The sequence below is a fragment of the Gemella taiwanensis genome, assembly GCF_054054385.1.
This window is the reverse complement of record NZ_JBSMTL010000008.1, coordinates 1-57,671: the sequence shown is the minus strand read 5'-3', so window position 1 is coordinate 57,671 and position 57,671 is coordinate 1. Positions and strand designations below refer to the sequence as shown.

The window sequence follows — 57,671 nt, the reverse complement described above, 5'->3', positions numbered from 1 at the left end:
AACAACTATACAATGCGCCCCTGCTTCAAACGCTTGTTTTGCTTGTTGTGGAGTATGAATTTTACCTTCTGCAATAACAGGCACTTTTACATTTTCTACGATTTCTCTTACTAAACCAGGATTAAATTGTTTTGAATCTTCCGTGTATGGTGTATAGCCATTCATAGTTGTCCCAACAAAATCAACTCCAGCTTTTTCAGCTTCAATTGCTTCTTCTAAAGTTGAAATATCTGCCATCAACAAGACATTTGGATATTTTTCTTTAATTTCTTTTACAAATTCACTTGGAGTTCTTCCATCTCCTCGCTCTCTATTTGTACAATCAAGAGCAATTATATCAGAATTAGCTTCTACCAATTTATCTACTTCATCCATTGTAGCTGTTATATAAGAAGCATAACCCTCATATGATTTTTTAATTATACCAATTACAGGTAAGTTAGTTTGTTCTTTTATTTGTTTAATATCTAAAACACCTTGAGCTCTAATAGCTTTTACCCCAGCATTTTTTACAGCCTGTGCCATTAAGCACATTACTCCACCTTCTTCTCTATATAAAGCTTCTCCTGGTAGAGCTTGACAAGAAACTATCATTTCTCCTTTTAGATATTCTAATAATTGTTGTTTCTCCATAAGATTATCCTTTCACGGCTCCTAAAGTAACACCTTGAGTAAAGTAATTTTGGAAACAGATAAACACGATTATCATAGGTAATGATGCTAATGATGCCCCTGCCATTAATAGCCCATAGTCATTAGAGAACTCTTGCCCTTGTGCTAACGCTGCTAGTCCTAATGGTAATGTAGACATATCAGGTGTGTTAGAAAAGATTAATTGTGAGAAGTAATCATTCCAACTAGCTATAAATGTAAAGATTGCTAACGCACCAATACCTGGTTTAATAATCGGTAATGCAATGTTCATAAATGTTCTTACTTCACCACAACCATCAATTCTTGCTGATTCAAGTAATTCTGTTGGAATTGCTTGTGAGAATTGTCTCATTAAGAATACTCCAAATGGCCATCCTACCGCTGGTAAAATTAATGCATAGTAAGTATTCATTAAGTTAAATTCAGTAATTAAGTTTAATAAAGGTATTAAAATTACTTGTTTTGGTAAGGCCATCGCTGCAACAAAGACCATGAAAATAACTTTAACTCCTGGGAAATTTTTCTTAGCTAATGCATATCCTGCTAATGCTGATGTCGCACATACTAAGAATGTTGTCATTACTGAAATAAATACTGAGTTGAAAAACCATCTTAGAGTATTTGATGTGAATAACTTATTATAGTTTTCCAAAGTTGGAGATGTCGGCCACCATTCAGGTGGAATTGTTATAGCTACATCTTGTAACTTAAACGATCCCGATGCAATCCAGTAGAATGGAAATATAAAGAATATAGTTAATCCAATCAATATTATCATAGATACTATTTTAAAAATACTAATACTTTTCATCCTAAATCCTCCTAATCATTGTCTGTAGATAGAAACTTGAATTGTAAGATAGAAATTATTCCAATAATTACCGCAAGGATAATACCCATCGCACTAGCTACACCATGATTTCCATTTTTAATTGCTGCTTCATATACTAAATACATAATTGTACTTGTTCCGTAGTTCGGTCCCCCTGCTGTTAATAACTGAATTAAGGCGAAAATTTGGAACGAGTTAATTGTTGTTACAACAACAATATATAATGTTGTTGGTTTAATAAGCGGCCAAGTAATTTTTGTAAATACTTGCCATTTTGTTGCTCCATCAATTTCAGATGCTTCTAATAATTCTTTCGGTACGTTACCTAAAGCAGCAACATAAAGAATTATCGGTTGACCTAGCGAAGTAGTAATAAGAATCGTAATAATAGCATATAATGCTGTTTTCGGATTCCCTAACCAATCGACATTTTCATTAATTATGTGCATAGACTTAAACACATAGTTTAAAATTCCATATTCTGGGTGATAAATCCAAGCCCAAACTACTGTAACAGATACTACTGAAGAAATAGCTGGGATATAGAATACTCCACGGAAGAATGATCTTACAACTGCACTCTTATTATAAATTGTTACCGCAACAAATATTGAAACCAATACAACTATCGGTACCGCAACTACAGTTACAACAACTGTATTAATAAGAGATTTCATAAATGGTTCATGGATTGTTGCTCCATTTCCACTGAATAATAAATCTGAATAGTGTTTCAATCCAACAAATACTGGATTTTTCTTAGCAAAACTATATAATGATAACTGAAGTCCACGTAACATCGGGACCAAAACAAATGTTATAAAAAATATACTAACCGGCAAAATAAATAAATATGCACTAAAGTCTATTTTTTTTCTTTTCTTAGTAGTCTTCATAGCTCCTCCTAAAAAGTTATTATTTTATCTTAAAAAGGGATAGAAGCAACTCTATCCCCTTTATACGTCAAATTACAATGCTTCTTTTATTGTTTTATTTGCATCTTCAACAAATTTATCTAATCCTTCTTTAGGTGAAGTTTTTCCGTTTAATACACCTTGAACCATATTGAACCAAAGTGGTCTCATTTTAGCAAATCCAGGAATTGTGTTATAGTATGTTCCATATTGACTTGTTAGACCTTCAGCGAATTTAAGTTCTTCTGAATCGTATAATCCTGTTTCACCTTTTTTAGCTGAGAAGTTACCAGATGCTAATAGAGTACGTTTACCCCAATCTTTATCATTTACCATGAAGTCAACGAATTTTTTAGCTGCTGCTGCTTTATCTACATCACCATTATCAAAGATAGCTGGTCCAGCTACTAAGTAGTCATATTTAGCTTTTCCACCATTGTTAGGGAATGGTAAGAATTTGTAGTTAAATCCTGATGCATGTGATGCTGCGATACCTGGTGAGAATAAGATTGTAGTTGCTGCACGTCCTGATTTGAATGCTTCTAGAGCATCTTTAGCTTCTAAGGCAACACCTTGACCTAATAAACCTTCATCATATGCTTTTTTAACCCATTCTAAACCTTTAACACCATTTACATCATTGATTGTATATTTACTGTTTGCATCATCTGTAATCCAAGAGTTGTATAAGTTTGCAACGAATGCTCTTGGCCCTTGGTCTCCTGCTTGTGATTTAGTATAGAATAAAGCTGGAGTGATGTTTGAATCTTTTTGTTTAACTGCTTTTAAGAATTTTTCATATTCTTCAACTGTCCAACTTCTATCTTGTTTGTTAAGAGGTAGAAGATCTGTTACTCCTAATTTATCAGTTAGGTCTTTGTTTACACCCATTAAGAATGGTGCTACCCCTTGTGGATACATGTAAAGTTTATCTTTGTAACTAGAAGCTTTAACTGCTGCTTCATTTAATTTAGATTTATCTACATCATCTAAAGGAACTAATAAATCTTTCGCTGCCCAAGCAATTACACGACCTGGTGCATCGTAAATTACGTCTGGAGCAGTTTTTGATTGAATAGCTGTTTCTATTTTAGCTGGTCCATCTGTAAATTCTATTTTTTGATAATTTACTTTAATATTTGGGTTTTTCGCTTCGAAAGCTTTAATTAAAGCTGCATCGAAATCCTCAGTTTTCTTAAATTCTTTATCTTTAGTGAATTGTGGGAAGTCCCAATAAGTAATTTCTACTTTTTTGTTCGGGTCAGCTTGTTTTTCTTCTTTTTTACCACCCACACACCCTGTTAAAACAAGTGCAGTTGTTGCTGCTACAGCAAGCAGCTTATTTATTTTTCTCATAATATGAGCCTCCTTATTATTTTATGTTTTTAAAAATTTGACGTCTTATTTAAACTAATCTAAAATACTAAGCTCAGTATCTACATCAAAGAAATGAGCTCTATTCATATCTAGAGCAAAAGTTAATTCATCACCCATTTTAATATTTTGTCTTGAGTGTACAATTGCTTTGATATTTTCTCCATTTAAATCAGTATGAACGATATATTCAGAACCTAATAACTCAGCCACAATTACTTTTGAAGTAATTTTAGCATGTGAATAAGTTTCTAATACTAACGGATCATTTGAAATATTTTCAGGTCGAATCCCTAAAACAACTTCTTTCCCTTCGTATCCTAATTCTTTTAATTTTTCATAATATCCAACAGGAATCTCAATATTCCCACCACCTTTTGTAACAAAGTTACCTTCTACAACTTTTCCTCTCATGAAGTTCATAGTTGGTGCTCCGATAAATCCAGCTACAAAAAGATTTTCAGGATGATCATAAATATCTTTCGGACTTCCTACTTGTTGAACTATACCTTTCTTCATTACAACAATTCTGTCAGCCATTGTCATAGCTTCAGTCTGATCGTGTGTTACATAGATTGTAGTTGCACCTAAAGTATTGTGGATTTTAATGATTTCCGCTCTCATATTACTTCTTAGTTTAGCATCTAAGTTAGATAGAGGTTCATCCATAAGGAAAACTTTAGGACTTCTAACTATTGCACGTCCAAGCGCAACCCTTTGTCTTTGACCTCCAGAAAGTGCTTTAGGTTTTCTATCTAAAAGTTCTTCTAGTCCTAAAATTTTTGCTGCTTCTTCTACTTTAGCCTTAATTTCCTCTTTTGGAACTTTTCTTAATTTTAAAGCGAATGCCATATTATCAAAAACTGTCATATGTGGATACAGCGCATAACTTTGGAATACCATTGCGATATCTCTATCCTTAGGTTCAACATCATTAACTAATCTATCCCCTATATAAAATTCTCCTTCAGTTATGTCTTCTAGACCAGCAATCATTCTAAGTGTTGTAGATTTTCCACATCCAGATGGTCCAACAAAAACGACGAATTCCTTATCGGCTACTTCTAAATTAAAATCCGTTACCGCGCAGAAACCATTATCATATTTTTTATAAATATTTTTTAATGATAAACTTGCCATATTAGCCTCCTGTTAATTAAATATTTATCTTTTCTCTAAAATAGTATCATATATGAAACCGCTTGTAAAGATTTTTATTCGTTAATTTAATGTTGTAACTTTAAAAATAATCCATTATTTTTTTATTTCATTTAAACAATAATCAAACTTGTATAACAACAAAATATGACTAACAAGGATAAAGTGAACATTTTCAAAGATAATACAAACATTTCTATAGTTGTTTTTTTATTATATTTATTTAATCATTTATATACTAAATTTAATACATTAACACTAGTATAAATTTTAGTACCTTTTTAAAATATCTAATTTTACCTATTTTCATTTTTAAATTACCTTTTAGTTTATAATTCAATATTGCAATCGTTTTACATTCTTATATTTTACATTTGACTAGGCAAATACTGAATTTATTCCATTTAATATATTGTAAATATACCTTAATATTTTTTTATATTTTAATGAGTAAAAATATAATTATTTAAACAAAAAAAGCAAGAGCCTTTAGCTCTTGCTTCTTTTAAAATATTCTAATTAGCGTTTGATGTTGTAGAATGCTTGAACACCTGGGTATACAGCTGTAGCATCTAATTCATCTTCAATACGTAATAATTGGTTGTATTTAGCAATACGGTCTGTACGGCTAAGAGAACCTGTTTTGATTTGTCCTGCGTTAGTTGCAACTGCGATATCTGAGATTGTAGAGTCTTCAGTTTCTCCAGAACGGTGAGAAATTACAGCTGTGTAACGAGCACGTTTAGCCATTTCAATAGCGTTTAGAGTTTCAGTTAAAGTACCGATTTGGTTAACTTTGATTAGGATTGAGTTACCAACACCTTGTTCGATACCTTGTGATAATTTTTTAGTGTTAGTTACGAATAAATCGTCCCCTACTAATTGCACACGGTTACCGATACGGTCTGTAAGTAATTTCCATCCTTCCCAGTCGTTTTCATCCATACCATCTTCGATAGTGATGATTGGGTATTTGTTTACTAATTCTTCTAAGTAATCAACTTGTTGTGCTGAAGTACGAACTGCTCCACCTTCACCTTCGAATTTAGCGTAGTTGTATACTCCGTTTTCGTAGAATTCAGAAGACGCACAGTCAAATCCTAAGAATACATCTTTACCTGGTTCTAATCCAGCAGCTTTAATTGCAGCTAAAATAGTTTCAACAGCATCTTCAGTTCCTTCGAATGTTGGAGCGAATCCACCTTCGTCACCTACTGCAGTTGATAAACCACGGTTGTGTAATAATTTAGCTAAGTTGTGGAATACTTCAGCTCCCCAACGTAAAGCTTCTTTGAATGTAGGAGCACCTACAGGTAAAATCATGAACTCTTGGAATGCGATTGGAGCATCTGAGTGAGATCCACCGTTTACGATGTTCATCATTGGAGTTGGTAATTCTTTAGAGTTAGTTCCTCCTAAGTATCTGTATAGAGGTACTCCTAAAGAATCAGCTGCAGCGTGAGCTACTGCTAAAGATACACCTAAGATAGCGTTAGCTCCTAGACGTCCTTTGTTTTCAGTTCCATCTAATTCGATCATAGCGTAGTCAATTCCTACTTGATCAAATACGTCGAATTTACCTTCTAATAAAGGTGCGATTTCTTCATTAACGTTAGTTACAGCTTTAGTTACACCTTTACCTAGGTAACGTCCTTTGTCTCCATCACGTAATTCAACTGCTTCGTATTGTCCAGTTGAAGCTCCTGATGGTACTAATGCACGTCCAAATGCTCCTGATTCAGTTGTTACTTCAACTTCTACAGTTGGGTTACCACGTGAATCTAAAACTTCTCTTGCATATACTTCTGCGATAATATCAAATGTTTTTGCTAACATTAACTTTCTCCTTGTTGTTTAAATTTATAATTCTATTATACTATAATTTATTTAATTTTGCTAAAATTAAGCTAATTTTCCACCTTCTAGAAGTGCTAAGAATGATTCAGCTTCTAGAGATGCTCCACCTACTAATGCACCATCAACATCTGGGCATGATAGGTATTCTTTAACGTTTTCAGGTTTAACTGATCCACCGTATTGAATACGAACTTTTTCAGAAACTTCTTTACCGTATAATCCTTCAACTACATCACGAACTGCTTTACACATTTTTTGTGCATCTTCTTTTGTAGCTGATTTACCAGTTCCGATAGCCCAGATTGGTTCATAAGCAATTACTGATGAAGCTACTTGTTCAGCTGTTAAATCAGCTAAAGCACCTTTTACTTGAGCTCCTACAAACTCAGCTGCTTTTCCTGCTTCGTATGTTTCAAGACTTTCTCCACAACAGATGATTGGTAATAATCCATTAGCAAAGATAGCTTTTGCTTTTTTGTTAATATCTTCATCTGTTTCGTGGAAGTAATCACGACGTTCAGAGTGACCGATTACTACATAGTTTACTCCCATTTCAGATAATACTTTAGGTGAAGTTTCACCTGTGTAAGCTCCTGAATTTTCAAAGTAACAGTTTTGAGCTGCAACTTTTAATCCAGTTCCTTCTGCCGCACTAAGTACTGCACTTAAATCTACAGATGGAGCTGCAATTCCTGCTTCTACTTTATCTGATGATGGTAATTTTCCAGCAAGAGCTTCAACAAACGCTTTAGCTTCTTGTGGGTTTTTGTTCATTTTCCAGTTTCCTGCGATAAATGGTAATCTTGACATGATGTTACTCTCCTTGAGTTTTAAAATTATTTATTAGATAATGAATCAATTCCTGGTAATACTTTTCCTTCTAGATATTCTAGAGATGCTCCACCACCTGTTGAGATGTGTGAGAATTTCTCAGCATATCCTAAAGAAATTGCTGCTGTAGCACTATCTCCACCACCGATAATAGTAGTAGCACCTTCTAAGTTTGCGATAGCTTCACAAACTCCAATTGTACCTTTTGCAAAGTTAGGCATTTCAAATACACCCATAGGTCCATTCCAAATTACTGTTTTTGCTCCTTCAAGAGTGCTCTTGAATAATTCAACAGATTTCGGTCCGATATCTAATCCTTCTTCATCAGGTTGGATATCACCTTGTGCTACACGACTTGGTGCATCGTTAGAGAATTCTTTAGCTACTACTGTATCGATTGGTAATACTAATTTTTCTCCAGCTTTGGCCATTAGTTCACGAGCATATTCAACTTTATCATTTTCACAAAGTGAAATTCCGATTTCTTTACCTTGTGCTTTCATGAAAGTATAAGCCATACCTCCACCAATAATTACTTTATCAGCTTTTTCTAATAAGTTTTCAATAACTGCAATTTTATCAGAAACTTTTGCTCCACCTAAGATTGCAACAAGAGGTCTTTCTGGATTATCAACTGCTCCTCCGATAAATTTGATTTCTTTATCAACTAAGAATCCTGAAGCAGAGTTTCCTTCACCAATGTTAGATGCAATACCTACGTTTGAAGCGTGAGCACGGTGAGCTGTACCGAATGCATCATTTACGAATACATCTCCTAGAGAAGCCCAGTATTTAGCAAGTTCTGGATCATTTTTAGATTCTTTTTTGCCTTCAACATCTTCGAAACGAGTGTTTTCAAACATTAAGATTTCTCCATCTTTTAATCCTTTAACTGCTTCTTCTAATTCAGCTCCACGAGTTTCAGCTACGAATTTTACTTCTTTACCTAATAATTCTGATAATCTAACAGCTACTGGAGCTAAGCTTTTAGATGCTTTATCAGCTTCTTCTTTAACACGGCCTAAGTGTGAGAAAGCAACTACTTTAGCACCTTGATTTAAAGCATACTCAATAGTTGGTAATGCTGCAGTAATACGATTATCGTTTGTAATTTCACCATCTTTTAAAGGCACGTTGAAATCAACACGCATTAAGACAGTTTTCCCTTGTAAGTTACCTAAGTCTTTGATAGATTTCTTCATGGAAAGCTCCTTTTATTTATATTTTAGAATATATGAGACAAGATATAAGTCAAAATTGACTTATATCTTATCTATTCTTCTATTATCTATTATAGATTATTTAATTAATCCTGCAAAGTATTTTAATGTTCTTACTAATTGAGAAGTGTAAGACATTTCGTTGTCATACCAAGAAACAACTTTAACTAATTGTTTGTCTCCAACTGTTAATACTTTTGTTTGAGTTGCATCAAATAATGATCCGTAAGAGATACCTACGATATCAGAAGACACGATTGGATCAACGTTATATCCGAATGATTCGTTAGCAGCAGCTTCCATAGCAGCGTTAACTTCTTCAGCTGTTACAGTTTTTTCTACTACAGCTACTAATTCAGTTAATGAACCTGTTGGTACTGGTACACGTTGAGCAGCTCCATCTAATTTTCCGTTTAATTCTGGGATTACTAATCCGATTGCTTTAGCAGCACCAGTTGTGTTAGGCACGATGTTTTCAGCAGCTGCACGAGCACGACGTAAGTCTCCACCACGGTGAGGAGCGTCAAGTGTGTTTTGGTCTCCAGTGTATCCGTGGATTGTAGTCATTAATCCTTCAACTACTGTGAAGTTATCGTGTAAAGCTTTAGCCATTGGAGCTAAACAGTTAGTTGTACAAGAAGCACCTGAGATAACTGTTTCTGTTCCGTCTAGAGTTTCGTGGTTTACGTTGTAAACGATAGTTTTAACGTCGTTTCCACCTGGAGCTGAGATAACAACTTTTTTAGCTCCTGCTTGAACGTGAGCTTCTGCTTTTTCTTTAGAAGTAAAGAATCCAGTACATTCTAATACTACATCGATTCCTAATTCTCCCCATGGTAATTCAGTTGGGTTAGGGTTAGCGAATGCTTTGATTTCTTTTCCGTTTACTACTAAGCTTCCTTCAGCTGCTGATACTTCTCCATCAAAACGACCTTGAGTTGTGTCATATTTTAATAAGTGTACTAGTTGATTAACTGGTGTTAAGTCGTTAATCGCTACTACTTCAATTCCTTCTACGTTTTGGATTCTTCTTAATGCAAGACGTCCGATACGTCCAAATCCGTTAATTGCTACTTTTACTGTCATTTTTTAGTTCCTCCTAAAAATTTTTATTAACTTTTTTTATTATTTTTTTGCAAATAGCCTCATCAATAATTAGTGTCGCATTTGCTGGTCTAGTATTTAAGTAACTAAATACTGCATCAGCTTTTTCTTCTCCACCAACTATCGTAAAGACATTATCAATGCCATCAACATCTTTAAAACTCATACCTATAGTAGAGGTTTTAAATATTTCACTGCCGTTCTCATCGAAATAACTTCCAAATGATTCACAAACAGCATTTTTTTTCTTCCAATACTTTCAAAATATCTTTAGAAGATTTTCTTCTATTCGCCATTTCAAAAGCTTTCCCTATACTATGGATAATTATCGATGTTTTACTTATAACATCTAGAGCATTTTTTACGACTGGTTCTTTTACAAGTTCTTCTAATGCTTTTTGTCCTATATTATCTGGTGCATGTAATAATTGATAATTATGTCCAGAATTTTTTGCCATCTTAGAGGCTATATCATTGGCTTGATATTCTGTATTTACTACAGATAATCCCCCTCTGATAGGCGTTATAGTAACATCTTTTCCATAACCAAATGTTTCATTAACTCTGCCGGCTATGTAATACATCGTACTACCACCGCTGACTCCAATTACGCATTCTTTAGTTATCTTAGCATTAACCTTATCCAAGAGTAAGTTAGTCATTTCTTCTCTAGTGGCTTCATTATTAATAAAGTCACCCGCTACAATGTGAACTTGTTTTATTGAAAAATAATTTTTTATAAAACTTCTCTCTTTGGCAAAAGCATCATTAATAACTGATTCTTTTATCTCCAATAAAAGCTCTTCTCCTTTTTCTGTAAGATTCATTCCCGTAGCTTTTTTTGTTATTAACCCTAACTTGGATAAAACTTCACATTCCGTACGTAATTGTCTTTCCGTCATATTTATAAAGTTTAATAATGTTTTTCGACCTACTGGTTGATTAACTTTTATTGCAATAAGCAATTCATACCTATTACTAAACTTCATAAACATATCAGGTACAAGTCTACTTTGCATATGTAACAAATGTAAAATATCCATCTTATGTTTCCCCTGTTTATTTGAAAGTTTATTTGTGGACACCCCTTGTCCAGTTAGGTCGTTTTTTGACCAACTTATTTCAAAAAAATAAACTTTCTGATTAAAATTATAACAAAGACCTACATAAAAATCAAGTCTTTTAAATAAATTTTAATCAAAAAATTCATCTTATTTTAATATCGTTAATAATTCTATTAGAATAATGAAATAAAATACAAAAATCATTTCATATTCTTTATAATCAACTGGCAAATTAGAAATGTATTGGCTAGGGTAGTTGACCTCTATATCTTTTTTCAGATTTTCTACATTTAAGTTATCAAAGTTGTATCTAACTAGTAACTCATTCAGTTCTTTATCGCTGTAGTAGAATATTTTTTTCACTTTTGAAGAAAATAGACTATCAGCTAGAGTAACATTTTCTATAACTGATAAAACAGATAATAAATCGCGTTGTCCTTTTTTTGAATTCCCTGCTATAACTCCATACAATTTTTGTAATAACAGTCTAGGAATTTTGTATTTTAATTCCAATACTTCAAAATCGATTTTTTCAGTTTTTTTCTTAGTTTTTGATTCTTTTACAGGCTTTGTATCATTTGTTTTTCCACCATCTTTTACAACAAAAACTACGAATTCATCAGCTATTTCAATTATTTCATTTTTATTAAACTCAACTTTTCCATTTAAGTTCTCTAATGTTTTTTCTTGATCTATTTTTTGGTATGGTCGCTTAAATTTATTATCCTCTATTAGATAAAATCCTCTATACGACTTATGATATTTAAATTTCAACTCTACACCTCTTTCCTAATTTTAATCATTTAATATACTACCATAATTATAAAAAATATTCAACCTTCTTCATATTTCAATAACTTCACAAATTATTTCTAAAAATAATTTTTTAAATTATCAAAATCAACTCCTGCTTCTAATAAAACTAATAACTTAATTCTAGCTTTCTGTCCACTAAGTCCTGTTGTAAAAATAACTCCACCTTGTTGGAATCTCTTACCGCCACCTTCGTAATCATATACATCTTGAGTAACACCATTAAATGCACGGGAAACAAATACTACAGGTATTTTCTTCTTAATACATTCTCTTATCGCCGGAACAGTTCTTGGAGGTAAATTACCAGCACCTAGAGCTTCGATCACCAATCCATCTGCTCCAAGATTTGCGACTGCATTAATAAGCTCATCTCCCATACCAGCATACGCCTTTAATAAGTAAACTTTCTTACCAAAAAAATTTACATCGTAATGTTCTTCATTTATTAATTTTTGGAAATAAATTACACTATTTTTAGATACTAATCCTATAGGTCCAAAAGTTGGTGTTTGGAAAGTCGCTACATTTGTAGTATGTGTTTTAGTAACATAGGTAGCTGTATGCACCTCATCATTCATAACTACTAATACACCTTTATCACAACTTTCATCACTAACAGCAACTACTAAAGAACTTCTTAGATTAGCAAGTCCATCCGCTCCTATTTCATTACTAGAACGCATCGCTCCTGTTACCACTACTGGAATATTCACATCTAATGTCAATTCTAAATAATACGCAGTTTCTTCAAGCGTATCAGTCCCATGTGTAACTACTACGCCATCATATCCTTGTGTTACCGCTTCTAGTATCCTATTCTTTATACCTAACATTTCATGTTCTGTTATCTGAGGAGAAGCAAGATGATATAAATCTTCAACTACTAAATCTCCAATATAAGAAAACATACTTCCTCCAACACCAATTGGATTCTTATCAGTCGGCGAAACTTTACCCGTTGTTTGATCTTCACTCATAGAGATTGTTCCACCTGTATTCAAGATTAATATTTTCTTCAACTTACTATCCCCTTTCTATTTTCTTAGATTTTCATAACCATTAACAACTAAATCAACTTTCCCGTTACTTGGATTTATTACTAAACCATGTACAGGGACGTCTTTTGGTATTAATGGATGATTCATAATCATATTAACATCATGCCCAACACTTTCTTCAACATCGTCAAAGCCATGTAGCCAAGTATTTAAATCAAGTCCAGAGTATTGAAGAATATCAATAGTTTCTTTTCCAACACCTCTATCTCGCATTTTTTCCATAATTAGATTAGTATCAATATTTTGCATACCACAGTCGTGATGTCCCATAACTATAATCTCATCTGCTTTTAACATATACACTGCTATTATCAAACTTCTCATAATCGATCCAAAAGGATGAGTTAATATAGCACCTGCATTTTTTACAACTTTAACGTCTCCTGAAGATAGATTCAAAGACTTTGTTGCAAGTTCAACTAACCTTGTATCCATACACGTAAACATTACTACTCTCTTAGCTGGATATTTATCTTCTGTCTTATATTTTTCATACTCTTCGAATTTAACAAAATACTCATTGTATTCTAACATTGAATCTAACAGTCTCATATCTTAACTCCTTTTGAAAATAATTATTTAAATTTTTCTTATATTTTCATTATACTATACTTCATGCTTAACGTAAACTTTCCTAACTAGCAACCCCTAAAAAATCACCTACACTGCAAAAAAGATGTATTGCATGACTTTAAGCCATACAATACATCTAAATAATTATTTAACCCAATCCACTAAATTATCAGCCTCTTTTGGACCTTTTGAACCTTGTTCATATGTGTATAATGGAGAACCTTGTTCTTCATACTTAGCTATAAGTTTATTAACAAATGTCCAAGATTCAACTATTTGATTCCATTGAGAGAATAATGCTCTATCCTCTCTAAAACAAGCATCTAATAATCTTTCATAAGCTTCAGGTGTATTTACTATATTTTCTAGTATACAACTTTGGCAGAAATCAAGTGAAATTGGTTGTAATTCTTGCTCTGTACCTGGTTTTTTAGCATTAAATTGGAAATACACACCTTCTTCAGGTTGAATTTTTATTATTAATACATTACCAGGTGAAGTTCCAACAGACTTAAACTGTACCACTACTTGAGTTTCTCGTTTTTCAAGTTTTTTACCAGTTCTTATAAAGAATGGTACACCTTCCCAACGTTCATTATCTACAAATAATTTAAGTGCAGCATACGTTTCCGTCTTAGAATCTGCAGGAATATTTTGTTCTTGAAGATATCCTTCATATTGTGCCATAACTAAACTTTCATGAACATCTTCAATCGGTTTTAGTGCAGAAAGAAGATTATATTGACTCTCGTGAATACTACGACTTCCCTCTTCTTTTGGTTCTTCCATAGCTACTAATGATAGAACCTGTAATAGGTGATTTTGAACCATATCTTTTAAAGCACCACTCTTATCATAGTAACTAGCCCTAGTTCCAACACCTACAGTTTCTGCAGCAGTAATTTGAACATTTTCGATAAAATCTTTATTCCAAATACCCTTAAAGATGATATTTTCAAAACGTAGAGATAGGATGTTTTGAATCATCTCTTTACCTAGATAATGGTCAATATGATAAATTTCATCTTGATTAAAGAATTTAGCAAGCTCATCATTTAATATTCCAGCTTTTTCTAAATCTTCTCCAAATGGTTTTTCAATAATAACTTTCGCATTATTTTCTGAGCAATATTTTTTAAGACCATTTGTAATAGTTATGAAGAATGATGGAGCTACTGCAAAGTAGTATACATGATTTTGTATATCTTGTTCAGCATAAAATGCTTGTAACATCTCATAGTCATCTTCATTTGTCATATCCATTTTAAAATAGATAATTCTTTCAGCATAAGCGTCGAATTGTTCATCGTCGAATTTAGTACGCGCATACTCTTTTACCCACGTACGAGCAATATCTATATATTCTGACTGTGTATAAGCTCTACGACCAATTACAACAATTTTAAAATCATCGGCTAATTTTCCTAAAACTGTTAAATTGTATAACGCAGGTAACAATTTTCTATATGTAAGATCTCCTGTCCCTCCAAAAAGTGTTATTGCTGTTTTATTTTTCATTGTTTCCAACCCAGTCATAGTGATAATTTCCTTCTTTATCTGTTCTTTCGAAAGTATGTGCTCCAAAATAGTCACGTTGTGCTTGAATTAAGTTAGCACCACTATCTGCTGTAGTGTAGATATCTAAGTAAGAAACTGCAGAAGTCATAGCACTTAGTGGTAATCTATTAGAAATCGCTAAAGCAGCAACTTCACGTAAGCTATCTTGTCTTGTTTCAATAACTTCTTTAAAGAATGGATCAAAGATTAGGTTTTCTAATTTTGGATTATTTTGGTATGCTTCAATAATATTTTGTAAAATTTTCGCTTGAATAATACATCCACCACGGAAAATCTTAGCAATTTGTGAATAATCAAATGTCCAGTTATATTCTTTCTCAGCAGCTTGTAATAATTTGAATCCTTGTGCATAAGATACAATTTTTGAAATAAATAAAGCATCTTTTACAATATTTTTTAATCTTTCTTTATCTTCAACTACTGCATAAGGTTTACGAGCAAATTCTTTTTCAGCACGAACACGTTCTTCTTTAAGATTTGACATATATCTTCCATTTAGCGCAGCTGTAATAACTGATACATCAATTCCTAAATCAATAGCTTGTTCGTTAGTCCACTTCCCAGTACCTTTTTGTTGAGATTTATCTAAGATTTTATCTACTAAGTAGCTTCCATCTTCTTCTTTTACTTTGAAGATATTTGCTGTGATTTCAATTAGATATGATTCTAATTCACCTTTATTCCATTCTTCAAATGTTTTTTGTAATTCTTCATTTGAGAAACCACCTAGGTGTTTAAGAACTTTGTAAGCTTCTGAAATTAGTTGCATATCTCCATATTCGATACCATTGTGAACCATTTTCACATAGTGACCTGCTCCACCAGTTGAAGTATAACTACAACATGGTACATCGTTAACTTTAGCTGCAATAGCTTCTAAAATTGGACGAATTTCTTCGTAAGCTTTTTCATCACCACCAGGCATTAAAGCAGGACCGAATCTAGCACCTTCTTCTCCTCCAGATACACCAACTCCGAAGTAGTTAATTCCTTTTTCTAATAATAGATCATATCTTCTTTGAGTATCTTTGAAGAATGAATTTCCTCCATCAATAATGATATCTCCTTTATCAAGAAGTGGTGTTAATTGTTCAATTAGGCTATCTACAGCAAATCCTGCTTTAACCATTAAAACAATTTTTCTTGGTTTTTCTAATCCATCGATTAATTCTTGTAATGAATATCTCCCTGTTACATTTTTGTGTGGGTGCTCTTCTAGCATTTTATCTACAACAGATGTTGTTCTATTAAATACTGCAACTTTAAAACCATTATCTGCAATATTTAATGCAAGATTACTTCCCATTACTGATAAACCGATAACTCCGATATTTTGTTTCATTAATGAACCTCCTAATGTTTCTTACCTAAGATTATACCACTAAATACATAGCTAATGGAAATATTTTTGCTTGGAAAAATTTTTTACTATTATTTTCTTTAGTTACTTAATGCATTAAAATTTATTATTTTAGACAAACTGTATCAAGTACAATAATAACAATATCATTATCTAATACACCTTCACTTTTATGTATGCGCTTTATTTGATATGTTACAGGAAATAAAAATAATTTAATTCTTTGTACTATTTTTAAATTATTCATTTCTTCTATTTAAAATTATATATAATTTTTTTTGTAAAAATACCTGAATAAAAGTTTAAATACATAAATATATATCAAAAAATACAAACAAAGTACTTGATTTATATTTTTTCATAAGATACAATGTTAATACAGTAATGATAACGTTTACTTATGAGGAAAACAGAAAAAGGAGAATTAACTATGAGTGAAGTTAAAGTTTTAAAAAATTTTATTAACGGGGAATTTGAAGGAAATACAAATTATGATTATATAAACGTACTAAATCCATCTACAGAAGAAGTTATCGCGAAAATCCCTTCTTCTTCAGAAGCTGATGTAGACCGCGCAATTGATGTAGCAGAAGCGGCTCAACGTGATTGGGAAAAATTACCTGCAATTCAAAGAGGTGCATATCTAAGAAAAATTGCTGAACGCATCCGCGAACGTGAACCAGAAATTACACAAACTATTGTTAATGAAGGTGGTAAAACTTTCGATTTAGCAAAAGTTGAAGTATTATTCACAGCAGATTACTTAGATTATATGGCTGAATGGGCTAGAAGATATGAAGGAGAAATTATTCAAAGTGATAGACAAGATGAACACATCTTCTTATTCAAACGCCCTCACGGAGTAACTACTGGTATTTTACCATGGAACTTCCCATTCTTCTTAATCGCTAGAAAAGCAGCACCAGCTTTACTTACTGGTAATACAATTGTATTGAAACCAAGTCAATTAACACCAATAAATGCTGATATTTTTGCTGAAATCTGCGTAGAAGTTGGTCTTCCAAAAGGTATCCTTAATATTATTCACGGACGTGGATCTGTTGTAGGAAATAGATTAGCTTCTAACCCTAAAGTGGGCTTAGTAAGTTTAACAGGTAGCTTAACAGCTGGACAAGAAGTTATGAGAGCTGCCGCTGAAAACATCACTAATGTTTCTCTAGAACTTGGAGGAAAAGCTCCAGCTATCGTATTTAAAGATGCAGATTTAAATCTTGCTGCAAAAGCGATTGTAGCATCTCGTGTAATTAACTCAGGACAAGTTTGTAACTGTGCTGAAAGAGTATATGTTCACGAAGATGTTAAAGACGAATTCGAAAAAATCTTATTTGCTGAACTTGATAAAGTTAAATTCGGTGACCCTAATAAAGAAGGTGGTTTAGATTACGGTCCACTTATCGAAAAACGTGCTGTAGACGCTGTTGCAGAAAAAGTTGCTTATGCAGTAAAACAAGGTGCTACTTTATCATATGGTGGAGCTCGTGATGAAAATCAAGTAGGATACTTCTTTGGACCAACTGTTTTAACAGATGTAACTAACGAAATGAAAATTATGAAAGAAGAAACATTCGGACCAGTAATCCCAGTAGCAACATTCAAAACTTTAGAAGAAGTATTAGAATATGCAAATGATTCAGAATACGGATTAACTTCATCTGTTTACACTACTAACCTAAATACTGCATTCAAAGCTGTGAATGGTCTAAAATTTGGTGAAACATACATTAACCGTGAAAACTTCGAAGCTATGCAAGGATTCCACGCTGGACGTCGTAAATCTGGTATCGGTGGAGCTGACGGTAAACATGGTTTAGAAGAATACTTAACTACTCAAGTTGTTTATATGCAATTAGATAATGAATAATCTATAAAAATTCTAATCAACAATCTAATAAATCATCATACTCAAGTATATATTTGAATATGGTGATTTATTTTATTATACGATTATTCTTTGCTCCTTACCTTTTTATTATCTATGCAAAAGCAACAAATTAAAAGTTTTCAAAAAATTATTGACAAATTTTCAGATAAATGTTAAGATTTTAATTACAATTAATAAAGGAGCTACTCAATAATGAAAACTAATATTTTAACTAGTAAAAGAGAATACTTTTTCGTGCCATTTTAGCAGCACTTATATCTCATAGCATTGTAGATATAAGTGCAACGATGTCTACAATGGCTAGTTAAACATGTTTTCAGGCCATTGGTAAAAATACTAAATGGCCTTGAGTATAGTATTATATATATTTTAAAAGCTATTTAGTATTTTCTAAATAGCTTTTATTTTTTTAACAATTAATAGGAGGAAAAATTTTATGTCAGAAAATTCAAAATGGAGTTCTAAAATAGGTTTCATACTTGCTTCAGCGGGATCTGCGATAGGTCTTGGAGCTGTATGGAAATTCCCATACATGACCGCAGCAAATGGTGGAGGTGGATTCTTACTAGTCTTCCTTATCTTCACTCTTTTAATTGGACTACCACTACTTCTTGCTGAATTCGTACTTGGTCGTGGCGCTGGAGTTTCAGCCATCAGAACTTTTGGTAAACTAGGAAAAAACAAAAATTATAATATTATTGGTTATATCGGTGGATTCGCCCTATTCATCTTACTATCATTCTATAGTGTTATTGGTGGATGGATTTTAGTATACTTAGGTATTTCAATTGCTGATGCTCTTGGGCTTCATGCTACTGGTAATCACGCAGCCCTATTCACTAGTGTTATCTCAAATACTTGGATTGCATTAGGAGCTCAGGCTTTATTCATCTTATTAAATATTCTTATAGTATCTCGTGGTGTTCAAAAAGGTATTGAAAAAGCATCAAAAATCATGATGCCACTATTATTCATCATATTCTTAGTAATTATCGCAAGATCATTAACATTACCAAATGCAATGAGTGGAGTAACTTCCTTCTTAAAACCTGATTTTTCTAAAATCACAAGCTCTGGTATTTTATTCGCACTTGGTCAATCGTTCTTCGCTCTTTCTATCGGGGTTACAGCTATGTTAACTTATGCATCATACCTTGATAGAAGAACTAACCTGGTTCAATCAGGTGTTTCGGTTGTATTAATGAACATTGCCGTTTCTATAATGGCTGGATTGGCAATCTTTCCAGCTATGAGTTCATTCGGAATGGAATCTGAAGGTGGACCGAGTTTATTATTCATCGTATTACCACAATTATTCAACAATATGGCATTCGGTAAAATTTTCTACATTTTATTCTTAATATTATTCTTATTCGCTACTATTACTTCATCTGTAGTTATGTTAGAAATCAATGTAGGAAATATTACTAACCAAAAAAATACTAACCGTACTAAATTCAGTGTAATCATCGGAATCTTAACTTTCATAGTTGGAATTCCTTCTGCTCTATCTTACGGTTCATTATCTGATACATTAATATTCGGAAAAACAGTTTTCGATTTAATGGACTTCTTAGTATCTAATATACTTATGCCACTTGGTTGCTTAGCATTATCAATATTCACCGGATATGTACTAGACAAAAAAGTTGCCAAAGAGCAATTACACATTAACGAGAATAACAAAACAAGCCTAGTATTATTCAGAACATGGCTATTCCTATTAAGATACATACTACCAGTTATTATTCTTATCGTTTGCTTAGCGCAATTTTTATAATATAATTTAAAATTATTAGGAGTGATTCAAATACCGATTTCGTAGAAATACTATCTGTTGAATCACTCTTATTTTTTTTATATTGTTTTAAATATTTTTTATAAATAAACTTTAATTATTGACATGCGTTTTCAATAGTGCTATCATTAAGTCATGAATTAAATATTTCTTCGGGGTAGGGTGTAATTCCCAACCGGCGGTGACTAGTTTTCTAGAAGTCCGTGAGCGCAAGCTGATCTGGTGAGATTCCAGAACCGACAGTATAGTCTGGATGGGAGAAGAAATTATAGCATTAAGATAAATATATCTAATACTACTGATAATATACAACCTAGAATGTATTATAATTATACATTCAGGGCTTTTTATCGAATAATAAACAAACCATCAATCCCGATTATTTGAATCATCAAATATAATCGGGGTTTTATTTTTATAAAGGAGTTGATACTATGCATGAATATTTTATGAATCTTGCTCTATTAGAGGCTAAGCGTGGTGCAAAATATACACATACCAATCCTCTAGTTGGTGCAATTATAGTAAAAGATAATAAAATTGTCGCAAGAGGTTCACACCTTCGTTACGGTTGTGAACATGCTGAAAAAAATGCTATTTCTACTTGCAAAACTCCTGAAAAAATATTTAATTCAACTCTATATGTCACATTAGAACCATGTAACCACAAAGGAAAACAACCTCCTTGTACAGAAACTATATTGAAAATGGGAATCTCTAAAGTTGTTGTTGCTCAATTAGACCCTAATCCAATAGTTAGTGGAAAGGGAATTAAATTCTTACGTGATAATGGAATTGAAGTTATAACTGGTATCTTGGAAAAAGAAGCTTATAATCTAAATTATGCTTACAATTTATTCCACACACAAAAAAGACCTTATGTAGTCTTAAAACAAGCTACCAGTCTTGATGGAAAATTAGCCTTTACTAATGAAAGAACTCAAATAACAGGAAAAGAAGTATATGACTTCGTTAGAAATGAACGTGATAATTATCAAGCTATTCTCGTTGGAGCAAAAACTGTATTAATAGACAATCCAAAATTAACTGGAGCCAATACTTCGTTATATCCACCGAAAAGAATAGTATTAGACAAAGAAGGTTCAATTTTTCAACATAAAGAACTAAATCTCTTTAAAGACGATTCTTCTGACGTTATAGTTTTTTCAAAACATAAAAATGAAGACTTACCTTCGCATGTAACTATCGTTACCCCTAACGACTTTACAATAAAAGAAATTCTTACTGAGATTGCAAAACTTGGTATACAGTCAGTTTACGTAGAAGGCGGTCCTTGTATACATGATCAATTCCTTGCTAGTGGTTATTGGGATGAAGTGATTTCATATATTTCCCCTACACTCTTAGGAGGAAACAATACTTCATCATTTAGTAGTGATAGAACTACTAATGAAAAAATCACTTTACACGATATTAATGTAATAAAACTCGGTGAAGATATAAGAATCTCAGGAAGGAAAGAAAGTCAATGTTTACAGGATTAATAAAAGAACAAGGGAAAATAGTAAAAATAATAAAATCAAGTCACAGTATAAAATTAACAATACAAGCAACTAAAAACTTACTAGAAACATATAAAATTGGTGATAGTATGGCAGTAAATGGAGTATGCTTGACATGTGTCCAAAAAAGTTCATCACAATTCACCGTTGATATTATGCCCGAGACTTATAAGAGAACAACATTTAAAGACTTAAAAGTAAATGACTCTGTAAATCTTGAGCCCGCAATGGGACACTCAGATAGATTTGAAGGGCATATCGTTTCGGGTCACAGCGATGGCTTAGCACAATTAGCAGCAAGACAAAAAGACGAAAATGCTATTCTTCTAACTTTTGCTTATCCAAGTAAATTTCAAGGAGAAATCATTAATCAAGGCTCAATTACTATAAACGGAATAAGTTTAACAGTAGTAACTTGTGACAATAATAAATTTACCGTTTCGTTAATTCCACATACTGCAAAACATACAAATCTAGAAAAATTGAAAATTGGTGACAATGTAAATATTGAGACCGATATTCTAGCAAAATATATAAAAGCTCAATTAAAACTATTTGGAGGAAAGTTAAATGATTAATAATGTACGACAAGCAATCGAAGACTTAAAAGCTGGAAAATTAATCGTTCTTATCGATGATGATGACAGAGAAGCAGAAGGAGATTTAGTAGGCTTAGCTGAACTAGTTACTGGTGAAAATGTAAACTTCATGACGAAACATGCCCGTGGTTTAATTTGTGCACCTGTCTCAACTGAAATAGCTAAACGATTAAACTTGCATTCAATGCTAGATAAAAATACAGATCCTCACGGTACAGCGTTCACAGTAAGTGTTGATTATAAAACATCAACTACAGGAATCTCGGCTTTTGAAAGAGCTACAACTATAAAAGAATTAGCAAATCCTAATTCAAGACCAGAAGATTTTAATAGACCTGGACATATGTTCCCCCTTGTAGGACGTGATGGTGGAATTAAAGTTCGTCGTGGCCACACCGAAGCAAGTTTAGATTTAGCAAGATTAGCTAACAGTACCGAAGCTACATATATCTGCGAAATTATGAATGAAGATGGAACTATGGCTAGAAGAGATGATCTGTATGAATTCGCTAAAAAATGGGATTTAACAGTTGTCGATTTAGATGAGCTAACACGTTTTTTATCATTTGAAGACAGCGTTAAAGTAAAGCTTCCAACAGAATTTGGAGACTTTGATTTACAGCTGTTTGAAGATGAATTTAATAAAGAACATTTAATTATTAGTAAAGGTGATTTAACTTCTGAAGAACCTTTACTGATACGAGTTCACTCAGAATGTTTGACAGGGGATATATTTGCTTCTCATAGATGTGATTGCGGTGAACAATTACACGCCGCACTTCAAAAAATCTCAGAACTTGGTCGAGGAGCTATTCTATATTTAAGACAAGAAGGTCGAGGAATTGGGCTTAGAAACAAACTTCTTGCATACCAATTGCAAGAACAAGGTGTAGATACTTACGATGCTAATGTTCAATTAGGTTTCGCTCCCGATGAGAGGGACTATAGTATTGCAGTAGATATATTAGATTACTTAGGAATAAAATCGGTAAAACTACTTACTAACAACCCTGACAAAGTAGAACAATTAAGTTCTTTAGGAATTAATATAGTTGATCGTGAACCAATTAAGATAAAACCACATAAAGAAAACAAACACTATTTACAAACAAAAAAAATAAGATTTAATCACTTTTTAGATATATAAGGAGAACATTATTATGACAACATTTGAAGGAAAATTTATAGGTAAAGATATTAAGGTAGCAATTGTAGTAGCACGTTTTAACGAGTTCATTACATCTAAATTATTAGGTGGAGCTAAAGATACGTTAATTAGAAACGAAGTAAAAGAAGAAAACATCGATGTATACTGGGTTCCAGGAGCATTCGAAATTCCATTCATTACTAAAAAATTAGTAGCTACAAATAAATACGATGGTATCGTTACATTAGGAAGCATTATTCGTGGAAGCACTAGTCACTATGACTTAGTTTGTAACGAGGTAGCAAAAGGTGTAGGTCAAATCAATCTTAACAGCGAAATTCCTGTAATGTTCGGTGTTATAACTACTGAAGACATCGATCAGGCTATCGAAAGAGCTGGTTCAAAAGCCGGAAACAAAGGTAGCGAGTGCGCTCAAGGGCTTCTTGAAATGATAGACTTAACTAAACAAATCTAATAACTAAAACAAAGCTAGGAACTTGAACTTCAAGCTCCTAGCTTCTTATTATCTATAATTATTATTTAGAGTAGTTTGGACTTTCTTTTGTAATTTGAACGTCGTGTGGGTGAGATTCGATTAATCCAGCACCAGTCATACGAACAAATTGTGAGTTTTCACGAAGCGCATGTAAATCACGTGAACCAGTATACCCCATACCTGCACGTAATCCACCAATGATTTGGTAAATTGTTTCAGAAACAGCACCTTTATAAGGTGTACGTCCTTCGATTCCTTCTGGAACTAATTTCTTACCATCTTCTTGGAAGTAACGGTCTTTAGATCCTTTTTCCATTGCTGAGATTGATCCCATTCCACGGTATGCTTTGAATGTTCTACCTTGGAAGATTTCTAATTCACCTGGAGATTCTTCACAACCTGCAAGCATAGAACCTAACATTACTGCGTGTCCTCCAGCTGCGATAGCTTTTACTACGTCTCCAGTATATTTAATTCCACCATCAGCGATGATTGTTTTTCCTAATTCACGAGCCACTGTAGCACAGTCATAGATAGCTGTAATTTGTGGAACTCCTACCCCTGCAACTACACGTGTAGTACAGATTGATCCAGGTCCAATACCAACTTTAACAACATCTGCTCCAGCTTCAAATAAATCACGAGCAGCTTCTCCAGTCGCTACATTTCCTGCGATAATATCTAAATCAGGATAGTTAGTTCTTAATGTTTTAACTGCATCTAATACCCCTTTAGAGTGTCCATGAGCAGTATCAACTACGATAGCATCAACTCCAGCTTCTACTAAAGCATCAACACGGTCAACTGTGTCGTTAGTAATACCTACAGAAGCAGCTACTAGAAGACGTCCTTTAGCATCTTTTGCTGAGTTAGGATATTTAGCTAATTTTTCAATATCTTTAATAGTGATTAATCCTGTTAATTTACCAGATTCATCAGTTAAAATTAATTTTTCAATTTTGTGACTACGTAAAATTACACTAGCTTCTTCTAGCGTAGTTTTTTCTGGAGCAGTAATAAGGTGCTCTTTAGTCATTACTTCGCTAATTTTAATATCAAAGTCAGTTAAGAATCTCATATCACGGTTTGTGATAATTCCAACAACTTTCATGTCATCTTCATTGTTTACAATAGGCACACCTGAAATTCTGTATTGTTGCATTAAGTTTTCTGCTTCGTATACAAGACTATCTGGTGTAAGGAAGAAAGGATCTGTAATAACTCCGCTTTCTGAACGTTTAACTTTTCTTACTTGTTCAGCTTGTTCTTCAATAGTCATATTTTTGTGAATAACACCGATTCCACCCTCGCGAGCCATTGCTATTGCCATTTTATGTTCTGTTACTGTATCCATCGCAGCAGAAATAATTGGTACTGATAGTTTAATTTTCTCCGTTAAACTAACTTTTAAATCAACTTTTTTAGGTAAAATGTCACTTTTAGCTGGTACTAATAGCACATCATCAAATGTTAAACCTTCTTTTTGAAATTTATTTTCCCACATTTTATTTAAATCCTTTCTTATTTCTCATCATCAGCATTATTAAATTTAACTTCATTATTCTCTAGAGAAGCAATTCTACATAAAGAACAAACATTGACATTCTTTTTGTCTAATAATTTTCTACCATCTTGGAAACTTTTCTCAACTAGTATCCCTACTCCTACTGTCTCTGCTCCAGCCTTATCTACTATTTCCATAAGACCTAGAGTAGCTTGTCCATTAGCAAGAAAATCATCAACAATAAGTACTTTGTCATCTTTATTAATGAACTTTTCTGAAACTACTATAGTATTAGTTATATTTTTCGTGTAGCTATGAACCTCGGCAGCGTATACATCATTATTTTTTAATGTTGATGGTTTACTCTTTTTAGCGAAAACCATCGGCACTTTAAATAAGTTTGCTACCATAATCGCTGGTGCAATACCACTTGCCTCGATTGTCAGAATCTTCGTTATTTTTTCGTTTTTAAAATACTCGTAAAAAGACTCTGCCATTTTCATCATTAAGCCAGCATCGATTTGATGGTTTAAAAATGAATCAACTTTAAGGACATTATTATCATAAACTTTACCATCGGTAATAACCATTTCTCTTAGTAATTCCATAACTCCTCCTATATAAACTTTGAGTAATTTTACTTATGATACCAAACTTTTATTGAAAATTCAAGAGCCTAATGAAATGTTAATCATTAAGGCTCTTTATTCATAATATTATTTTAAATTGTCTAATAAGTCAGTAATTTCTTTTTGAGAAAAATGATATTTTTCTTTACAAAACGCACAGACTAACTCCGTAGTTTCTTGTTTAGCAATATCTTCTAACTCTTTTTTTCCTAATGTTACTAAAGCATCAGCATAACGTTCTTTAGAACATGTACATTTAAATACTACATCATTCTTCTGTAAGATACGATAGTTTTCTTCTCCACCGAAGATTATATTTGCAATCTCTTCAGGAGTTTTACCCTCATGAATTAAAGTAGAAATTGGTTTAATATTACTTATTGCTTTTTCTATCTTTGTTATCGTCTCATTTGTAGCATTTGGAAGTACTTGTAAAATAAATCCACCAGCTGCAATTACAGAATTATCAGTTTCTACTAATACCCCTAGTGAAACTGCAGAAGGAACCTGCTCACTAGCAGCGAAGTAATAAGTGAAATCTTCTGCGATTTCTCCAGATACTATCGGTGAAGTAGTAGTATACTTTTCATTTAATCCTAAGTCACGTACTACCGTGATATTTCCTCCTCCAACTACTCCTTTCACATCAAGCTTACCTTGAGCATTACTTGGAATATGAACTTGCATATTTTTAGCATATGCTGTAGTTTTCCCTATCTCATTTGATGATGCATAGATTGTTCCTACAGGACCATCTCCACGAACAGCAACATCAATTCTATCTCCACTCTTAAGCATAGCACCCATCATTGTAGTAACCGTAGCTGTACGACCTACTGCTGCTATTGCTGTTGGATAAGCATCATGTCTTTGTCTAATTTCTTCTACTAAATCTGTAGTTTTTGTTACAAAAAATCTAATTTCATCGTTAAAGGCTAATCCTCTAATCAAATAATCTTTCATTAAAATAAATTCCTTTCAATTCTAGAACTTCTTATTACGATGTACTATTATACATTTTATTTCCATTATTGTCTATTTATTTACGTTTATAAATTTTTATAGTTAGCTATGAATTGTTCCATTTCTTCTATATTATCTGTAAATAAAGTATTTTTCCTATCTTCAATAGTTAAGAAACCTTCTTCTACCATCTTATCAAAATATTGTTCTAAAAAGTCATAATAACCATTAATATTCATTAAAATACAAGGAGCATCTTTTTTACCAACTCTCACCCATGAGATTACCTGTGATATCTCTTCTAGTGTTCCTGGTCCACCTGGTAAAGAAATAAACACATCACCAAGATCAACAAGTTTAGTTTTTCTCACCGACATATCATTAACAATAATCAATTCATTAATATCATTGCGGCTAATTTCTCTGTCTACTAAAAATTGTGGCATTATACCTATGACTTCTCCATCATTTTCTAAGACAGTATCAGCAATAGCTCCCATTAGACCTACTTTCCCACCACCATATACTAAAGTATGATTGTTTCTAGCAATCCACTTACCAAGTTCTATTGCATTTTCTTTATACAATTCACTTTTTCCATTATTTGCTCCACAAAAAACTGTAATTTTCATTGTAGTTATATCCTTTTCATAGTTCTTCAAATATTATTTGTTATTATTCATTTTGTACAATTCAATTATACCTTTTAAAGTTAATTCTTCATCAACTATATCCACTACGTCACTGTACTTGGCTATAAATTTTGATAAGCCCCCAGTTAAAACTACTTTGTAATCTTTACCTAAGTCTTGTTGTAAATGCTTAACGATATTCTCAAACTGTCCTAGGAATCCGTAAAATAATCCTGCTTGCATTTGACTAGTAGTATCCATTCCTAAAGAGGTACTCACCGCTTCAAATTCCACCCTAGGTAGTTTTGCTGCCCTTGAATATAATGCTTCCGCACTAATATTCATACCTGGACAAATAATACCTCCACGATAATTCATATCTTCATCTACACAATCAAATGTTGTAGCAGTACCAAAATCAACTACTATAGCTGGTAAATATTCACTAACTTTTGCTCCGACAATATCAACTACACGATCGGCTCCTAATTTACTACTATATGGCTCAGGTACCTTTATACCTGTGTTAATATCAGCCGAAACAATAATCGGTTCTTTTTCAAAGTATTTCTTACTTAACAATTCTAATGCAAACATCATTTTAGGAACTACACTTGATATTACCACTCCATCAAAATCTTTAAACTTAATCCCTTTATCAATAAAGAAATTTCTAATAATAACATATAGTTCATCTTCTGTTTTAGTATTATCCGTTGCTATACGCCATGAATGAAGCATCTTATAGTCACTACTAAATACTCCAAGTACGATGTTTGTATTTCCTACATCTAATGCAAAAATCATCTTTAATCTCCTACGATTTACTATTTTTAAGAATGATTATATTATACCACAATTGCATAAATGCAAGTAGCAAAATACAAAATTAACGATATATATTATTTACATAACATATAAAAAAAGATTATTGACTATTTTAGCCAACAATCTTTTCTATATTATCTTTTAGATAATGACTCTCTATATTTAAGAGGTGTCATTTTCACTAGTGTTTTAAATATTCTAATGAAATAACTTGTATCGAAGTACCCAATATAATCTGCAACTTCTGAAATTGAAAAATCAGTATTCGCTAATAAATAGCACGCGTTAGATATACGTTTATCGTGAATATAATCTACAATACTAATTCCCATATCTTTATTAAAGATAGAAGAAAGATAACTCTTATTAACACCTAGATAATCACTAACATTATCTAAACTGATTTTTTCAGAAATTTGGTCATTGATATAAGCTATACAATTTCGAACCACAGCTTGTTTATCTTTATATTTATTTCTATCAACTAACAGACAGTAACTTCTAATAACATCTTCTGATAAGTCATAGTTATCAAGTTTATTTTTAATTTTAACCCATAATTCTTCAATTCCTAAGAAATCATCATTGTGTTGTTCAAGAGCATAACGTAATAAATCATTCATATTATATGATTTTCTACGACGAACGTTAACACCTTGATCAATGTGGCATTCTTCTACTCCGTGATTTCTACGACGTAAGTCAAAAAGCATATTAACACGAGAAATATTACCTTCTACTACAGCTTGTAAAATTTCATGTTTAAACTTAACTTCACTCTCTAGAATGCTATTTAAGTATGTATTTTTTCTAGATGATGTTCTTCTTACATTTTTCACACTAGAATCTTCAATTAAAACAATAGCATCTAAGAAGTCTACATTTTCATCTTCTACTAATAATTCTACTAAATAGTTGAATTTTTTTCTTGGTGTAATTGGTAATGAAAAATATATATCACATATTAATTCACTGATACTTGCACCATATTTTGTTAATGACTCTTGGAATAATTTAGTTGGTATTAAATATTCTAAGAAAGGAGTAATTAAATAGAAATCATCTTCATTATCACTCGGAATAAATAAACATGAAATCCCTAATCCACTTTGGCATTTCACAAGTTTCCCAGCATGTAACCCCTCTTTAATCTTAGGAAGATTTCTCTTAATAAATCTACTAAAAATACTGCTTAATTGTTCTTCACCTAAGTCAAAACGTATTTCTTCATCTGTATATTTATATGATAACACATCTCCATTTAAATCCAGAATATCCATAATTCGCTCAATTTTCTTTAATGAACTTCTCATTTTACCTACCTCCTAACGATCTATACTCTAATCTATTGTGATATCGCGTCTTGCATTTACAACGTATGAAACTACAAAGAATACAAAACTATATGCTACTAACATAATAATTAACGCATTTGCATTGTCAAACTTAAACATTTCTTTTACAGTTTGACGACCTGCTTCACTTGAATAATATGCGCTAAATAAAGGTACATCAAACATGTGATATTTTGCCCATGAGAATTTTGAAACAGCTAAAATTGTTAAACCTTGTATCAGTCCCGTTCCTAAAAGTGATAGCATAACTAATACTAATGATAGAATTTGAGTTTTGAATACTACACAAACTAACACTACCATAGCTACAAAGAAGATATACACTGCTAAATCAGCTAAATTTGTAATAATTAATTGTTTAGCAACTGTTCTACCAAAATATCCTTCTTCTATAGTATCATTTAAATGATTTAACCCTATTTTATTTTTGAAGAATACATAGTTTTTAGTCACAAAATCGAATACTGTTCCTACTACTAGGAAAATAATATAGTTGATAAATGCTAATACTATTTTAGCAGTAAGTATTGCAGAACGTGATTTTGGTCTTGTATATAAGAACTTAATAGTTCCTTTTGAGTATTCTTGAGATAAGTTGTTTGCTAACATAATTAGTGAGAATACCATAGCTACTGAACCCGCAACAACTGTTATTCCACTAAGTATTTTTACCGCATCCACTCCATCTTCAAACTGTCTTTTAGCAATATAACTATTTAATAAAATAATTCCAAATGACAGTAAGAAATATAACCATGTAGTTTTCTTTTTATAATCTTTTATAAATTCATTTATTAATAATTTCATTATTTTCTCTCCCCTCCTGTGATTTGTAGGAATCGATCCTCTAATGATGTTGTTAATTCACGAATTGTATCTAATTCAACATTATTAGTTACTAGATATGTAATAATACGAGATTTTTCTTCACGACTTAGGTTTTCAAATACGAATCCATCTTTAGTCACTTCATATCTAACACCTAATTCTCTTACTAATCTTTCTGTTTTTTCCACATCATGAGTTGAAATTAATGTTTTAATAACTTCATCTGCTACTAGGTTTTCTAATTTATCATCAGCAATAATTTTACCTTTTTCGATAACAATAACTCTATCAGAAACTTTTTCAATTTCATCTAATAAATGAGATGAAATTAAGATTGATACACCAGTTGCAGCTATTTCTTTAAGTTTATTACGAAAATCTTGAACTCCTTGAGGATCTAATCCATTTACCGGTTCATCAAGGATAAGAACTTTAGGATCATTTAGCAATGCTTGAGCTAACCCTAAACGTTGACGCATACCTAAAGAATAAGTTTTAACTTTCTTTCTAATTACTTTACTTAAACCAACGAACTCTACTAGTTCTTTCATACGTGCTCTTGTTACTTTTTTACCACATACACGTGCAATTTGTTTTAAGTTAGCCCAACCTGACATATAATTATAAAATTCAGGTGTTTCAATCATCGCTCCAACTTCTTTAAGCATAGCAGTTCTTCCTAAACCTAAAGGTTTTTCAAAACAATAGACATCACCTTTTGATTTTTTAGTTAACCCTACCATCATTCTCATAATTGTAGTTTTACCACTTCCATTAGGCCCTAGTAATCCAATTATCTCACCTTCACGCATGTCGAATGTAATGTCTTCAACAATTGTTTTTAATCCAATACGTTTTTTAAGTCCTAATACCTCTAATACTACAGGTTTTTCCTCAACTTTTTCTACTTTTTTCCCTACTAACGCTTCTTCTTTCTTTATTGCTTGCACTAGCTCATTTTTATCTAGTACAACTGTTTCGGCATACTCATCAGTTACTTCTTCTGTAACAGTTGGCATAATCACTGTTTCTTCAAGATTTTCTTGTTCATTATGAGTCTTTCTAGTATAAGTAGAAGAATTCTCTATATCAACTTGCTTTCTTATTTTTTCAAGCAGGTTTGAATAATCATCTGATTTTTTACTATTTTTTGCCAATTCATCATTACTTAATAAATCTTTATTTTTTTCTGAATTTGTCATTATTTGTAGAAGATTCCTTTCTCATAAATTTTCTTTTATATTATATCATATTTATACTATTATTTCCATTAAATAATGAATAATTATTTTTTATTTTACTACTTTTATCTTGCAGATACGGCAAATCATAATTTAAGATTTTTATATTTATAAAAATCTCATAATATTATGAAAATCTGAAACCCACCTACAACAACATTTACAGTTTTTACATCCATTTATATTTTCTTAAAATTTTGATTATACTTGTACATACTTTAATATAAAAATTCTAAAAATTAATAGATAACGTGTATCTCCATATCATAACTTTATCTACCAATAAAATCCATATTTGTTTTTATAATAACTTTTTGAACACCTTTACCATAAAAATTTTTATTACAGATATAATGTACTTTTTCTCATTTACATAATCATAAATATATCATTCAATTATTATACTATATCAAAAATATAATTGTATTTAGATTTATGATATAATATAACGTGAGGTGATAAGTTATGAAAAAAACACTTAGAAAAAAATTTATATCCGAACGAAATAATTTAGAAAATGACTATAGAAATTCATCTACTAATAAAATCTTTACAATATTAGAAGATCAAGATTTCTTCAAATCCTCAGAAAAAATATTCATATACGTAGGATTTGGTAGCGAAATTTCAACTGAAATTTTTATAAAAAAATGGATAAACAAAAAACAAATATTTGTTCCTAAAATAGAAAACGTCAAGATGAATTTAATTCAGTTGAATTCCTGGGATGAACTTAATCCCGGGCATTTCAGAGTATTAGAACCAACTTCATCTGATTACTATAAAGGAAAAATAGACTTAGTTATTACACCTTCTATCGTTTTCGATAAAAATGGATATCGACTTGGTTACGGTAAAGGATACTACGATAAATATTTCTCATCTAGAGAATATGGTATTAGTGTCGGTTTATCTTACCATAAACTACTACAAGATAATGTCCCTAAAGAAGATCACGATAAAAAAGTAGATGTAATCATAACCGAGGAGAAAACTTTTATAATCAATGAAAAATATAATAGTAACAACTAGTGTAAAAACGAACCTAGAACTTAACGAAGAAGCTCAACAACTCGCGGATGATTTAAGATTAAAATATATTATTAGGAACAAAAAAACAATAAAACAACTACTATCTTCAGTAGATGGTGTACTTGTAGTCTATAAAAACAAATTAAGCTACTTCGAAGATGATTCTGAACTCTTCTTTCATTTAGACACAACAGCTCTTAAGATAAAAAATTCAGATAACGAACCGTTAGTAGAAATAATCAAAGAAAAAGAACAAAGCATTCTTGATTGTACTATGGGCCTAGCTGGAGACAGTATATTACTAAGTTATTATGGACATAAAGTTATATCTTTAGAAAAAAATAACATCATTCACCTAATCACAACCAACGGTCTAAAAAACTATATTTCTCCTAATGTAGAAATTAATAAAGCAATGCGTAAAATTAAAACTTATAATGTTGATTGTCTAGATTATTTAAAAAATTGTCCTGATGCTAGTTTCGACATTATATACTTCGATCCTATGTTTTCTCATAACATTACAGAATCAAGAAATCTTGAAGGTATACTTCCCTTAGCCGACACTACCTTTCCTTACGAAGAATTTATAAAAGAGGCGAAAAGAGTCGCAAGAAAAAAAATAATAGTAAAAGCACATTTTAAAGATAATATCTTCGAAAAATTTAATTTTACTCAAATAATAAGAAAAAACACAAAATTTCATTACGGATATCTTGACCTAAAATAAAAACCAAAAATCAAGCATTAAAGCTTAATTTTTGGTTTTTCATTTTTCATTTCTTTTACTGCTAAATAACCATCAAAACCTGTGATTTCTTTAAAATCACGATACAATAAATTTTCTACAGATTTCGCACGAACTACACTTTTAAATTCTTTATATGCAGATTTAAACTCTGTAAGTTCCACACCTGACAAGTAACACTCTTCAATTAAGTCTAAGAACTTAATAATCGTTGTTATTTCCTCAGTATTATATAGCGTATAATCTATTGGATAATTGAACTCCATATCCTTACCTACTCAAAAGTATATCCGACACCACGAACAGTTCTAAGATTTTTGTCATAACCAATTTTTCGTAGTTCTTTTCTTAATCCTGAAATGTAAACCTCAATCGCATTAATAGTTGTTTCTGAATCAACACCCCATACACGATCAAAAATTTCTTCTTTCTCTAATACAATATTATTGTTTATAACGAAAAAAGATAATAATTCAAGATATTTTCCTTTAATAGATTCTAACGTTCCACCATTAGATGATACCAATTCGTTTTTAAGATCTAATACTAAATCTTTATACGTAATTTCATTTTCACCTTTTAGATTACTTTCACGTTGAAGTAAGTTAGACATAGTTGTTAGTAAAAGAGAAGCATCCGCTACACGTGGTAGATATTCCGTTACTCTATGCTTCATAACTCTTGCCTTTTCTTCAGTTGACTCAGCTATAGTGATTACAATTACTGGTATTTTTAGTTCTTTTTCTTCACGAATATAATCTAATAGATCTATTCCACCCATTCCGGGTAAGATACTATCCGTTATGATAAAATCATATACATTTTCATCAATATATTTTCGTCCATCTAGCCCATTATAACAAACATCCGCATCGAATTTTTCTGCGATTGCTGCTTTTAACGATGAAGCTAATAATTTATCATCTTCTACAATAAGCGCTTTAAGCATCAAAAACTCCTCCTTTTATTTTTTAACTTTTAATTCTCTAAGTAAATATTTTATAACTTTTCTAAAAAAAATACAACTAAAAACTACTATATTTTTCACTATTTTTTCATAATAAGAAAATACATAATACTAGATATCATTATCCCTACTAAAGCACCGCTACTGTCTATTAGTACATCTATGATATTACCATCTCTTCCAGCTACAAAAGTCTGATGAAATTCATCACTAGAAGCGTATACAACAGAAAATACAAAGCTCACTATTGCTGTTTTTCTATAATCTTTAAATTCATTACTTTTCACAAATAAATTTGATAGATAAGAAAATGAAAAAAATCCTAAAATCATATATTCATTAAAGTGACCTAATTTTCTTATGATTAAATCACTTGATATCTTCGAAGATTCCTCACCAACTTGATTGGAAAATAAAAATATCGCAGTGCAAATTAAAATCAACATTATTAATGAAAAGTATTTCTTATATAAAAGTCTAATAAAAATTTCTCCTTAGTATTTAATTTAATATTTTTTCCTACTTTATATCATACCACATTCCCTATCTTAATAATAACATTTGTAAGTAAAATAAGCAAAAAATTACTCTAGTTTTTTTTCTAATCAGCTAAAAAACATAATATTTTCATTAGATTACAGATATAGTAAAAGTTATCTTCATTTATTATAAATTAAAATTTAATTTCATATATACACAAAATTATTATTTAGATATATTTTTCACCAAAAATGTGGTTTTATATGATATAATTAAAGAAAACGAATTCAAAAAATGGAGGTTTATTATGCCACGTATAGTTGCTAGAGGATTTAAAAAAGAAGATTTAAAAAAAGTTAGTGCTGAACTTTTCGACACAATCGCAGAAATAATCGAAAGACCAAGAGAAGCATTCACATTAGATTTAATCGAAAGTGTTGCAATTCTTGATGGAGAAGAAATTAGCAGAGCTAATCTTGAAATCGGTTGGGTTCACCGCCCTGTAGAAGTTTGTGAGAAAGTCGCTACTGCTGTAAACGAACTTTTCAAACCATTAGGATACGAAACTGTAATGATTTCATTTAAAGATATCGATTTAGCATACGAGTTTGTATTCAAAAAATAACTATTAAAAAAGGAGTGATCCGAAAATCAGAATTCAGCAGAATCTGTTTTTACGAATCTCTCCTTTATTTTTTTATCCTTTTACCTGAGTTTCATACATTTTTTTGTAGCTTCCCTCAAGAGCTAATAATTGTTCATGAGTTCCATTTTCTATAACTTTACCTTTTCTAAGGACGTAAATCATATCAGCATTTTTTATCGTAGATAACCTATGAGCTATTATAAGGGTTGTTCGTCCCTGTTTTAATTCTTCTATAGCTCGACTTACATTTTGTTCTGTTTCACTATCTATATTAGCCGTTGATTCATCTAAAATTAAGATTTTCGGATTTTTAGCCAGAGCTCTCGCTAAACAAATAAGCTGCTTTTCTCCTGTAGAAAAGTTACTACCACCAACTTCTACTTTTGAACCTAACGAGCGATTTTCTAAAATAAAATCTCCTCCAACTCTAGCCAAGGCCTCTCTGGCAATCTTTTCATCATTTGAAGTAGTAATATTTTCCAGTAAAGACCCTTCAAATAAAAATGAATCCTGAAGTACTATAGCCGTTTTTTCTCTTAGATACTCCTTACTATAATCATTTATATTTCTGCCATTTATTAGGACATTACCTTTAGTCGCACTGTAAAACTTAACAATTAAGTTCATTATAGTACTCTTACCGCTTCCTGTATGACCTACAAAGGCCACAGTTTGATTCTCTTTGATTTCAAGATTCAAATCTCGAAGAACATAAAAATCATCTTTATAAGAAAAATATACGTCTTCGAATTTAATATTTCCTCGGAAATCATCCTCGGTAATATCGTTGTGACTGTCTTCCTCAACTTCTAGCTTAAGTATCTCTTGAATATTTATAGCCGAACCTTGCGCTCTGATATAATTAGAAATCCCCATTGTAAAGTCTGCGATTCTATAAATTATATCAGTAGTATAATTTATAAATAGATATACCATACCCAATGTAATACCATAAACATTATTAAAGTGTGAATACGAATAGTAATAAACAATACCTATGAAAATCACTATTCTAAATACTCCAGTTATATTATGAAGTAATAGACTATCTACTAGATTTAATTTTTTCCAATATTTATATCTTTCTTCATTATGTTTATTCCAATCTTCAATACTCTCTTTCTCTTTATTAAAGGCTTTGATGATTTCTAAATTTTGATAATTTTCATTTATAATCCCATTACTTTGAGAAAACTTACGTCTATATCCCTTAATACTATCTATAGATAACTTGTTGTATAGTTTTAAAATCACAAACATTACCGGGAATAGCGCTAGCATAAATAATCCAAAGCGTATATCTACATAAAATAATACAATATAAGAAAAAACAATCTTAAGGACAATTATTAATATCTGCACAAATGTCGAAACGAAAAATGTTCTAATTTGGTTTACATCACTTGTTATCCTAGATACTACAGAACCAGCAGGCATATTATCGAAATACTTAATCGGTAGACTTTGAATATGATCGTATACCTGCATCTGAATTCTAACGTAAACCTCGTTAGCACCTTTTACTAAGTAAATATTTCTAATATAGTTAGATATCCCCGAACATAATAGAATAAGTCCATAACCAGCTACTACCACCAATGATTTCAGAATTATCTGACGTGTTAAATCTCCAGTAATTCCATCAAAAACTTTCGACAATACGTACACACCAGCAACACCTAGCCCCACATTTAATAGTGAAAAAACAAAACCTATTATATAAGATTTCTTTGCTTTTTTCATATAAGGAAGAAATTGAAATAACGGATTTTTATTCTTCATTATCTTCTGCCTCCTTATTTTGATATTCATCTAGTTGTTTATACCAAGGGCATTTTTCAAGAAGTTCATCATGTGTTCCGAAACTTAATATTTTACCATTGTCTAATACAACTATTTTATTAGCATGCCTTACTGCAGAAATTCTATGAGCCACTATTATATTAGTCTTACCTTCTCGGGTTTTTTTAATATTTTCTATAATAATTTTTTCTGTATTAGAATCTACCGCACTTAAGCTGTCATCAAGTATTAAGATATCAGGATCAGATAACAATGCTCTCGCTATACCTAGACGTTGTTTTTGTCCACCTGATAAAGATAAACCATTTTCTCCTACAAGGGTATCAATACCATCTTTAAATCTACTAATATCTTTTTCTATGTCCGCTTGCTCCAATACTTCGTCTAACCTATCCTCTAAATCATATCTATAAAACAACACATTTTCTTTTATAGATTTTGAGAATAACTGATATTCTTGTGGTGCGTACCCTATTTTTTCTCTAACAGAGTAATCATAATATCGCTCCATTCCCTTGCCGTCAAGAAGTAGCGTATTTTCTTCTATTGGATATAATCGAAACAGTTGCTTGATAAATGTCGTTTTCCCACTACCAGTTTTTCCTACTACACCTATAGTTTCACCTTTATTAATTGTAAAATTAATATCTTCTAATACATGATTATTATCCTCATAACTAAAATTAAATTCTTTAAATTCAATACTACTATTAAACTCAAAATTACTTTCAGCTAGTTCATTATTAACATCAGCTTTTTTATCAGAGATTTCTAAAACTCTTTTTGTAGCTTGACGAACTTCTATAATCATAATAACTAACTCAGATAAAGCAATGTATGGCCACTGAATCATACCTATAACTACACAGACTGAGATTAACTCTCCTAATGTCATCATATCTAGATTAATAAAATAAAAACCACAAGCTACAGCTATAATATAACTTGTCGCCAACGATACTGTATTAAGTGGTTGATAGACAAGAGTTTTCTTCATGTATTCTTCATTACTCCTAGCATAGCTTCTAAGTTTTCCTACAAAACTATTTCTCACTTTATCTAACAAACTATAAGCTCTAATTACACGAATACCCTTAACATTTTCTAAAGTCTCTTCTGTAATTTCATCCATAGTTTTCGCCATCTTGTTATAATATTTTTCTTGTGCTTTTCGTCTGCTAACTAAATAAATAGTTTGTATAACTAACGGTATGTGAATTAGAAATAAATATATAAAATTCGATTTATTAAATATAAGTATACTTATAAATAAATTATAAATTATTCCATCAAAAATCAATAGAATACCATACCCAAAAAGTGGAGCAATATAATTTGTAATATCATTGGTAGATCTACTTATTACCTCACCTATACTAAACTTGTTAAAAAACACAGGTGTATGCCCATAAATGTCATGTTGGATATCATATGTCATATCTTTAATAATCTTATCATAACCTATAAACGTGTAGTATTCTTTAAAGAAATAGACTATATATAATGCGATCCCAGCTAAAATTATTCTAAGAATTTCATTAACTACACCATTAAAATCAATATTACTACTCGCTATACCATCAACAATATAACTCAATCTATCAGTTGGATATAACGTAAAATAATAAGATGCTATCGAAGCTACCAATGCAATTATTATACGTTTTTTATCTCTATATATAAGACGAGCTATCTTATTTAATATTTGTTTATTATTTATCATTGCATTCACTTATTCACCCTCTTCCTTCTAGAATTCAATTATATTTTAATAATTATAACACATTTATCTTTTAAGGTTTAATAAAAAACAAGGGAGTGACTCAAAAATCGTGATTTCTTAAGAAACAAGATTTTGTCGAGTCACCCCCGCACAGTTTATTAGATATCTAAAAAGCTTTTATAAAGTGAATTTAGATATCAATAAACCACTGCGTCTATGAGTTCTCATATGAACTTTGTTAAATTTTAGGACTTTTGGGTCTGCCCCTTACTTTATCTTACTTAGTATTTTCTTTTTTAAATTGTTCGATAGCCTCTTTTGCAAGCTTATCCACTTCTTCATTCAGCTCTATTCCGGTATGAGCTTTTACCTTCACAAAATTAACTTTTACCGCTGTCTTCACCTTATTATAAAATTTTACATAATCTTGAGTATAAGGAAGATTTGCTTTCCAATCTCCAACAGCCCATGCTTCTATCCCTTGATAGTCATAAAACAATGTAATCTCTTTAATCTTTTTATCGACAGCATACCACATAACAAATTTAGCTGCTTCCAATTCTCCCGCAACATTATGTAATTGTGCATAATCTTCACGATTTCCAGCATGTTTATATTCATATTTTTCATCGCCATCTACTATAACTACACCTGAACCATATATGCCACTAACTCTGTCAAAACTACCATCAATATAAGCATACACTCCATCAACTTCTTCAATATTTTCTTTTTTTTCTTCATTTCTTTCTAGGAAAGCTTCAGCTTCTGATAATGTTTTAAAACTTTTATAAACCGCACCTTTAAATCCAGTCACCTGCTCTTTACATTCGTCCCAAGTTGAGAATATTCCTGTTTTTTTACCTTTTTTTACTGCATAAAATTTCGCCATCTTGCTCTCCTTATAAAAATATTTCCTTTTAAATTATACTACATGAAAAATATTAAGTAAATTTTTAAAAAGAAAATTTAAAACAGACTAAGAAAAATTATTTTTTTAGTTTAGATACATTTTTGAAACAAGAAAAAACTACAAACAAGCCTATACAAATATTTCCTTAACTTTTTAATAAATAATAAAAAAACTAAATTTGAAATATTATTTTAAATTAGTAAGTATAATTTTTATTAATTCATAAAATTTTATTTTATTTTCCATATAAAAGATACTGATAATCTATTTCATTTGAAACGTTTTTATGTTATAGTATAGGTGTCTATTATTTTTAAAGGTTGATTTAATAGTGTTTATGTAAATAGTTTTTATAGTATCATGTATTTTTAATCAACTCTAGAAAATTAATATTAGAATAAATTATTATATTATATACAAAAGGAGAATATCCATGAAAACAAATAAATTATTAAAATCTAGTATGGGTGTTGCATTGGCACTTACTATATCTTCTATCACAGCTCAAGCTTGGCCAACAAATAGCAATATAGCAAAAGCTGATTTCGGAGATAAAGCAGCTACTGAACAAACTAAGGCTGAACTAAATGAAATAATAAATAAAATCTTTAACGATCAGTCTATCACAAATAGATATTTAGGAACTACTTTTTTCCACAAAACTTCTAACTTCCCATATTACCACGTAACATTTGAAAATCATCAAGTTCCAGATGATGTTATCGATACAACTCCTTGGTATAATATGTGGAGCGAAGCTGCTGCTGCAAAAGCAAAACTAGATGCTAATTCTTATACAGAAAAAACTGCACAAAATGCAATTAACACTTTAAAATATTATATTCAACTTTATAACTTCGATGTGAATCACGATTTAAAAGATGACGGTTTTTACACTACTACTGACTTCAAAACACCAACAATGGTAACTGTTTCTAGCGATGGTCAACAAGATTTCTATAAAAAAGTAGTTGATAACAAAGAAGAAATTAAAAATCTATTTAAAGAGTCTTTAGTAGGTATCTACAAACAAGGGCAAGATATTGAAATTAATCTTGTTGCTAACCCTGATAAAGTTAGTAAAATTACAAGCTTTGTTGTTAATAAAGTTTCTGGTTTAGATACAAATGTTAAACTAGGTCCTTCTGCTGAAGATCAACACCTTGTTGCCTTTAGCGTTCCTGGCGAATTAAAAGCTGAACAATTAGTTGTTTCTAATATGACTTATATTGATAAAAATGGAGTCAAACAACAAACAGGTCCATTTGCTTTAGATATTAACTACTCAGCTGCTAAAAAAAGTAATGAAGCTATCCCTAAATACAGAGAAAAATTAGACGAAAAAATTCAAAATTGGATTGATCGTGGTAATAAAGTTAATGAATGGTTACTAACAAAAGAGAATACTTCAGATACAGCTGCAGACTTCTCACAAAGAGCTAAAATTAGCGAAGCTATAACAAAACTACAAGAATTAAAACGTTCAGATAGTGCTAACTACGATAAACTTTATGAAATTTCTACTCCTATTCATGAAATGGAAGACATTGCAACATTAAGAGAGGTTCTAGATATTAAAGTTGCAAAACTATTAGAATTCTTTGATCTTTATAACGAAAAAACATACACTAAAGAAAGTATCGAAAACTACAAAAATTACATTAAGAGTGTTCCTGCATTAAAAAATACAAGAAACATAAAAGAATTAGTTCAGCTAATAAAAGACTTCGACAATGCTAACTTCACTTACTTAAGATACAATACTACAGAATTACAACGTATCATCGGCATTGCAGATAAAAAAATAAGAAGTGAATACGAACCTGTGTCTCTTGAAAAATTTGATCAAGCATTAAATCACGCTAAAGACTGGATTAACCAAACAAACAGTTATAACCCTCAAATCAATGAGACATCAGACCTTGTTAAACAATTAACTGAAGCGATAAATAATCTTACTACAAAAGATGGTAGAAAAGGAGAACCAGTTCCTGCCGCACCTGTTGAAAATACTACTAAGCCAGCAGAGCCATATAATGTAACTGCAAAATTCGTAGAAAGAGGTAGCGACAAACCTATTAAAACAAGATACAGTCGTGATTTAACAGAACTTATAAAAAATGTAGAAGTTCACGAATTAGGAAATGGTAAAAACGAAGTAATATTGACATTAGAACCTAAAATCATGGGTGGAGCTATCGATTTTGCTCTAGCAGACACTTTCAAATACAATAGTCTAGGAAATACAGATGCCGATGCCGTTGTTTTAGAGACAAAAAATATTGGAGGTCGCGACTACCCTACTAAATTAAAACTTACAGTCGATGCTACTAAGAAAAATATTGAAATAGCCCTTCTAGGAAACTTCAATTTTAAAGATTCATTCTCATTAGGAAAAAATGGAATCGATAACTTTACAAGTCCAACAGATTTATATATCGATTACTCTACAAAATTAGAAGCTAAAAAAGAATCACCTCTAAAAGCTTCTTTAAGAGATAAAATTAATTACTACACAAGTAATACAGTCCAAGATAACTATAAAGATTTAAAACCAGTGTTCAAAACTTCATTCAATCAATTAATTACTAAGGCTCAACAACTTTTAAATAGTGATTCACTAACTAAAGACGAAGTAGATAACATTATTAATAAACTTTTAGATGAAACTACTAAATTAGATTCATTGGCTAACCTTCATAAATCACTACAAAATGCAAAAGAACAGTATGAAAATGATTGGAAGAACAACTCACACTTTACTAGCGAAAGTAAAGCATTAGTTAAAGAAAAATTAGATGCAGTTGAAAGTAAAATAAACTCTCTAGATCCAGTGGATATAGAAGGCAAAAAAGAAACTTACTCAAACGAATTCGACAAAGAAGGAACTGTAACAGTATATAAAAAACTAGATGAACTAACAGGAGAGGTTCAACATTTAGGAGACTATCTTCGCATCAATACTGAAGAACTTTCTAGAGAAATTAAAAAAGCTGAAGAAGCTTACAACAATTTCAACAAAATTACTCAATCAAAACTTAAACTTAAACAATTAATAGATGAAGCAAAAGCATATGTTGAACATGCCAAACTAACACCTGATTCTAATGATACTGACGATCAAGTAAATACTGATTTGACAGATTACTACAAAGAACAATTCAAATTTGCTATAGAAGACTTAAATGCTTCTCAAAACCCTGAAGCAGAACAAGTTTCAGCTAAAGAACAACTTAAGAAAAAAATTGCAGAAGTTGAACTGATAAAACAAGGTAAAAAAGAACCAGCAGCCTTTGTTACTTTAACTAATGAGCTAACAAAAGCTAAAGAATTATTAAACAATGATTCTTCTACTGAAGAAGCGTTACTAACTGAATTAAACAAATTGAATACTGCTGTGAATGCATTTAACAATTCTGCTGATTTAACTCAAAATCAACCAAGTAATCCATCAGAATCTCCTTCTACAAATTCTAATAATAAAGTTCAATTAGAAGGTTCATTATTAAAACAAGATTTAACTAGCCCTTCTATGGCAAATGGAATTATTAAAAACGTATATCTAGTAACTGAAAATGGAAAAAATTACTTAGAATTAGATCTTGTTCCTATGAATAATGGAACAACTAATGTTGCTGTTATGAGTAAACTTACATATTTTGATGGTAATACTGAAAAAGATGTTCAAGTATTAAAAGAAGATACTGCCGACGTTACTTACAATAATGTAACTAATTCTTATAAATATCCTTCAAAAATTAGAATACCTATCGAAGGAAAACCATCTACAATAAAACTTAACACTTTTGCAAGCAGTACATTATTCGGTACTGACAAGCATGAAAACATAGCTGTATTATCTGTAAAATATCCTAAAGAAAATGCTGTTATCACTGCAGATAAAAAACAACTAAACGCACTATTCGAAGCTACTACAAGTAAATACTATGATAGTTGGAATAATGTATTTAAAAATGCAAACGTGAGCCAAGATATGGCGGTAATTAAAAACTTCGGTAACAAAATCAACGCTGCACAAAATGTATTGAAAAATAATACAGCCAGCACAGAAGAAATTTCTACTGCATTTACTGAACTATCAGATTTAAAAAATCAATATGATTTACTTATTCAACTAAGAACTTCAAACGCTGAAGCTGTAGCTAACTTCAATTCTGATAAAGACAGTAAAAACTACAGTGAAGAAAGCATCAACGCTGTAGATAGCTATCTTCAAGGTAAAATCGATAAACTAGAAGATTTAGTGCACAACAACCCTAAATCTAATGAAATTTTGAAATTATTTAATGATGTTCAAACATACTATAACCTTCTTAGATATGACACTTCAAAACTAGATGAAGCTGTTAAATCAGCCAACGATAAACTTGCTGCTAATAAATATACAGATGAATCTAAAAATAATTTAACTACAGCTATTAGTAAAGCAACTGAATTCATAAACAAAGCTAAAGAAACAAGAAATCTAGAAGACACTCGTTCTAGTTTATTAAAAGAAATCGAAGAAGCGGTTAATGGATTGAAAGAAGCACCTGCTCCTGAAGCAAATAAACCAAGTGACAACACTGATACATCTAATAATAATGAGACTAATAAACCAAGTGATAAAGTTGATACGCCATCTAACAGCGAAGTTAACAAACCTAACGACAAAGTTGACACTCCTTCTAACAGTGATGCCAACAAACCTAACGACAAAGTTGACACTCCTACTAACGGTGATGTCAACAAACCTAATGATAAAGTCGACACTCCATCTAACAGCGAAGTTAACAAACCTAACGACAAAGTCGACACTCCATCTAACAATGATGCCAACAAACCTAGCGACAAGGTCGACACTCCATCTAATAGTGATGCCAACAAACCTAACGATAAAGTTGACACTCCTAGCGATAACAAACCAACTGAAAATGATAATGATGAAGTTGCGAAAAAATTTGCTACTGAAAGAGCAAACCTTCTTTTACCTTTAGAAACAGCTAAAATCTTAGTTAATGATGACAAAGATAAAGAAGGAATTAATAAAGAAGCATATGCTAAACTAAAAGAAGCCACAGAAAAAGCTCAAAAAGTATATGATGAAGAAAAATCTATAGAGAAAATTTTAGAAGAAAAATCTAACATAGATAAAGCATTAGAAGAGTATACTAAACATAAAAATGATAAAGAAACTGTCCCAGGAAATAATAAACCTGAAGATAAGCCTGCTCCAGATAATAAACCTGATAATAATTCAAGTAATAATGGAGCTGTAGACAGTACAAAACCAAGCGACAATTCTAATAATAGCACAGCTAATGATAATGTAAATAACTCTTCAAATAATACTAATAACAATTCTACTGAAGTAAAACCTGGAAACAACGAAAACACAGGAAATAACAAACCTGAAAATAAACCTACTCCAGATAATAACCCTGCTAATAATTCAAGCAATAATGGATCTGGAGATAATACAAAACCAAGTGATATTTCTAATGGTAGCACAGCTAATAATAATGCAAATAACTCTTCAAATAATGCTAATAACAGTTCTACTGAAGTAAAACCTGGAAACAACGAAAACACAGGAAATAACAAACCTGAAAACAAACCTACTCCTGATAATAAACCTAATAATAATTCAAATTCAGGAAGCACTAATACGAACAACAACGTGACACCATCTGAAAATATAATAAACAATATATTCTCAAATGATGCTTCAGGAGTTAAAGTTACTTTAACTGATAAAACAACTGCAGCAAAACTTTCTGCAACTCCTGTAGAAGATAAAGCTTTAGCAATTTCAGTTCTAGAAAAATTAAACTTACCTGCAGACAATCAAATCAGAATATTAGATTTAAAACTTTTAGACAAAGACAATAATGTAGTTAATTCAAAAGCAAAACGTACAGTAGCCATTGTCTTAAAAGAAGGTGAAAAAGATGTAGATGTTTATCACATAAAAGATAACGGAGAGTTAGAACATATAAATTCAACTATAAAAGACGGAAAAGTGACATTTGAAATAGATCACTTCAGTAAATTTGCAATAGTTTCTAATAATTCTAAGCAAAATAATGAAAACAGCGGTAATACTTCAAATAACAATAATACGGCTATCGGCAATGATAATCATGATGCAACTCACAATTATTATAATAGCGGTAATAGAGGTATTGCGCATAATGATTCTAACGTTGGTAATACTTCTGCTTCAGAACATAACGATTCAAATAACAAACAAACTTCTCCTACAGTGCAAAATAATCAACCTACTCAAATTACACCATTAAATAGTAGTGTAACATCAAATATCAACAATTCAAAATCAGGAAAACACTTAGCTAAAACTGGGCTAACAAATAATAACTTAGCTTCATTAGCTGTAATCGGACTAGTATTAAGTGGCGCACTATTACTTGGTAGAAGAAAAAATAGAAAATAATCTTATTTCTAATATAAATTTATTAAATTAACTCTAAGAGAGGCAATTTTGAAAACTTACTTCTTAATTGCCCTCTTTTAAAATTGACTACACTATATGTGAAAAGTTATTAATTCTAAAATGAAAATATAGAAAAAATTTGAAAGTATCCTATCAGAAATAAACTCCTATTTATTGAATTTTTATCAGTTTTGTTGTAAAATTGAATTGCTTATGAAAAAAATATTACAGAATTTTTTTTATTTTATTAATGAAAACTTAGGAGATACTATAATGAGTAAATATCATTTTATAGGTATTAAAGGTTCCGGAATGAGTTCTCTTGCACAAATTGCTTATGATATGGGTAATGAAGTGCAAGGTTCAGACGAGGAAATATACTTTTTTACACAAGAAAAATTAGAACAAAGAAACATCCCAATGTACTACTATGGGGCAGAAAATATTAAAGAAGGATATGAAGTAATTCTAGGGAATGCTTTCGACGAAACACATGTCGAATATAGAAGAGCTAAAGAATTAGGTTTAACTACTTACACTTACTCTCAATTCCTTGGTAAACTTCTTTCTGAGATTCCTTCAATCGCAATCACAGGAGCTCATGGTAAAACTACTACAACTACTATGACAAGTAATATTTTTAAACACAGTCACGTTACTTCATACCTAATCGGAGATGGAACTGGACACGGTGAGAAAAATTCAGAGTATATGATAGCTGAAGCTTGTGAATACTACAGACACTTCTTAGCATATCATCCAGATTATGCTGTTGTAACAAATATTGACTTTGACCACCCAGATTATTTTAATGACGAACACGATATGTTTGATGCATTCCAAAGTTTTGTAAATCAGGTTAAAAATACAGTTGTTATTTGTGGTGATGATCGCTTAGCTTCGCAACTTAAACCTGCACATGCAAAAACTATAAAATATGGATTCAACGATGGAAATGACTATCAAATAAAAAATGTCCAAACTACATCAGAACATAGTAAATTCGACATTTACAAAAACTCTGAACTACTTGGAACATTTACTATGGCAGTATTTGGATTACATGATATCTCTAATGCGACATCAGCTATTGCTTTAGCCGACCTAAATGGAATTAGTGTAGAGAAAATTCAAGAATCTCTTAGTCAGTATAAACCTGCAGAAAGACGATTCAGTGAACACAAAATTGGAAATAGTGTAGTTGTAGATGATTATGCTCACCATCCTAGTGAAATTAAAGCTACAATCAATAGTGCACGTAGAAAATATGCTGATAAAGAAGTTATCGCAATTTTCCAACCACATACATACACACGTACAGCTAAATTCTTAAACGAATTTGCTGAGAGCTTAGAGACTGCAGACAAAGTATTCCTTTGCCCAATCTTTGCTTCAGTACGTGAAAAAGAAAAAATTGTAGGTATTGAAGACTTACAAAAAGTGACTAAAGGTTCTCAAATTATAAATAGTGAAGAAGATTTCGATAAACTAAACTTTGATAATAGTGTATTTCTATTTATGGGAGCAGGAAATATCAATAAACTTTGCCACAAATTTATAGAACAAAAATCAAAATAATTAGTTGTATTTATAATAAACTTAAAATATAATTGATTATAATAACCCAAGGAGGAAAACTTTATGTTAGATATAAACTGGTTAATTTTAGCATACGCTGGAATCTTTTTAGCAGGTGTTGGTGTTTTAATTCTATGTATAAGTACTGCTGTTACACTTAAAACTGTTAGAAAATCTGTAGTTATTGCTACTGAATGTGTAGAAGATGTTACGAACATCGCAGAAGATGCTCTTGCTCTTGCTAAAGATTTAAATGAAACAGTTAAAAAAGTTGAAGGTAACTTAGAGCCAATTATGGCAGAAACTAATATTTTATTACAAAACACAAACATCCTAGCTGAAGATTTACAAGTTAAATCTGAAAAATTAAATCCACTATTCAACTCAGCAGAAGGATTAGCATCATCAATCAACGGATTACAATCATCTGTTGATAATATGAAATCAAATGTTACTGGATTCAAAAAAAATACTGATCAAAAAATAGAAAATCTTTCTGAAAAAATAGAAGAAAATAAAGCTAAAGCTTCTAATCTACTTAATAAATTTTTAAAGAAAGATAAAGTTGAAGTAGAAAAATAATATTTTAATTAGAATAAAATAATAATTCAAAATAACAAAAATTAAAAAATATTTTATATCAAGTATTCTTTAAAAAGTATTTTATAATCTGTTATAAAATTTAGAGGAGCGACACAAAATAATTAATTTGTGTTGCTCCTCCTTTGTTACTAGCGAAATCTTATCTATTATCTCTTAATTTTATATTTATCTCACTTATACTATTTTTAACACTAAAATATCGAACTATTCCTATTAAAACATAAACCACAGTAGCTGTAATCAGCATTAAAATTAAAGTAGTAAGACTACTAAACCATTTCAAATAATAACCCGCTAGCACAAGTGGTAACATAATAAGAAAATAATGTGATACAAATACTATTACTATGTTATCATTTAACTTACTTTGAAATACTTTACCAGCTAATCCTTGTAATAAACCTAAAATAGCATATACTAAGGTTTGAATTAATACTGCCGTATTTAGATTATCAAAACTCTGAATATACAATGGCATACCAGGATAAAACTGACCATATAAAATACCAAATATTAGATTAATAACATTTCCTACTCCTATCCCTAACAACATAAATATTACAATTTTTTGAAATAATTTCATTTTAATACCTCCTATAATCTTAATTTCATCTTAAATTCTTTTAACATTCTACGTGATACATAACTTATATCTGAATTTTTATAATTTATAACTATTGTTCCTCTTAATCCTAAATCTAAGCTATGAATATATTTAACATTAGCTATTTCACTTTGAGATATTTTTATAAAATCCTTAGTTAATGTACTCTGCACTTCATATAATTTTTTTCTAACAATAAATCTACCTTCAACTGTAACTACATATACTTTTCTATCTTCAACATATACCCTTATAATATCCTCCATATTTAATAAACGTACTTTGTCATCTAAAACTCCTATAAAGTAACCTTCCTTATTTTCTATATAATTCACTAAGTTTTGAATCTCATCATTCACTTTATTTGTTGATATAGTAACTATTGTTTCTCCAAATTTCTTATCTATATTTAATTCAACTTTCATATCTTTAGCTCCTTTCATAATTATATTTTATATAATAAATATTTAAAAATCTATAGATAATGCATATTCGGTTAGTTTTCTTGTTTATTCGGTAATTTATATACTAATTACAAATACAGTATATTTTACTTAATAAATACATATATTATTTTTAAAAAAATATAAATAATTTATAAAAAATATATTTAAATAATATGACAATTAAGATTAGAATACGTTTACTTAATTTTTTTTTATTTTTTTTAACTTTATACTTGATTTTATTTCAATTTTGATATATTATACTGAGGTATTTAAAATTTTATAGAAGGAGAATTATTTTTATGTTAAACGAATTTAAAAAATTTGCATTTAAAGGAAACGTATTAGACCTAGCTATCGGGGTTATCATGGGGGCAGCTTTCGGTAAAATCGTAAGTTCATTAGTAACTGACGTTATGATGCCACTTATCGCTCTTATTTTCCCAGCTAAACCAGACTTCACTAACTTAGCTTGGCAAGGTATTAAATACGGTAACTTTATCCAAATCACAATCGACTTCTTAATCACAGCAATCGCAATCTTCATCTTCGTTAAAGCAATCAACACAGCTAAAGATAAAATGTCTAAAGAAGAAGCTGAAGAAGAAACACCAAAAGTTGATGCTAAAGAAGAACTTCTTAAAGAAATCCGTGATTTATTAAAAAAATAATAGGTTAAAATTTTAAGGTCTGACAATGTCGGACCTTTTCTTTTATAATCAAATAGAGAATCCTTTGGAGATAATCATTTCCAAGGGATTCTTTTTCTATATAGGTTTATAACTTTTAAACTTCTAAGGAAATTTAAAATTAATCTTCTTCGTTTTTACGACGTTTTATTGCTGCAAATAGACCTACTATTGCTAAACCTAGTCCTGCTAATTCACTATTATTTGTAGTTTCACCTGTATTAGCTAAACGTTTATATGTTTTTCCAAATCCACTAGATTTCACTAGCTCAATATTTCGAGAATTAGCTTGTGTTACTCGTACTTTATTAATCACATTATTAGCACGTTTTCTGAAGATATGTGTAACAACATCCCCAGATTTACTAACTTCTGTTCTTATAAATTCATAACCTTCTATTTCACCATGATCAAATGCCTTATTTTCTTCACCAAGTTTGGTTGGAGCTTTAGCATCCGCAGGTTTCAATTCATTGCCATTCTCATCGATCCATCTAGTAATAATAAGTTTATTTTTTTGTACCTCTGGTTGAACTTCTGGGTCTCCGTTTACTCCCCCACTGAATTCTGGTAACATTGGTTGAACTTCTGGCTCTCCGTTTACTCCTCCGTTGAATTCTGGTAACGTTGGTTGGACTTCTGGGTCTCCGTTCACTCCTCCATTGAATTCTGGTAATGTTGGTTGGACTTCTGGGTCTCCGTTCACTCCTCCACTGAATTCTGGTAACGTTGGTTGGACTTCTGGGTCTCCGTTCACTCCTCCACTGAATTCTGGTAACGTTGATTGGACTTCCGGATCTCCATTCACTCCTCCACCGAATTCTGGTAACATTGGTTGAACTTCTGACTCTCCGTTTACTCCTCCACTGAATTCTGGTAACATTGGTTGAACTTCTGGATCTCCGTTCACTCCTCCATTGAATTCTGGTAACATTGGTTGAACTTCTGGCTCTCCTTTTGCAGTTTGTTTATTAGCTATAATTGTCACATCGACTTCATCTACCGTTCCATCTGGATATGTGATAGTTATTTTTGCAGAAATATTCCCTGGAATATCAGTATTAGGAACTGTTCCATCTTTCCACTCTATTCTTGTTCCATCTGGTAGTTCTTGTACATTTCCTATACTATCTTTCGCATTTGGAACATCTCCATTTGTAATAGTTTGTGGTTTCGGTTGTGGATTGTAATCGTCTTTTTGTGGTGTTACTTCTACTGTTACTGTAACTTCTTCCGTACTATTATCCGGGTATGTTATTAATACTTTTCCTGATTTGCTTCCTGGTGTTGTATTCGTATCTGGTTTTTCTACCCATGTGTACGTTGTACCTTTTGGTAGGTTCTCAGTGTTGATACTTCCTTCTGCGCTTGGGTCACTTCCGTGTTTTGCCGTTTGTCCTGGTTGTTTCGCAGTTGGATTATATGTATCTTTTTGTTCTTTTACTGTAATTGGTACTTCGACTTCGTCTACTGTTCCATCTAGGTACGTTACTAACGCTACTGTTGGATGATTTCCTGGTGTACTTACATCTGGATTTGTTTTCCATGTGATTGTAGTTCCACTTGGTAAGCCTGTTTTATCTACACTGTCTTCTGCGTTTGGTACTGTGCCGTTGTCCACTGTTTGTGGTTTCGGTTGTGGATTGTAGTCGTCTTTTTGTGGTGTTACTTCTACTGTTACCGTTACTTCTTCTGTACTATTATCTGGGTATGTGATTAATACTTTTCCTGGTTTGCTTCCTGGCGTTGTATTTGTATCTGGTTTTTCTACCCATGTGTACGTTGTTCCACTTGGTAAGCCGTCCGTATTGATACTTCCTTCTGCGCTTGGGTCACTTCCGTGTTTTGCCGTTTGTCCTGGTTGTTTAGCCGTTGGTGTGAATGTATCACTTTGTTTCTTAACTGTAATTGGAACGGTTACTTCGTCTACTGTTCCATCTGGGTACGTTACTAACGCTACTGTTGGATGTTCTCCTGATGTGTTCACTACCGGTGTTTCTTTCCATGCGATTGTTGTTCCGCTTGGTAATCCTATTTTGTCTACACTATCTTCTGCGTTTGGTACTGTACCGTTATCCACTGTTTGTGGTTTCGGTTGTGGATTATAGTCGTCTTTTTGTGGTGTTACTTCTACTGTTACCGTTACTTCTTCTGTACTATTATCTGGGTATGTTATTAATACTTTTCCTGGTTTGCTTCCTGGCGTTGTATTTGTATCTGGTTTTTCCACCCATGTGTACGTTGTTCCTTTTGGTAGGTTCTCAGTGTTGATACTTCCTTCTGCGCTTGGGTCACTTCCGTGTTTTGCCGTTTGTCCTGGTTGTTTAGCCGTTGGTGTGAATGTATCACTTTGTTTCTTAACTGTAATTGGAACGGTTACTTCGTCTACTGTTCCGTCTGGGTACGTTACTAACGCTACTGTTGGATGGTCTCCTGGTGTGTTCACTACCGGTGTTTCTTTCCATGCGATTGTTGTTCCGCTTGGTAACCCTGTTTTATCTACACTGTCTTCTGCGTTTGGTACTGTGCCGTTGTCCACTGTTTGTGGTTTCGGTTGTGGATTGTAGTCGTCTTTTTGTGGTGTTACTTCTACTGTTACCGTTACTTCTTCTGTACTATTATCTGGGTATGTGATTAATACTTTTCCTGGTTTGCTTCCTGTCGTTGTATTTGTATCTGGTTTTTCTACCCATGTGTACGTTGTTCCACTTGGTAAGCCGTCCGTATTGATACTTCCTTCTGCGCTTGGGTCACTTCCATGTTTTGCCGTTTGGTTAGGCTGTTTAGCCGTTGGTGTGAATGTCTCACTTTGTTTCTTAACTGTGATTGGTACTGTGACTTCGTCTACTGTTCCGTCTGGGTACGTTACTAACGCTACTGTTGGATGACTTCCTGGTGTACTTACATCTGGATTTGTTTTCCATGCGATTGTTGTTCCGCTTGGTAATCCTGTTTTGTCTACACTATCTTCTGCGTTTGGTACTGTGCCGTTGTCCACAATTTGTGGTTTCGGTTGTGGATTGTATTTTCCTCGCATAGACCAAACTGTAATATTTACTAAAATTGATGTTGAATTTCCAGCTTTATCTCTTGCGATTATAGTTACACCATACATCGTATTGTCGGATTTAATTTTCGGTACTTCTTGTACACCTTCCTTGAAAACAATTGTTCCAGTAGGTTCATCAAAAGCTAAGAATGAAGGCATATTTCTTACTTCAATCGTAGAAATTCCACTTCCATTTGCATTGTCTTCTGCTTTAATCTTCATCACAGGTAAAGTTTTATCTAATGCAGTTATTTCCCAGTTTTTATTTTCTTCTGGAGTTAAAATTGTCGGATTTGTCACATCCTTGACTTTCAATGGAATTGTTACTTCTTGTTCTGAACCATCAATATATGTCACTTTGGCTTGAATTGTTTGATCTCCATACGCCACTGTATTAATTGGTGTTTTTGATTCTACTTTTAAGATTTTCGCATTACCATTCTCACCTTTACCATTAGTCGTATTAACTGCTCCTTTTAACATATCAGATGTTACTTCTTCATTTTGATTTACTTCAATTTGTGTTCCAGTCGCAGTATATTCTTCACTTACTTTTCTTACAGTTACATTTACTGTAACTACATCTTTGGAACCATCTGGATAAGTGATTTCCACTTCTCCTGTTGTTGAACCTGGTGTATTAACTACTGGCGGTGTTTTCCATGTCACCGTTGTTCCATCTGGTAATCCTTGTTTATTTACACTATCTTCTGGATTTGGTGTTTGTCCGTAGTTTACCGTTTGATCATTTTGTTGAGGATTAGTCTTCGCACTTATTGAAGATACTGTAATCTTCGCAGCTCTTGTGCTAACATTTCCTGCGTTATCTTCAACACGAATATTTAAATTAAATTCTTTACTTGGAGTATTCTCTGATAGTTTTTCTACTTCTTGTTTTCCAGCCTTAAATTTAATTAATTTAGTTGCATTATCATATTCTAAGTAATTAGGAAGTCCTTCTACACTTACTGTTTTTATGCCACTTCCATTCGCATTATCTTCTACCCTTACTTGCATATTTGGTAAAGTTTTATCTAATGCAGTCATTTCCCAGTTCGTATTTTCTGTTGGAGCTGTAATAGTTGGTGGAGTTACATCTTTGACTTTTAATGGAATTGTTACTTCTTTCGTTGTTCCGTCTTTAAATGTTACTGTCGCAGTAATATTTTGATTTCCATAGTTAACCGTGCTAATCTCCGCTTTTGATTCTACTTTTGAAATCTTATCAGTTCCATCAATATTCCCTACTTTTGATGTCGCCGTCACTTTGGCTTTTAATTCATCATTTGTTACAGGAGTATTTTGGTTTACTACGATTTCATTTCCAGCTACATCATACTCATCATTAAGTGCACGAACGTTAACCGTAACATTAACAGTATCTTTACTACCATCAGGATATGTAACAGTCACTACTCCCACTTTATCCCCAGGACCTTGTGTCGTACTTGGTTTTGTTTCCCATGTATAAGTTGTTCCTGCAGGTAAACCAGATTTGTTAATACTTGCTCCCGCATCTAATTCTTCTCCATAACTTACTATTTGTTTGTCTGGATTCGAAGTTGCTTCATATTTTGTAGTCATTGACTTCACGGTGATTGTAACATTTGTTGTTGTTTCGTTTCCTGCGTTATCTACTACCGTTATCGTTACATTATGTGGCTCTTCATCTGTTCCTTCTGGTAATTTCGGCACTGATGTTGTTCCCGCTTTAAACTGAATCATCTTAGTTACTTCATTGTATTCTAAGAAATCTGGTAACCCCATTACTGTTGTAGATTTAATTCCACTTCCTCCAGTATTATCTTCACTTGTTACTGAGATATTTGGATTCGTTCCTTCTACTGCGATTAAATCCCAATTCTGTCCATTAGTTGGTGCTTGAATTGTTGGTGCTGTGACATCCTTAACTTTTAATGGAATTGTTACTTCTTTCGTTGTTCCATCTTTGAATGTTACTGTCGCAGTAATATTTTGATTTCCATAGTTAGCTGTGCTAATCTCTGCTTTGGGTTCTACTTTCGAAATCTTGTCAGTCCCATTAACATTGCCTACTTTTGATGTTGCCGTCACTTTGGCTTTCAATTCATCATTTGTTACTGGAGTGTTTTGATTTACTTCAATCTGAGATCCAGTTACTTCGTATTCTGAACTTAGTTCATTTACTGTAACTTTTACATTTACTGTATCTTTTGAACCATCTTTATACGTTACTTCTACTACTCCGTCTTTCTCACCAGGTGTTGTTGTTTCTGGTTTTGTTTTCCAAACGTAACTAGTTCCTTCTGGCAAGTTCGTTTTATTAACACTTGTTCCTGCATCTACTTCTTCTCCATAACTTACCGTTTGTTTTTGTTCATTAGGAGTTGCAGTGTATTTTGTAGTCATTGACTTCACAGTGATTGTGACATTTGTTGTTGTTTCATTCCCTGCGTTATCTACCACAGTTATCGTTACATTATGCGGCTCTATATCCGTTCCTTCTTGTAATTTTGGTACTGATGTTACTCCTGTTTTGAACTGAATCATCTTAGTTGCTTCATTGTATTCTAAGAAATTTGGTAACCCCATTACAGTTGTAGATTTAATTCCACTTCCTCCGGCGTTATCCTCACTCGTTACAGCAATATTTGGATTCTCTCCTTCTACTGCGATTAAATCCCAATTCTGTCCATCAGTTGGTGTTTGAATTGTCGGTGGGGTTACGTCTCTTACTTCAAGAGGAATTGTTACTGTATCTGTTGTATCATCAAGATACGTTACAGTTGTAGTAATTTCTTTCTTCCCTGCTTCAGCAGTGCTGATTGTTCCAACAGGAGTTACAGATTTCACCTTACTAGCGCCATTATTACTAATCGTTACCGCCGCTTTTAGGTCTTCATTTGATACTAAGTCCTTTTGATTTTTAACTATTTTAGTACCTGTTGCTTCATATTCATCACTTAATTTTCTCACATTCACAGTTACATTAACTATATCTTTTGAGCCGTCTGGATATGTAACAGTTACTACTCCTACTTTATCACCAGGACCTTCTGTCGTACTCGGTGATGTTGTCCAAGTATATGTCGTACCTGTAGGTAACCCATCTTTGTTAATACTCGCTCCTGCATCTAATTCTTCTCCATAACTTACTGTTTGTTTTTGTTCATTAGGAGTTGCAGTATATTTAGTAGTCATCGACTTCACAGTAATTGTAACATTTGTTGTCGTTTCATTCCCTGCATTATCTACTACTGTTATCGTTACATTATGCGGTGCTACATCTATTCCTTCTGATAATTTTGGTACTGATGTTACTCCTGCTTTGAACTGAATTGTTTTAGTTGCTTCATTGTATTCTAGGAATTGTGGTAAGCCTGTTACTGTTGTTGTCTTAACTCCACTTCCGCCAGTATTATCTTCGCTTGTTACCGAGATATTTGGATTCGTTCCTTCTACTGCGATTAAGTCCCAGTTTTTATTTTCTGTTGGAGCTGTAATAGTTGGTGGGGTTACATCTTTGACTTTTAACGGAATCGTTACTTCTTGTTCTGAACCATCAATATATGTCACTTTTGCTTGAATTGTTTGATCTCCATATGCCGCTGTATTAATTGGTGATTTTGATTCTACTTTTGAGATTTTCGTATTACCATTCTCACCTTTACCATTAGTCGCATTAACTGCTCCTTTTAACATATCAGATGTTACTTCTTCATTTTGATTTACTTCAATTTGTGTTCCAGTCGCAGTATATTCTTCACTTACTTTTCTTACAGTTACATTTACTGTAACTACATCTTTGGAACCATCTGGATAAGTGATTTCCACTTCTCCTGTTGTTGAACCTGGTGCGTTAACTACCGGCGGTGTTTTCCATATCACCGTTGTTCCATCTGGTAATCCTTGTTTATTTACACTATCTTCTGGATTTGGCGTTTGTCCGTAGTTTACCGTTTGATCATTTTGTTGAGGATTAGTCTTAGAGCTTATTGAAGATACTGTAATCTTCGCAGCTCTTGTGCTAACATTTCCTGCGTTATCTTCAACACGAATATTTAAATTAAATTCTTTACTTGGAGTATTCTCTGATAGTTTTTCTACTTCTTGTTTTC

General features: G+C 31.8%; 46 protein-coding genes and 1 riboswitch (1 of these 47 running past the window's edge). Of the genes, 13 read left to right on the top strand and 33 right to left on the bottom strand.

Annotated elements, in window-relative coordinates:
• From ACWOA3_RS06585 to gnd, 16 genes are all read right to left on the bottom strand, one after another.
• Positions 1 to 633: the 5' portion of an N-acetylmannosamine-6-phosphate 2-epimerase gene (locus ACWOA3_RS06585; RefSeq protein WP_003147884.1), read on the bottom strand. The gene continues 60 nt to the left of window position 1, outside the view; the window shows 633 of its 693 coding nt (coding positions 1-633); its start codon is at positions 631 to 633; the stop codon falls past the left edge of the window.
• Positions 634 to 637: 4 nt separating this feature from the next.
• A complete protein-coding gene (locus tag ACWOA3_RS06580) occupies positions 638 to 1,465 on the bottom strand; it encodes a carbohydrate ABC transporter permease (protein ID WP_003147885.1) in 828 nt (275 codons plus the stop codon).
• A gap of 11 nt (positions 1,466 to 1,476) precedes the next feature.
• Positions 1,477 to 2,382, bottom strand: coding sequence for a carbohydrate ABC transporter permease (locus ACWOA3_RS06575; protein WP_003147886.1), 906 nt, complete (start codon positions 2,380 to 2,382; stop codon positions 1,477 to 1,479).
• 72 nt (positions 2,383 to 2,454) lie between these two features.
• Positions 2,455 to 3,756: an ABC transporter substrate-binding protein gene (locus ACWOA3_RS06570; RefSeq protein ID WP_456884864.1), complete on the bottom strand. Its 1,302-nt coding sequence runs from the start codon at positions 3,754 to 3,756 to the stop codon at positions 2,455 to 2,457.
• A gap of 54 nt (positions 3,757 to 3,810) precedes the next feature.
• Positions 3,811 to 4,914: an ABC transporter ATP-binding protein gene (locus ACWOA3_RS06565; RefSeq protein ID WP_003147888.1), complete on the bottom strand. Its 1,104-nt coding sequence runs from the start codon at positions 4,912 to 4,914 to the stop codon at positions 3,811 to 3,813.
• A gap of 537 nt (positions 4,915 to 5,451) precedes the next feature.
• The gene (gene eno, locus ACWOA3_RS06560) at positions 5,452 to 6,768 is read right to left on the bottom strand and encodes a phosphopyruvate hydratase (protein WP_048803384.1); all 1,317 of its coding nucleotides are present in this window, start codon (positions 6,766 to 6,768) and stop codon (positions 5,452 to 5,454) included.
• Between the two features lie 66 nt (positions 6,769 to 6,834).
• Entirely contained in the window at positions 6,835 to 7,599 is a 765-nt protein-coding gene (gene tpiA, locus ACWOA3_RS06555; RefSeq protein ID WP_003147890.1) for a triose-phosphate isomerase, read from the bottom strand.
• Between the two features lie 26 nt (positions 7,600 to 7,625).
• A complete protein-coding gene (locus tag ACWOA3_RS06550; RefSeq protein ID WP_316451988.1) occupies positions 7,626 to 8,822 on the bottom strand; it encodes a phosphoglycerate kinase in 1,197 nt (398 codons plus the stop codon).
• Positions 8,823 to 8,918: 96 nt separating this feature from the next.
• The gene (gene gap / locus ACWOA3_RS06545; protein ID WP_003147892.1) at positions 8,919 to 9,926 is read right to left on the bottom strand and encodes a type I glyceraldehyde-3-phosphate dehydrogenase; all 1,008 of its coding nucleotides are present in this window, start codon (positions 9,924 to 9,926) and stop codon (positions 8,919 to 8,921) included.
• Between the two features lie 13 nt (positions 9,927 to 9,939).
• Complete coding sequence (locus ACWOA3_RS06540) at positions 9,940 to 10,134, bottom strand: sugar-binding domain-containing protein (protein WP_456884886.1); 195 nt, start codon at positions 10,132 to 10,134, stop codon at positions 9,940 to 9,942.
• Between the two features lie 37 nt (positions 10,135 to 10,171).
• Positions 10,172 to 10,963 carry a sugar-binding domain-containing protein gene (locus ACWOA3_RS06535; RefSeq protein ID WP_456884858.1) on the bottom strand — a complete coding sequence of 264 codons (792 nt, stop codon included), beginning with the start codon at positions 10,961 to 10,963 and terminating at the stop codon, positions 10,172 to 10,174.
• A gap of 192 nt (positions 10,964 to 11,155) precedes the next feature.
• The gene (locus ACWOA3_RS06530) at positions 11,156 to 11,782 is read right to left on the bottom strand and encodes a hypothetical protein (RefSeq protein ID WP_003147896.1); all 627 of its coding nucleotides are present in this window, start codon (positions 11,780 to 11,782) and stop codon (positions 11,156 to 11,158) included.
• A 98-nt stretch (positions 11,783 to 11,880) separates the two neighbouring features.
• Positions 11,881 to 12,843 carry an asparaginase gene (locus ACWOA3_RS06525; RefSeq protein ID WP_035467238.1) on the bottom strand — a complete coding sequence of 321 codons (963 nt, stop codon included), beginning with the start codon at positions 12,841 to 12,843 and terminating at the stop codon, positions 11,881 to 11,883.
• A gap of 15 nt (positions 12,844 to 12,858) precedes the next feature.
• Positions 12,859 to 13,434 (bottom strand): beta-class carbonic anhydrase, encoded by a 576-nt coding sequence (locus ACWOA3_RS06520; RefSeq protein WP_003147898.1) that lies wholly within the window; start codon positions 13,432 to 13,434, stop codon positions 12,859 to 12,861.
• A 165-nt stretch (positions 13,435 to 13,599) separates the two neighbouring features.
• Complete coding sequence (zwf, locus tag ACWOA3_RS06515) at positions 13,600 to 14,991, bottom strand: glucose-6-phosphate dehydrogenase (RefSeq protein ID WP_003147899.1); 1,392 nt, start codon at positions 14,989 to 14,991, stop codon at positions 13,600 to 13,602.
• The gene (gene gnd, locus ACWOA3_RS06510) at positions 14,963 to 16,375 is read right to left on the bottom strand and encodes a decarboxylating NADP(+)-dependent phosphogluconate dehydrogenase (protein WP_003147900.1); all 1,413 of its coding nucleotides are present in this window, start codon (positions 16,373 to 16,375) and stop codon (positions 14,963 to 14,965) included. The genes zwf and gnd overlap by 29 nt, the downstream gene beginning before the upstream one ends.
• A 448-nt stretch (positions 16,376 to 16,823) precedes the next feature.
• Between gnd and aldA the strand changes: the two genes are divergently transcribed.
• From aldA to ribH, 6 genes are all read left to right on the top strand, one after another.
• Positions 16,824 to 18,275 carry an aldehyde dehydrogenase gene (gene aldA / locus ACWOA3_RS06505; protein WP_456884846.1) on the top strand — a complete coding sequence of 484 codons (1,452 nt, stop codon included), beginning with the start codon at positions 16,824 to 16,826 and terminating at the stop codon, positions 18,273 to 18,275.
• A gap of 457 nt (positions 18,276 to 18,732) precedes the next feature.
• Positions 18,733 to 20,076, top strand: coding sequence for a sodium-dependent transporter (locus ACWOA3_RS06500; protein WP_456884844.1), 1,344 nt, complete (start codon positions 18,733 to 18,735; stop codon positions 20,074 to 20,076).
• 162 nt (positions 20,077 to 20,238) lie between these two features.
• Positions 20,239 to 20,363, top strand: a riboswitch (FMN riboswitch).
• A 165-nt stretch (positions 20,364 to 20,528) separates the two neighbouring features.
• Positions 20,529 to 21,599 carry a bifunctional diaminohydroxyphosphoribosylaminopyrimidine deaminase/5-amino-6-(5-phosphoribosylamino)uracil reductase RibD gene (gene ribD, locus ACWOA3_RS06495; protein WP_456884840.1) on the top strand — a complete coding sequence of 357 codons (1,071 nt, stop codon included), beginning with the start codon at positions 20,529 to 20,531 and terminating at the stop codon, positions 21,597 to 21,599.
• Positions 21,584 to 22,195, top strand: coding sequence for a riboflavin synthase (locus tag ACWOA3_RS06490; protein WP_003147905.1), 612 nt, complete (start codon positions 21,584 to 21,586; stop codon positions 22,193 to 22,195). The genes ribD and ACWOA3_RS06490 overlap by 16 nt, the downstream gene beginning before the upstream one ends.
• A complete protein-coding gene (gene ribA, locus ACWOA3_RS06485) occupies positions 22,188 to 23,363 on the top strand; it encodes a GTP cyclohydrolase II (RefSeq protein WP_442566270.1) in 1,176 nt (391 codons plus the stop codon). The genes ACWOA3_RS06490 and ribA overlap by 8 nt, the downstream gene beginning before the upstream one ends.
• A 13-nt stretch (positions 23,364 to 23,376) precedes the next feature.
• Complete coding sequence (gene ribH / locus ACWOA3_RS06480) at positions 23,377 to 23,838, top strand: 6,7-dimethyl-8-ribityllumazine synthase (RefSeq protein ID WP_003147907.1); 462 nt, start codon at positions 23,377 to 23,379, stop codon at positions 23,836 to 23,838.
• Positions 23,839 to 23,899: 61 nt separating this feature from the next.
• On the opposite strand, the gene guaB is transcribed toward ribH, so the two are convergent.
• The 8 genes from guaB to ACWOA3_RS06440 form a co-directional block, all read right to left on the bottom strand.
• The gene (gene guaB / locus ACWOA3_RS06475) at positions 23,900 to 25,363 is read right to left on the bottom strand and encodes an IMP dehydrogenase (RefSeq protein ID WP_442566271.1); all 1,464 of its coding nucleotides are present in this window, start codon (positions 25,361 to 25,363) and stop codon (positions 23,900 to 23,902) included.
• Between the two features lie 17 nt (positions 25,364 to 25,380).
• Positions 25,381 to 25,971 (bottom strand): xanthine phosphoribosyltransferase, encoded by a 591-nt coding sequence (locus ACWOA3_RS06470; protein WP_442566272.1) that lies wholly within the window; start codon positions 25,969 to 25,971, stop codon positions 25,381 to 25,383.
• Between the two features lie 108 nt (positions 25,972 to 26,079).
• The gene (hslO, locus tag ACWOA3_RS06465; protein ID WP_456884832.1) at positions 26,080 to 26,955 is read right to left on the bottom strand and encodes an Hsp33 family molecular chaperone HslO; all 876 of its coding nucleotides are present in this window, start codon (positions 26,953 to 26,955) and stop codon (positions 26,080 to 26,082) included.
• A gap of 86 nt (positions 26,956 to 27,041) precedes the next feature.
• Entirely contained in the window at positions 27,042 to 27,587 is a 546-nt protein-coding gene (locus ACWOA3_RS06460; RefSeq protein WP_456884831.1) for an LOG family protein, read from the bottom strand.
• Between the two features lie 33 nt (positions 27,588 to 27,620).
• Positions 27,621 to 28,394: a type III pantothenate kinase gene (locus tag ACWOA3_RS06455; RefSeq protein ID WP_442566275.1), complete on the bottom strand. Its 774-nt coding sequence runs from the start codon at positions 28,392 to 28,394 to the stop codon at positions 27,621 to 27,623.
• 155 nt (positions 28,395 to 28,549) lie between these two features.
• The gene (locus ACWOA3_RS06450) at positions 28,550 to 29,728 is read right to left on the bottom strand and encodes a helix-turn-helix transcriptional regulator (RefSeq protein WP_456884829.1); all 1,179 of its coding nucleotides are present in this window, start codon (positions 29,726 to 29,728) and stop codon (positions 28,550 to 28,552) included.
• Positions 29,729 to 29,755: 27 nt separating this feature from the next.
• Positions 29,756 to 30,577: an ABC transporter permease gene (locus ACWOA3_RS06445; RefSeq protein ID WP_442566276.1), complete on the bottom strand. Its 822-nt coding sequence runs from the start codon at positions 30,575 to 30,577 to the stop codon at positions 29,756 to 29,758.
• Positions 30,577 to 31,800, bottom strand: coding sequence for an ABC transporter ATP-binding protein (locus ACWOA3_RS06440; protein ID WP_456884826.1), 1,224 nt, complete (start codon positions 31,798 to 31,800; stop codon positions 30,577 to 30,579). The genes ACWOA3_RS06445 and ACWOA3_RS06440 overlap by 1 nt, the downstream gene beginning before the upstream one ends.
• 504 nt (positions 31,801 to 32,304) lie before the next feature.
• Between ACWOA3_RS06440 and ACWOA3_RS06435 the strand changes: the two genes are divergently transcribed.
• Both ACWOA3_RS06435 and ACWOA3_RS06430 read left to right on the top strand, forming a co-directional pair.
• Complete coding sequence (locus ACWOA3_RS06435) at positions 32,305 to 32,871, top strand: 5-formyltetrahydrofolate cyclo-ligase (RefSeq protein ID WP_456884824.1); 567 nt, start codon at positions 32,305 to 32,307, stop codon at positions 32,869 to 32,871.
• Positions 32,846 to 33,601 carry a class I SAM-dependent methyltransferase gene (locus tag ACWOA3_RS06430; RefSeq protein WP_172497792.1) on the top strand — a complete coding sequence of 252 codons (756 nt, stop codon included), beginning with the start codon at positions 32,846 to 32,848 and terminating at the stop codon, positions 33,599 to 33,601. The genes ACWOA3_RS06435 and ACWOA3_RS06430 overlap by 26 nt, the downstream gene beginning before the upstream one ends.
• 17 nt (positions 33,602 to 33,618) lie before the next feature.
• Here ACWOA3_RS06430 and ACWOA3_RS06425 read toward each other — a convergent pair whose 3' ends face one another.
• From ACWOA3_RS06425 to ACWOA3_RS06415, 3 genes are all read right to left on the bottom strand, one after another.
• The gene (locus ACWOA3_RS06425) at positions 33,619 to 33,885 is read right to left on the bottom strand and encodes a UPF0223 family protein (RefSeq protein ID WP_456884821.1); all 267 of its coding nucleotides are present in this window, start codon (positions 33,883 to 33,885) and stop codon (positions 33,619 to 33,621) included.
• A gap of 8 nt (positions 33,886 to 33,893) precedes the next feature.
• Positions 33,894 to 34,568 carry a response regulator transcription factor gene (locus ACWOA3_RS06420; protein ID WP_003147925.1) on the bottom strand — a complete coding sequence of 225 codons (675 nt, stop codon included), beginning with the start codon at positions 34,566 to 34,568 and terminating at the stop codon, positions 33,894 to 33,896.
• A gap of 98 nt (positions 34,569 to 34,666) precedes the next feature.
• Positions 34,667 to 35,032, bottom strand: coding sequence for a VanZ family protein (locus tag ACWOA3_RS06415; RefSeq protein ID WP_456884820.1), 366 nt, complete (start codon positions 35,030 to 35,032; stop codon positions 34,667 to 34,669).
• 341 nt (positions 35,033 to 35,373) lie between these two features.
• On the opposite strand from ACWOA3_RS06415, the gene ACWOA3_RS06410 reads away from it, so the two are divergent.
• The gene (locus ACWOA3_RS06410) at positions 35,374 to 35,691 is read left to right on the top strand and encodes a DUF1904 family protein (protein WP_003147927.1); all 318 of its coding nucleotides are present in this window, start codon (positions 35,374 to 35,376) and stop codon (positions 35,689 to 35,691) included.
• Positions 35,692 to 35,763: 72 nt separating this feature from the next.
• On the opposite strand, the gene ACWOA3_RS06405 is transcribed toward ACWOA3_RS06410, so the two are convergent.
• The 3 genes from ACWOA3_RS06405 to ACWOA3_RS06395 all read right to left on the bottom strand — a co-directional run bounded on the left by ACWOA3_RS06405 (position 35,764) and on the right by ACWOA3_RS06395 (position 40,130).
• A complete protein-coding gene (locus ACWOA3_RS06405) occupies positions 35,764 to 37,494 on the bottom strand; it encodes an ABC transporter ATP-binding protein (protein WP_456884817.1) in 1,731 nt (576 codons plus the stop codon).
• The gene (locus tag ACWOA3_RS06400) at positions 37,484 to 39,238 is read right to left on the bottom strand and encodes an ABC transporter ATP-binding protein (RefSeq protein WP_456884884.1); all 1,755 of its coding nucleotides are present in this window, start codon (positions 39,236 to 39,238) and stop codon (positions 37,484 to 37,486) included. The genes ACWOA3_RS06405 and ACWOA3_RS06400 overlap by 11 nt, the downstream gene beginning before the upstream one ends.
• 277 nt (positions 39,239 to 39,515) lie before the next feature.
• Positions 39,516 to 40,130, bottom strand: coding sequence for a ribonuclease H1 domain-containing protein (locus ACWOA3_RS06395; RefSeq protein ID WP_456884815.1), 615 nt, complete (start codon positions 40,128 to 40,130; stop codon positions 39,516 to 39,518).
• A 454-nt stretch (positions 40,131 to 40,584) separates the two neighbouring features.
• Here ACWOA3_RS06395 and ACWOA3_RS06390 point away from each other — a divergent pair, with 454 nt between their 5' ends.
• From ACWOA3_RS06390 to ACWOA3_RS06380, 3 genes are all read left to right on the top strand, one after another.
• Positions 40,585 to 46,605 carry an LPXTG cell wall anchor domain-containing protein gene (locus tag ACWOA3_RS06390; RefSeq protein ID WP_456884813.1) on the top strand — a complete coding sequence of 2,007 codons (6,021 nt, stop codon included), beginning with the start codon at positions 40,585 to 40,587 and terminating at the stop codon, positions 46,603 to 46,605.
• Positions 46,606 to 46,878: 273 nt separating this feature from the next.
• Positions 46,879 to 48,183, top strand: a complete 1,305-nt coding sequence (murC, locus tag ACWOA3_RS06385; RefSeq protein ID WP_456884811.1) for a UDP-N-acetylmuramate--L-alanine ligase — start codon at positions 46,879 to 46,881, stop codon at positions 48,181 to 48,183.
• Positions 48,184 to 48,246: 63 nt separating this feature from the next.
• Positions 48,247 to 48,765 carry a DUF948 domain-containing protein gene (locus ACWOA3_RS06380; RefSeq protein ID WP_456884810.1) on the top strand — a complete coding sequence of 173 codons (519 nt, stop codon included), beginning with the start codon at positions 48,247 to 48,249 and terminating at the stop codon, positions 48,763 to 48,765.
• Positions 48,766 to 48,925: 160 nt separating this feature from the next.
• Here the strand turns inward: ACWOA3_RS06380 and ACWOA3_RS06375 are convergent, their stop codons facing one another.
• Entirely contained in the window at positions 48,926 to 49,369 is a 444-nt protein-coding gene (locus tag ACWOA3_RS06375) for a DUF3021 family protein (RefSeq protein ID WP_003147935.1), read from the bottom strand.
• A gap of 11 nt (positions 49,370 to 49,380) precedes the next feature.
• A complete protein-coding gene (locus ACWOA3_RS06370) occupies positions 49,381 to 49,815 on the bottom strand; it encodes a LytTR family DNA-binding domain-containing protein (protein WP_456884808.1) in 435 nt (144 codons plus the stop codon).
• Positions 49,816 to 50,138: 323 nt separating this feature from the next.
• On the opposite strand from ACWOA3_RS06370, the gene mscL reads away from it, so the two are divergent.
• Positions 50,139 to 50,507 (top strand): large conductance mechanosensitive channel protein MscL, encoded by a 369-nt coding sequence (mscL, locus tag ACWOA3_RS06365; RefSeq protein WP_442566286.1) that lies wholly within the window; start codon positions 50,139 to 50,141, stop codon positions 50,505 to 50,507.
• A gap of 139 nt (positions 50,508 to 50,646) precedes the next feature.
• On the opposite strand, the gene ACWOA3_RS06360 is transcribed toward mscL, so the two are convergent.
• Positions 50,647 to 57,671: Rib/alpha-like domain-containing protein (locus ACWOA3_RS06360; RefSeq protein ID WP_456884807.1), on the bottom strand; the 7,025-nt coding region annotated here is incomplete at its 5' end.

Coding starts and splice junctions, on each gene's coding strand:
- ACWOA3_RS06435 (WP_456884824.1), top strand. CDS start 32,305: ATGAAAAAAACACTTAGAAAAAAATTTATATCCGAACGAAATAATTTA.
- ACWOA3_RS06450 (WP_456884829.1), bottom strand. CDS start 29,728: ATGAGAAGTTCATTAAAGAAAATTGAGCGAATTATGGATATTCTGGAT.
- ACWOA3_RS06375 (WP_003147935.1), bottom strand. CDS start 49,369: ATGAAATTATTTCAAAAAATTGTAATATTTATGTTGTTAGGGATAGGA.
- ACWOA3_RS06400 (WP_456884884.1), bottom strand. CDS start 39,238: ATGATAAATAATAAACAAATATTAAATAAGATAGCTCGTCTTATATAT.
- ACWOA3_RS06460 (WP_456884831.1), bottom strand. CDS start 27,587: ATGAAAATTACAGTTTTTTGTGGAGCAAATAATGGAAAAAGTGAATTG.
- tpiA (WP_003147890.1), bottom strand. CDS start 7,599: ATGTCAAGATTACCATTTATCGCAGGAAACTGGAAAATGAACAAAAAC.
- ribA (WP_442566270.1), top strand. CDS start 22,188: ATGATTAATAATGTACGACAAGCAATCGAAGACTTAAAAGCTGGAAAA.
- ACWOA3_RS06565 (WP_003147888.1), bottom strand. CDS start 4,914: ATGGCAAGTTTATCATTAAAAAATATTTATAAAAAATATGATAATGGT.
- guaB (WP_442566271.1), bottom strand. CDS start 25,363: ATGTGGGAAAATAAATTTCAAAAAGAAGGTTTAACATTTGATGATGTG.
- zwf (WP_003147899.1), bottom strand. CDS start 14,991: ATGACTGGGTTGGAAACAATGAAAAATAAAACAGCAATAACACTTTTT.
- ACWOA3_RS06470 (WP_442566272.1), bottom strand. CDS start 25,971: ATGGAATTACTAAGAGAAATGGTTATTACCGATGGTAAAGTTTATGAT.
- ACWOA3_RS06445 (WP_442566276.1), bottom strand. CDS start 30,577: ATGAAATTATTAATAAATGAATTTATAAAAGATTATAAAAAGAAAACT.
- ACWOA3_RS06395 (WP_456884815.1), bottom strand. CDS start 40,130: ATGGCGAAATTTTATGCAGTAAAAAAAGGTAAAAAAACAGGAATATTC.
- ACWOA3_RS06455 (WP_442566275.1), bottom strand. CDS start 28,394: ATGATTTTTGCATTAGATGTAGGAAATACAAACATCGTACTTGGAGTA.
- ACWOA3_RS06410 (WP_003147927.1), top strand. CDS start 35,374: ATGCCACGTATAGTTGCTAGAGGATTTAAAAAAGAAGATTTAAAAAAA.
- ACWOA3_RS06380 (WP_456884810.1), top strand. CDS start 48,247: ATGTTAGATATAAACTGGTTAATTTTAGCATACGCTGGAATCTTTTTA.
- ACWOA3_RS06405 (WP_456884817.1), bottom strand. CDS start 37,494: ATGAAGAATAAAAATCCGTTATTTCAATTTCTTCCTTATATGAAAAAA.
- ACWOA3_RS06550 (WP_316451988.1), bottom strand. CDS start 8,822: ATGAAGAAATCTATCAAAGACTTAGGTAACTTACAAGGGAAAACTGTC.
- ACWOA3_RS06580 (WP_003147885.1), bottom strand. CDS start 1,465: ATGAAAAGTATTAGTATTTTTAAAATAGTATCTATGATAATATTGATT.
- ACWOA3_RS06535 (WP_456884858.1), bottom strand. CDS start 10,963: ATGCAAAGTAGACTTGTACCTGATATGTTTATGAAGTTTAGTAATAGG.
- mscL (WP_442566286.1), top strand. CDS start 50,139: ATGTTAAACGAATTTAAAAAATTTGCATTTAAAGGAAACGTATTAGAC.
- ACWOA3_RS06500 (WP_456884844.1), top strand. CDS start 18,733: ATGTCAGAAAATTCAAAATGGAGTTCTAAAATAGGTTTCATACTTGCT.
- hslO (WP_456884832.1), bottom strand. CDS start 26,955: ATGAAAGATTATTTGATTAGAGGATTAGCCTTTAACGATGAAATTAGA.
- ribH (WP_003147907.1), top strand. CDS start 23,377: ATGACAACATTTGAAGGAAAATTTATAGGTAAAGATATTAAGGTAGCA.
- aldA (WP_456884846.1), top strand. CDS start 16,824: ATGAGTGAAGTTAAAGTTTTAAAAAATTTTATTAACGGGGAATTTGAA.
- eno (WP_048803384.1), bottom strand. CDS start 6,768: ATGTTAGCAAAAACATTTGATATTATCGCAGAAGTATATGCAAGAGAA.
- ACWOA3_RS06520 (WP_003147898.1), bottom strand. CDS start 13,434: ATGAGACTGTTAGATTCAATGTTAGAATACAATGAGTATTTTGTTAAA.
- ACWOA3_RS06420 (WP_003147925.1), bottom strand. CDS start 34,568: ATGCTTAAAGCGCTTATTGTAGAAGATGATAAATTATTAGCTTCATCG.
- murC (WP_456884811.1), top strand. CDS start 46,879: ATGAGTAAATATCATTTTATAGGTATTAAAGGTTCCGGAATGAGTTCT.
- gnd (WP_003147900.1), bottom strand. CDS start 16,375: ATGAAACAAAATATCGGAGTTATCGGTTTATCAGTAATGGGAAGTAAT.
- ACWOA3_RS06425 (WP_456884821.1), bottom strand. CDS start 33,885: ATGGAGTTCAATTATCCAATAGATTATACGCTATATAATACTGAGGAA.
- ACWOA3_RS06415 (WP_456884820.1), bottom strand. CDS start 35,032: ATGTTGATTTTAATTTGCACTGCGATATTTTTATTTTCCAATCAAGTT.
- ACWOA3_RS06370 (WP_456884808.1), bottom strand. CDS start 49,815: ATGAAAGTTGAATTAAATATAGATAAGAAATTTGGAGAAACAATAGTT.
- ACWOA3_RS06570 (WP_456884864.1), bottom strand. CDS start 3,756: ATGAGAAAAATAAATAAGCTGCTTGCTGTAGCAGCAACAACTGCACTT.
- ACWOA3_RS06575 (WP_003147886.1), bottom strand. CDS start 2,382: ATGAAGACTACTAAGAAAAGAAAAAAAATAGACTTTAGTGCATATTTA.
- gap (WP_003147892.1), bottom strand. CDS start 9,926: ATGACAGTAAAAGTAGCAATTAACGGATTTGGACGTATCGGACGTCTT.
- ACWOA3_RS06490 (WP_003147905.1), top strand. CDS start 21,584: ATGTTTACAGGATTAATAAAAGAACAAGGGAAAATAGTAAAAATAATA.
- ribD (WP_456884840.1), top strand. CDS start 20,529: ATGCATGAATATTTTATGAATCTTGCTCTATTAGAGGCTAAGCGTGGT.
- ACWOA3_RS06390 (WP_456884813.1), top strand. CDS start 40,585: ATGAAAACAAATAAATTATTAAAATCTAGTATGGGTGTTGCATTGGCA.
- ACWOA3_RS06440 (WP_456884826.1), bottom strand. CDS start 31,800: ATGACAAATTCAGAAAAAAATAAAGATTTATTAAGTAATGATGAATTG.
- ACWOA3_RS06430 (WP_172497792.1), top strand. CDS start 32,846: ATGAAAAATATAATAGTAACAACTAGTGTAAAAACGAACCTAGAACTT.